We start from the raw sequence: 57,671 nt of genomic DNA on the forward strand, positions 1-57,671 counted from the left end.
CTTTAAGCGGTTTTATGGTACTATAATTATAGTATCAGGTACTAATAACAAGTATAAGTATTTCTGGGAGGATATATCATGGAACTATTACAAGGGAAAACATTTGTTGTTATGGGCGTTGCGAACCAAAGAAGTATTGCATGGGGAATAGCTCGCTCTTTGCATAATGCAGGTGCAAAATTAATATTCACATATGCAGGAGAACGTTTAGAAAGAAACGTTCGTGAATTAGCGGACACATTAGAAGGACAAGAATCACTTGTATTACCTTGTGATGTAACGAATGATGAGGAACTTACAGCTTGCTTTGAAACAATTAAACAAGAAGTAGGTACTATTCACGGTGTAGCACATTGTATTGCTTTTGCAAATCGCGATGACTTAAAAGGTGAATTTGTAGATACTTCTCGCGATGGATTTTTACTTGCACAAAATATTAGTGCATTCTCTTTAACAGCTGTAGCAAGAGAAGCGAAGAAAGTAATGACAGAAGGCGGAAATATTTTAACGTTAACATACCTTGGTGGCGAGCGCGTTGTGAAAAATTATAACGTTATGGGTGTTGCGAAAGCTTCATTAGAAGCGAGCGTGAAATATTTAGCGAACGATTTAGGTCAACACGGTATTCGTGTTAACGCTATTTCTGCAGGACCAATTCGTACGTTATCTGCAAAAGGCGTAGGCGATTTCAACTCAATCTTAAGAGAAATTGAGGAGCGCGCACCACTTCGTCGTACAACAACGCAAGAAGAAGTTGGCGATACAGCAGTATTCCTATTCAGTGATTTAGCACGCGGTGTAACAGGAGAAAACATTCATGTTGATTCAGGGTATCATATCCTAGGATAAATATAATATTAATTTTTAAAGGACAATCTCTAAATGCTGAGATTGTCCTTTTATTTGTTCTGAGAAAGAACGATTTTTAACGAAAGTTCTTGCCACATGATGAATATAACTATAATAGTACACGATTTATTCAGCTACGTATGGAAGTGGGAGGGACGAGTGTGAAGAATAAAAATAAAAGTTCAACAGTTGGAAAACCGTTGTTATATATCACGCAAGTAAGTTTAGAACTTGCTGCACCGAAAATAAAAAGGATTATCCTGACAAACTTTGAAAATGAAGATCAAAAAGAAAAAAGTAACATACAGGAAAATGTTGTAAGTAGTGCTGTGGAAGAGGTAATAGAACAAGAACAACAAGAAGAACAGCAAGTGGAAGGGAAAATAGAAGAAGAGGAAAAAGAAGAGCATGCAGAACAAGAAGAGCAAGAACAAGAACCAGTAAGAACCGTCCCACATAATAAATCATTTAAGGATATGAATAATGATGAAAAAATTCATTTTTTACTAAACCGCCCTCATTATATTCCGAAAGTAAGGTGCAGAATAAAAACAGCTACAGTTTCTTATGTTGGATCGATCATATCGTATCGTAATGGCATTGTATCTATTATGCCGCAAAATAGTATGAGAGATATTAGGTTGTCTATAGATGATATCCAATCGATTAGTATGGCCGGCTTTTAAATATGTAAAGGTGGTAGAAACTTTCTACCACCCCAATAGTTTTTTAGTTTACTTCACTTATTAGATAGTAACGTCGCGTAAGCATTGAATCGCACAGAAACAGCTTAAATCAACAGTAATGCAAGTAGATGTTGATACTAGTCTTGCATTTGGTACGGCTAAAAACGTACAAATTGGGTCATCAGTAGGTGGTACAGGAGAGCTATCACCTAATACTACACTTAATACACGTAGTACAGCACAGCTATCATCATCTACACTTTCCACACGGAAAATGGGAGATCTGCAGCTAGTAAGGCTTGAAGATGGTGCAAATGCTTCAAAAGGATCTCCAGTTTTTGTGTATAAAATAAAAGGGCGTGTATTCGCTACTGATGCAGTATTGTGTGCACCTAAGAATGGGATTTCACAACCAGATCCACATGTTGTTGTAGAACAATCTTGTAATTCATTGATGAATTTTACAACGTCAACTACACAATGAGAAGAGCCATGGTGTTTATTTTCGTTACAACTCATTAATGTCACTCCTTATCTTCTTGTTTGTATTTACATTAATAAGATATTGGAGTCGAGGAGATTTGGTCACAATCTCAAGACCTTTTTTTTTAAATAGGCGAAAGAGGATAAGGGAAGGTGGAATTATGCTGTTTACAAGCTGGCTTTTATTTTTTATTTTTGCGTTAGCTGCTTTTAGGCTCACTCGTTTAATTGTTTATGATAAAATTACAGCCTTTTTGCGAAGACCATTTATTGATGAATTAGAGATTACGGAGCCGGATGGAAGTGTATCAACGTTTACAAAAGTGAAAGGTAATGGATTAAGAAAGTGGATTGGCGAATTGTTAAGCTGTTATTGGTGTACAGGTGTATGGGTTAGTGCTTTTTTATTAGTCTTATATAATTGGATCCCTATCGTTGCGGAACCGTTACTTGCATTATTAGCTATTGCAGGAGCGGCAGCCATCATTGAAACAATTACAGGATATTTTATGGGAGAATAATATATTTTCATAATACGAGAAAAAGCGGAGTTTAAAAGAATGAGGGAACGGAAATAAAGAGTTGTTCATATAGTAAATAGACAGAATTGACAGTAGAGGAGATGTTTGCTGTGAGCAATAATCCAAGGCAAAATTCATATGACCTGCAGCAGTGGTATCATATACAGCAACAACACCAAGCACAACAACAGGCACAACAGGCATATCAAGAACAATTACAACAACAAGGATTTGTGAAGAAAAAGGGATGCAATTGTGGGAAAAAGAAGAACACAATAAAACAATATGAAGAATGAAACACTCATGCTACTGTGAGTGTTTTTTATTATATATAAAAAGCGGTATTTCTGTATTAGAAATACCGCTTTTTACTAGCTAATTTGTGCAACTGTTAATGCTGCAGCACGAATGTCTACAGTTCCAATTAACTGAACTGGCACAATTTGAATTAAGTCACCAGGATTTAAGTTAATAAGAATAACACCGCTGGATACGTCTACTTCACCAGTACCAATAACGTTAGAACGAACTGCTGTACCTGATCCAGGAATAATATTAGCTGGTGTATTTAATGATAAGAAGAAACGACCAGCTTCTGGTGCAACAGGTGAGTTATCAAGACTAATTGTTAATGTATAACTGATTTGATAAATACCAGCTCGTAGAATTCGAATGCCATCTCCGACACTTACTGTATCATTTATTACAGGAACAGTAATATTTGGGTTTGGACTTACGCTAGGTAATAATAGTGGTGTAAATAGTGAAGCAAACTGAGGTGCAGACGCGTTGAAAGCAAAACCAAAGGCAGGTAGTGTACTAGCTGGCTTCGCCTCGCAATCGATTTTAGTAAATTCGCAATCAGAAGAGAACATGTTTTTCACTCCTTTATCTGTTTCTACTTTCAGTTAATGAAAAGGACAGGTTCTATGTTCTAGACAAGTTCCCAATTTTAAGAAATTTACATAAGAATACTCGTTAAGCATGGATTGGGTGGCAGAATTATCTGCCACCCAATCCATGCTTAACTCATTATTTAGTTTTAAATAGAAACATCGCGTAAGCATTGAATAGCGCAGAAGCAACTTAAATCAACAGTAATGCAAGTGGAGGTTGATATTAGTCTTGCATTTGGTACAGCTAAAAACGTACAGATTGGGTCGTCACCAGGTGGTACAGCGGTACCATCACCTAAAACTACAGTTAATACACGCAATACAGCACAGTCATCATCATCTATACTTTCTACGCGGAAAATGGGAGAACGGCAGCTAGTAAGGCTTGAAGATGGTGCAAATGCTTCAAAAGGTTCTCCAGTTTTTGTGTATAAAATAAAAGGACGTGTATTCGCTACTGATGCATTGTTATGTGCACCTAAAAATGGAACTTCGCAACCAGATCCACATGTTGTCGTTGCACATTCTTGTAGTTCATGTATAAAACGAACAACATTCGATACACAGTTGAAATCACACTCATGTTGATGATCTTCATTACAATTGCAGCTCATTATGTTCACTCCTTCTCGTGAGTTCTGACATACACTATTACAATATGAGTGGAATATGGCTGATATTACGTTAATTCTCACGATAAAAACAAGGAATTTATATAGGAGGGATGTACATAACGTGATATAAAAAAAGACATCCTTATTTAGTGGATGTCTTTTCAGGTAAATCTTTTCGCACAGTATATAAAAAACGAGATATATCTAATTTCTTTCCTCTGAAAAATTGCGGAGAAGAAATATAAAGTTCTTCTTTCGCACGTGTAATGGCGACATACAGTAATCGGCGTTCTTCTTCTAACGCTTCAGAAGTTTCCGTAACACGATCATTTGCATCTTTTAAAGAAGAAGTATGAGGCAGGATTCCATCACTTGCTCCAAGTAAAAAGACACATGGAAATTCAAGGCCTTTTGCGTTATGGATTGACATAAGTGAAACGGCATCTTTTTGCGGCATTGTTTTTAATGCTTCCATTTCTTTTTGACCTTGAATCGCCTCGTCGATAAATTGTAAATAAGCTGGAATATCGGTGAAACGAGTTGCAGACTCCATTAATTCTTCCAACATTTCTTCTTGTATGTCTTTATGCATCGTAAAGGAAGAACGATCGTTACTTTGTAAGTACTCTAAATATTTTCCTTTACCATGAATGATTTCTTTTAATGCTTTTTTCGGTTCTAATTCTTTAATAAACTTAATAAAATCGATGCGCTCATTTACCTTTTTCACTTGAAAAGGTTTTAAGCTTGGATTTAATAGTAAGAAATGAAGAAGAGAAGGGAAGCGTCCCTCACCATATTTCCATTGTTCACGTTCAATAAATGAAATACAATCATCACGTCCGATATACATCGTCGGCAATATGTTTGAAAGTGATTCTAGTCGAAACGGCTCAATCACGAGTCTTAAATGATCTAATACAGGCTTGATTAAAGAATGTTCATAAAATGATTGGCTCGCCCCGTGTTTAATAAACGGGATTTTATGAATGGTAAGCTGATCAAGTAACGAACGACTTACAGAATGTGTACGATACAGTAAACAAAAATCTTTAAAGTTACGTTCACCACTCTCTACTTTTTCTTGAATAAGCTGCAAAATTTGATTTGCTTCGTCAAGAGTCGTAGCAGGTCTTGCATAAAAAGGTTGTACACCTTCCTCACGAACAGAGTATAGCTCTTTATCAAAACGTTCTTGATTTAATTTTATAACTTCATTTCCAAGCCCGACGATAAAGGGATTGGATCGATAATTCGTATTTAGTGCAATGATTGTTGTGTTATCAAATTCTTTTGGAAAAGATAAAATAATTTGGTGACTTGCCCCTCGCCAACCATAAATTGCTTGATCATCATCACCTGCGATGAACAAATTATTTCTTGGCGTGGCTAACAATTTTACAATTTCATATTGTGCATAGGATGTATCTTGAAACTCATCGACTTCAATGTAGTGAAACCGTTGTTGTAATTGAGTTAGTAAAGGAGCATTATTTTCTAACATATAATATGTTTCCAATAAGATGTCATCGAAATCAATATAATTGTATCGTTGTTTTACCTCTTCAAAACGTTCGTATACTTCTTTAAATTCTTGTTCGACTGGTGTTTTCGCTTTTACATCTTTCGGACGATTTAATTTGTTTTTCTCAAGTGAAATCATCGCGAGCATCGTTTCCGCATCATAATCGTCTTTTAAACGCAATTCTTTTAAGATTTTCTTTATCATAATTTGTTTATGTTTTTCATTTGCTAAAATTTGCTGATTATACCCTTGGCTACGAAGCAATTTTAAGAAAACAGAGTGGAATGTACCAGCAACTACGTAGCTACTTGCTGCATGATTCATGCCTGGTAACTTCGCAACACGACTTCGTATTTCTTCAGCTGCTTTTTGTGTAAATGTAAGTAATAAAATATTTCGTGGATGAACTTGTTTTACATTTACTAAATAACCAACGCGAGTTGTTAAAACAGATGTTTTCCCGCTTCCAGCACCAGCTAGTGTAAGAACAGGACCTTCTGTTGTGCGCACGGCTTCTAATTGTTTTTCGTTTAAAAAAACATTTTGTTGTTCAAGAGCGCGGAAATAAGCCGCATCTACATCTTCTTCCATAATTAAATGGGTAGATGTTTTCGGAATATGATATGTCGCACGCGGAATATCAGCGTGTGTTAACGATTTTTGTGAAAATTTTTCTTGTGTCATATGTTCACCTTCAAAACTATAGCATCAACATTTAACTTTAGCGGAAGAAAAAGAAAATAGCAATGTAAAAAAACAGGAGGGGTTACCTCCTGTTTTCAAATTACAATTTTTTTATCATTACGACGTGCGGGATATTTGCTTCCATAAATACATCAGAACTTGTTACATATCCAAGTTTTTTATAGAAATCTTCAGCATGTGTTTGAGCGTGAAGTTTCAATTTTGGTAGCGAATTTTCTTTTGCATACGCTTCAAGAGAATCCATAACAATTTTTCCAATCCCTTTTTTGCGATGGGAATTTAGCACGCAAATGCGTTCCATTTTTCCTATACCATCAAGGATGCGAAAACGTCCAGCACCAACTGGAACATCGTTGTCATATATAACAACGTGTGTTGAAGTTTCTTCAAACTCATCGTACTCTTCTTCAGCAGAGACACGTTGTTCATTTACAAACACTTGTTTACGTACAGAGAATGCATCTCTTAGTTGTTCGTCCGTTTGTACAATCTGTGCGTGCAAATTAGTTGTTCCCCTTTCCAAGACGGAATGTTTCGTGTACAGTCCATGTTCCATTTTCTAATTGATATAGAAGATGGAAACGATCAATTGGTTGTTCGTAATAGAAATCTTTCATACGTAATCGGCCCAACACATCAGCATGCTCTGCATCTGATAAGCCTTGTCCGATTGTTAGATGAGGTACGAAAGCATATTCGCGTTCTTGCGTGAATAACCCGCTATGCATTTCTTCATTTAAGAAAGTAAGTTCAGGTGTTTTTTCTACTTTAAAGTAAAGGACGTTATTAACAGGTGCGAAAGAACCAACTTTCCCAACATGAAGGGTGAAAGGGTTCGTTTTACTTGCGATTGTATGTAACTCGTTTACAATCGACTCTAATTGTTCATCTTGCGCCTCAAAGGGTGTTTTCAATGTAATATGTGGCGGAACTAATGCGTAGTGCGGGTCATAACGTTTACGCAATCCGTTCGCTTTATCTTGAATCATTTTAGATGGAAAAATTACAATGCCTAATTTCATGTTCCAATTCCTCCCTTTGTAAGTCTAGTTAGATTTTGAGATAAATAAATCTCTTTATCTATTATATCAAATTATTCTGAATACTGCTCTCTATTATTTCATTGATAGAATATGAGAGAAGGCTTTCGGTAAATCGGTCTGCCAATATTTCCAAGTATGATTGCCTTCAAATTCCTCGTAATGCGTGATGAAGTTTCTATCTGTAAGAAGCGTATTTAACTCACGGTTCGGCCCTACGAAATCAGATACTTGTCCATCAGTACGCTTTACAGCCGTTTCTTCTGTACCGATGACGTGATACAGTTCTAACGCCTGTGGATCTTTGAATTCTTTTGCTAAGTTCATCACTGTCTCATCCACAAATGGTGATTGCATAACGACTTTACCGAATGTATGCGGATACATAAGTGCAGTCATAAAGGAAACTGTTCCGCCAAGAGAATCACCAATTAAAACACGACCTTTTCCCATTTGATACGTTGGATAATTTTCATCAATATATGGTGCAAGTTCATGAGCAAGGAAACGAATATATGCAGCATTTTTCACTTCATTTGGGAAATATTTTTCTTTACGATCATGTACATTTTTATATGGAATACCGACAATAATTGTACGGTCAATTTCTTCGGTTTCACGAAGGCGCTCAATTACACGGTGCGCTTTACCGAGCTGAAAATAATCTCTACCATCTTGTGCAATTACAACTGTATGTTTGTGCAGTGGTGTGTAATTTACTGGTAAATAAACGAGAAGTGTAACATCATCTTGAAGTGATGCGCTATAAAATGAAATTTCTTCAATTCTCCCTATTGTTTGACTCATGTAGATCCCCCTAAATAAAAATTTACTGTAACGATTGTAAGAGCGACGCTTGTAGTGAAAAGGAAAGAAATATTCACTAATTGGTGCCTTAATTTCTATTTTACCATAATGGTACGAAGAATCTAAAAAATTAGTATTTAAGTTACGAAAGAAAACGGATATAATGAAGTGGGATTTTTGACAGGTGAGAGGGGAGACAGGATTTGAAACAAGAAAAATCAATCGCACTACCATTGGCTATTTCTATAATTGCCATTTCCTTTGCAGCAGTTTTTGTAAAGATGTCCTCAGCACCATCTTCAATATTAAGTATGTACCGCTTATGGATTATCGTACTTATTATGCTGCCTATCGTATGGAAAAAAAGAGAGGAATTTAATAGGATTCAAATGAAAGATTGGGGCTTTTTAATTGGATCTGGTTTCTTTTTAGCACTTCATTTTCTTTTATGGTTTGAATCTTTAAAGCATACAACAGTTGCTAGTTCAACAATTATTTTGGCGCTTCAACCAATCGTATCTTTAGTTGGAGGTTTTTTTCTATTTAAAGAAAGAACAACATATTCAGCCATTGCAACGATGGGAATCGCTATTTTGGGAGTAATGTGCATTGGTTGGGGAGATTTAGGTTTAAGTAAGCAAGCAATTTATGGTGACATATTATCCTTTCTAAGTGTAATAGCAGTTGTCGGTTATTTATTTATCGGGCAAACGACAGTGAAGAAAGTATCGCACTGGATTTATAGCTTTACAGTCTTTGCGTTCGCAGGTCTTTTTATGGGGATTTATAATGTCATATTACAAGTTCCCTTTACAGGTTATACGAGGTGGGATTGGACTGTTTTTCTTTTACTTGCAATTGTGCCAACAGTGTCACATGTAATTAATAACTGGCTATTAAATTATGTAAATGCAACGACAATTTCAATGAGTATTTTAGGAGAACCTGTTGGAGCATCTATACTTGCGTTCTTCTTACTTGGAGAAAAATTAAATGCAATGCAAATTATCGGTAGCATGCTCGTATTGTTTGGTGTATCTGTTTTCTTACTGCAGCAACAAAAGCGAACAGCAAAAAATGTCGTAAACGAGCCGGTGTATACACAGGAATTATAGTGTTAGGGGAGAAAAGAGAAGTTGTGATACTTCTCTTTTTGTTTTATAGAAATACGGGTGTAGAAGGGGGAGGAAAATGGAATTTCCATCAAAAAAAGATGTATGGTTACATCCAATTTTTTTTTATTGTTGTAGGCGCCTGTTTTGCTCCTATATTTGCAGGGAGAGAATATTTTCTTTTGCTTTTTACAATTCCATTAGCAATGTTGTTTAGTTGGAGTTGATTTTTGGCAAAATATATTGCCGGGAAAGAAACAATTACGATTAGATCGGGTCTCGTTACAAAACGTATATTTATACGAGATATAAAACAAATTTCAAATACGAAAAATCCAATAGCAGCTCATGCATTATCATTTGACCGACTTGAAATTGTTTACGATACACATAAAACAGAAATTATTTCTCCAAGAAATAAAGAACAATTTATTAACCTTGTAAAAAGTAAAAACTCAAATATTGAAATCAAGTAAAAGAGTGGCTATGAAGCCACTCTTTTACTTTGGATTTGTCATATAAGGTTGTACATGAATGACACATAGGTCACGAAATTTGCCTTCAGCAGTTGTGACAATTACGACTGCTTTACCTGCACTTTTTCCAGTAATCGTTACGGTGTCACCTTTTGGATATATGGTGATGATATCAGAATTCATGTTTGACCAAATAAGTTCTTTATTCGTTGCTTGTATTGGCAAAATGGAAGCTGATAACACAATGTTTTGTCCTGTTTTTATTTTTAATTTATGTTTTTCCATATGAACACCGATGACTGAAATAACAGAAGGAGCAATTGAAATTTTAGGCGGGTTAGGTTGCATGTTTAAACAAGACGCAGAAGTATTTGTGATAGGTGAAAATTTTCGTGTTTGTTGTTGCTGGAAAGCTGCTAACATGTTGGAGTCCCCTTTCTGTATAAGTGCTGATACTCATACTATAAAGGAGTAGTGTTATGTTAAATTTAACGAAACATAAAGAATTTGTTAAATTTGATAAGAAGATTGTCGAACTGTAAAAAATCTCTGCTGTTACGATAACAGCAGAGATTTTTTTATAAATTATGACGATGTTGTTTTTCGAAATCCTCAAATTGCTCTTCAACTTCTTTTGAAGGTTGTGTTAGTAAACTAACAATTACGATGGCTAGTAAACTAATAGCGAAACCTGGAATCATTTCATATAAGAAATCTTTTAAGAATTTGAATTGAGTCCATATAATAACAGTAGCGGCACCAGAAATCATACCGGCAAGTGCGCCCCACTTCGTCATACGTTTCCAATATAAGCTTAATAAAATAGCAGGTCCAAATGAAGAACCGAACCCAGCCCAAGCGTATCCAACAAGAGCTAAAATTGTATCATTTTGTTTAAACGCTAAAGCGCATCCAACTAATGCAATAACAAGTACAGCCATACGACCAACAAATACAAGCTCTTTATCAGAGGCAGAGCGTTTAAAGAATGTACGATATAAGTCTTCCGTTACTGCACTTGAAGTAACAAGTAACTGAGATGAGATTGTACTCATAATCGCTGCTAAAATAGCGGCTAATAAGAATCCAGTAATAAGTGGATGGAATAAAATTTTTCCTAGTTCAAGGAAAATTGTTTCTGGGTTAGATAATGTTAACTCTTGTTGTGAATAGTAAGCAATACCGATAAGACCAGTAAACATAGCTCCGACAACAGAGAAAATCATCCAGCTCATACCAATTCTTCGTGCGCTTTTCAATTCTTTTACGGACGAAATCGCCATAAAGCGTACGATAATATGAGGTTGTCCGACATAACCAAGGCCCCATGCAAATAGAGAAATCATTCCTAAAGTAGAGGCACCTTTAAAAATATCTAGACGTGTTGGATCTACAGATCGAATTGTATCAAATGCAGGTCCAAGTCCGTTCGAATTCATAATTGTTACGATAGGAACAAGAATAAGAGCAACTACCATAATGATTCCTTGCACGAAGTCTGTCCAACTTACTGCTAAGAAACCACCAAATAATGTGTAAGCTACAACAACGCCTGCTACAATGAATAATCCAACATGATAGTTCATGCCAAATGAATTTTCAAATAATACAGCGCCTGAAACTAATCCTGAAGCTACATAGAAAGTAAAGAAAATCATAATAACAAGTCCAGATACTAAACGTAGCATATGAGATTTGTCGTGGAAACGGTGTTCCAAAAATTCTGGGATAGTAATAGAGTTATTTGCAATTTCTGAGTAGGTACGTAAGCGAGGAGCGACATAAAGCCAGTTTGCGTATGCGCCTAGTGTTAGGCCGATCGCAATCCAACTACTACTTAATCCAACGCTAAACATTGCACCGGGTAATCCCATTAAAAGCCAACCACTCATATCGGATGCTCCAGCACTTAATGCTGTTACTGCGGGGCCTAGTGTACGCCCGCCAAGCATATAATCTGTTAAGTTGGACGTTCGTTTGTAGGCGAAATAGCCAATTACTAACATCCCGAGCATGTAGATAGAGATCGAAGTTAAAGTTAACATCTGCGTACTCATGTAGTTCCCCTTCCTTTTGTTGTCATGTCTTTTGATGCGTTATGCATATTTATAATCTATCATGATTATTCTGAAAAATCCATATAGAAATATGAATTTTCAGAAATGTAAGAGTTTTTTGATGTCAGTTTACTTTTTTAATATATAATATTCATACAAAAAACCTTATTTTTAATAGAGTATTTATTATATTTACATAAAAAGAGGTTGTTTTGTCAATATAATATTGAAAGGAAAGAAAAATAAAATTTTTAAAAAAGTATTGACTTGTGAAAAAAGTCAGGTCTATAATGAGTGCAACTTAAAAAAATGCAAGCGTTGATGAAGAAGAGTACACATGATGAACATGTCAGAGAGCTGATGGTTGGTGCGAATCAGTATGGAATTGATGTGGAATGGGCTTCGGAGCTTCCAAACCGAAACGAAAGAAGTAGGCTTTGGCGACATGATCTCATCGATACAAGAGACACGTATTGTTTTTGATACGGTAAAGTGCGTTACATTTGTAACGAATTAAGGTGGCACCACGGGAGTACCCGTCCTTTCTATAGGATGAGTACTCCCTTTTTGTGTATAAAAAATTAAATAAATGAAATCGTTTAAGTAAGAAGAGTACGTATGTTGGAGACGTTACAGAGAGCCGGGAATAGGTGGGAGCCCGGTACGGTGCCATATACGGAATGGGCTTACGAGAGGTATGCTGAACAATTATATTCAGTAGGCAACCCGGGTTCCGCCGTTACAAGGATAAGGTATAAATTTTGTACCTGAACAAAGCGGGATGCTTTTGCATCCAACACGAGGTGGTACCGCGGTATATTTATCGTCCTCTACATATTTTCGATATGTAGAGGACTTTTTTATTTTTCAGAGCGAGGTGAAGGACATGATGACGAAAGAAGAATTTATAAAACAAAAAAGAGAGAGAAAGACATTTTTAGTAATCGATGAAGAAGAAGGAGATAGCATTACGCCAATTTCTTTATATAGACGTATGAAAGGGAAGAAGAAATTCTTATTAGAAAGTTCACAGCTTCATCAAGATAAAGGGCGTTATTCTTACTTAGGATGTAATCCTTATGGAGAAGTGAAAAGCGTGGGTACGGAAGTGGAACGAACGATTTTCGGCCGGGCAGAAAAGTTACAAGGTAACGTACTACAAGTGTTAGAAGAAGTAATTGCACCATCACAAGTAGACAGTCCATTTCCATTTTGCGGAGGAGCAGTTGGTTATATTGGATATGATGTCATTCGGCAGTATGAAAACATTGGAGCGGATTTACACGACCCATTAAATATTCCGGAAGTACACCTCTTACTATATCGTGAGTTTATCGTTTACGATCATTTACGCCAAAAGTTGTCGTTTGTATATGTATGCAGGGAAGATGATTCAGCAGATTATGAGGAAGTATACGAAAGGCTACGAGTATACAAAGAGGAAGTGCTACAAGGAGAAGAAACTGAAGTAAATGCAATACAATCCACATTATCATTCACTTCTTCTATAACGGAAAAAGAGTTTTGTAGGATGGTAGAAATGGCGAAAGAACATATAAGAGCCGGAGACATATTCCAAGTCGTACTGTCACAGCGTTTACAAAGTGAATGTATTGGTGATCCATTCGCGTTATACCGAAAACTTCGAATTGCAAATCCATCACCATATATGTTCTATATCGATTTTCAAGATTATGTTGTACTCGGTTCTTCGCCGGAAAGTTTGCTATCAGTAAGGGAGGATAAAGTAATGACGAATCCAATTGCTGGTACAAGACCGAGAGGGAAAACGAAGAGGGAAGATGAGGAAATCGCAAAAGAACTGTTAGACAATGAGAAAGAGCGAGCAGAGCATATGATGCTTGTAGATCTTGGGCGAAACGATATTGGTAGAGTGAGCGAAATCGGCTCGGTTACGATAGATAAATATATGAAAGTAGAAAAATACTCTCACGTTATGCACATTGTATCTGAAGTTTACGGAACATTGCGAAAACAAATTAGCGGATTTGATGCATTAGCGTATTGCCTACCAGCAGGAACGGTTTCTGGGGCTCCGAAAATTAGAGCGATGGAAATTATAAATGAGCTAGAGAATGAAAAAAGAAATGTATACGCGGGTGCAGTTGGATACGTTAGTTTTTCAGGAAATCTTGATATGGCGCTCGCTATTCGAACGATGGTCGTAAAGGATGAAAAAGCATATGTTCAGGCAGGAGCGGGAATTGTTTATGATTCAGACCCAGTAGCTGAATATGAAGAAACGTTAAATAAAGCGAGAGCGCTTTTGGAGGTAATGAAATGATTGTACTTATCGATAATTACGATTCGTTCACATATAACTTGTACCAACTGTTAGGCGAACATGAAGAAGAAATTGTAGTTGTAAGAAATGATGAAATAACGATAGAACAGTTAGAAGAGATGAATCCAAGAGGAATTGTACTTTCACCAGGACCAGGAAAACCAGAGGGTGCTGGCATTTGTATCGACGTCATCCGTCATTTTTATAAGAACGTTCCCATATTAGGGATTTGTCTTGGCCACCAAGCGATCATAGCTGCATTTGGAGGAGACATTGTTAGAGCAGAACGTATTAGACACGGAAAAACATCGCGTGTGAAACATAACGGAACGTCAATCTTTTCATATGTGATGCAGCCGCTAACAGCAATGCGCTATCATTCTCTTGTTGCAGAGCAAACAAGCTTGCCAGAGTGTTTTGACATACTAGCGACAGCGATGGACGATGGAGAAATTATGGCAGTTCGTCACAATTATTATCCGCTCTTCGGATTACAGTTTCATCCGGAATCAATCGCAACAGAAGAAGGCGGAAAGTTAATACTTGCCTTTTTAACAGAAGTAAAAGGGGAGGAAAGAGTATGAATAACTATCTTCGTAAATTAGTGGAGGGTCAACATTTAACAGAAGAGGAAATGTATAAAGCAGGACTACTTTTATTAAGTGAAAACATATTAGAAAGTGAAATTGCAGCTTTCTTAGTCTTACTGAAAGCGAAAGGTGAAACGGCAGAAGAAATATACGGTCTCGTTCGAGCTCTTCGCGAAAAGGCATTGCCGTTTTCGAACCATATACAAGGAGCAATGGACAATTGCGGGACGGGTGGTGACGGTGCTCAAACGTTTAATATTAGCACAACATCAGCATTCGTACTGGCAGGAGCAGGTGTAAAGGTTGCAAAACATGGTAATCGTGCTGTTTCTAGTAAAACAGGAAGTGCAGACTTATTAGAAGAACTGGGTGTAAATATTAGTAGTACGCCAAACGAAATTGATTATTTACTAGAGCATGTGGGCATTGCATTTTTATTTGCACCAGCGATGCATCCAGCACTAAGGCGCATTATGAAAATAAGAAAAGAGTTAAACGTGCCGACGATCTTTAATTTAATTGGTCCTTTAACAAATCCGGTAAATTTAGAAACACAATTTGTCGGTATTTATAAACGAGATATGTTATTACCAGTTGCGCAAGTATTACAAAAGTTAGGCCGGAAACAAGCGCTTGTCGTAAATGGAAGTGGTTTTTTAGATGAAGCATCATTACAAGGGGAAAATCACGTAGTCCTTTTAAAAGATAATGAAATAGTGGAAATGAGTATTGATCCAGAAAAGTATGGTTTTTCAAGAGTGAAAAATGAAGAAATTAGAGGGGGGAATTCAAAAGAAAATGCAAAGATTACGCTTGAAGTATTGAGAGGAGAAAAGAGTGTTTATCGCGATACAGTTTTATTAAATGCAGGTCTAGCTCTTTTCGCAAATGGAAAAACGGAAACGATTGAAGAAGGAATTAAACTCGCGGCACATAGCATTGACTCTGGAAAAGCATTAGCCAAATTAAACTTATTAATTGTAGCAAGCAACGAAAAATTAGAAAGGGTGAACTAAAGTGGGGACGATTTTAGATAAAATTGTAGAACAGAAGAAAAAGGAAGTTGCGGAGTTATATGAAATATATACACCAGTAAAAACAAAAAGAAAGACACATTCACTTGTAGAAGCGTTACAGCAGTTTACTGTCATTGCAGAAGTAAAGCGAGCATCACCATCAAAAGGAGATATCAATTTACACGTTGACGTACGAAAACAAGTGGGAACATATGAGAAATGTGGTGCAGGAGCAGTATCTGTTTTAACAGATGGTCAATTTTTTAAAGGATCGTTTCACGATTTACAAACAGCAAGAGAAGAAAGTAACATTCCGCTTTTATGTAAAGATTTCATAATCGATAAGACTCAAATCGATAGAGCGTATGAAGCGGGAGCAGATATTATTTTACTAATCGTAGCAGCGTTAACGAAAGAGAAGTTAAAAGAGTTGTATAGCTACGTGTTAGAAAAAGGATTGGAAGCGATTGTTGAAGTTCATGATGAACAGGAATTAGAAACTGCGATTGTATTAAATCCGCACGTTATTGGCATTAATAATCGTAATTTAAAAACGTTCGAAGTAGATTTAAGCCAAACTGAAAAGCTTGGAAAAAGATTGAATGAGGAGAAACTACTTTGGATTAGTGAAAGTGGCATTCATTCAAAAGAGGATATTATTCGTGTTAAAAGAGCTGGAGCCAAAGGTGTATTAGTTGGAGAGGCGCTTATGACATCATCTTCTATTAGTAGTTTTTTTGAAGATTGTAAGGTGAATATATGAAAGTGAAAATTTGCGGCATCACTGATGTGGAAACAGCGAAAAGTGTGTGTGAATACGGAGCAGATGCACTCGGATTTGTTTTTGCAGAAAGTAAACGGAAAATCACTCCAAAGAGAGCGAAAGAAATCATTCAGGAGCTTCCAGCCAACGTGTTAAAAATCGGTGTTTTCGTAAATGAATCAGTAGAAGTGATCCAGAAAATTGCAGATGAGTGCGGGTTAACACATGTACAACTACATGGGGATGAAGACAATTATCAAATTAGAAGATTGAATATTCCGTCTATAAAATCGCTGGGAGTAACTTCAGAGAGTGATATGGAAAACGCTCAAAGGTATGAAACGGATTATATATTATTTGATAGCCCGAAAGAAAAGTTTCATGGAGGAAATGGAAAGACATTTTCATGGGAACTACTTGGGCATATGCCAAAAGAATTGCGAAAGAAAATGATATTAGCTGGTGGATTAAACGCTCTTAATATAGAAGAAGCAATTCGAACTGTTCGGCCATACATGGTCGATGTGAGCAGTGGAGTAGAGACAGAAGGAAAGAAAGATGTAGAGAAAATAAAACAATTTATTATAAAAGCGAAGGAGTGTTCCAAATGAACTACGCATATCCAGATGAAAAAGGACATTACGGTATATACGGAGGACGATATGTTCCAGAAACGTTAATGCAATCTGTACTAGAACTAGAAGAAGCATATAAAGAAGCGATGCAAGATGAAGCATTTCAAAAGGAATTAAATCATTATTTAAAAACGTACGTCGGAAGAGAAACACCGCTATATTATGCTGAAAATATGACGAAGTATTGCGGTGGTGCAAAGATTTATTTAAAACGTGAAGATTTGAATCATACAGGAGCTCATAAAATTAACAATACAATCGGTCAGGCACTACTTGCAGTGCGAATGGGCAAGAAAAAAGTTGTCGCTGAAACAGGAGCTGGACAACACGGAGTTGCAACAGCTACTGTATGTGCTCTTCTCGGATTAGAATGCGTCATTTTTATGGGAGAAGAAGATGTAAGACGTCAAAAATTAAATGTGTTCCGAATGGAATTACTCGGAGCGAAAGTAGAAAGTGTAGCGGCAGGTAGCGGTACATTAAAAGATGCGGTAAACGAGGCGCTTCGTTACTGGGTTTCACATGTGCATGATACGCACTACATTATGGGATCTGTTCTCGGACCACATCCATTCCCGCAAATTGTCCGTGATTTCCAAAGTGTAATTGGAAATGAAACGAAAAAACAATATGAGGCGTTAGAAGGAAAGTTACCAGAAGCAGTCGTTGCTTGTATTGGCGGTGGTAGTAATGCGATGGGGATGTTTTATCCGTTCGTACACGATGAAGAAGTTGCTCTTTACGGCGTAGAAGCAGCTGGAAAAGGCGTTCATACAGAAAAGCATGCAGCAACTTTAACGAAAGGAAGCGTTGGCGTTCTCCACGGATCAATGATGTATCTTCTGCAAAACGAAGAAGGACAAATTCAAGAAGCACACTCTATTTCAGCAGGACTTGATTATCCAGGTGTTGGTCCAGAACATAGCTTGCTAAAAGATATTGGCCGCGTTTCCTATCATTCGATAACAGACGAAGAAGCATTAGAAGCATTTCAATTATTAACGAAAAAAGAAGGCATTATCCCGGCGTTAGAAAGCTCGCATGCTGTCGCATACGCATTAAAATTAGCGCCGCAAATGAAGAAAGATGAAGGGCTTGTCATTTGTTTATCTGGCCGCGGTGATAAAGATGTAGAGAGTATAAAACGTTATATGGAAGAGGTGTAAAAAATGGGAGTAGAAAAAATTAAAGCAGCGTTTGAAAATGGCAAGAAAGCATTTATTCCGTACGTAATGGGCGGAGATGGTGGCCTTGAAAAATTAAAAGAAAGAATTCGTTTTCTTGATGAAGCAGGAGCAAGCATCGTTGAAATTGGTATTCCGTTTTCAGATCCAGTTGCAGATGGCCCAACGATTCAAAGAGCAGGGAAACGAGCGCTAGATAGCGGCGTAACATTAAAAGGCATTTTTCAAGCGTTAGCAGAGGTAAGGAAAGAAGTACAAATACCTTTTGTTCTTATGACATATTTAAATCCGGTACTTGCATTCGGAAAAGAGAGATTCATTGAGAACTGTATAGAAGCAGGTGTAGACGGCATCATCGTTCCAGACTTACCGTATGAAGAACAAAATATTATTGCGCCGTTACTTCGAGAGGTAAACATTGCGCTCATCCCACTGGTTACCGTAACGAGTCCTATTGAAAGAATTGAAAAAATTACGAGTGAATCAGAAGGGTTCGTTTATGCTGTTACAGTAGCGGGCGTAACGGGAGTACGTCAAAACTTTAAAGAGGAGATTCATAGTTACTTAGAAAAAGTAAAATCACACGTCAACTTACCAGTAGTCGCTGGATTCGGCATCTCAACAAAAGAACATGTAGAAGAAATGGTTACAATATGCGACGGAGTTGTCGTTGGAAGTAAGGTCATTGAGCTTTTAGAAAATGAAAAGCGAGAAGAAATATGTGAATTAATATATGCAACAAAACAAAAAGAAGAGGCATAGTCTCTTCTTTTTGTTTTGCGTAATAAGTGTTAAAATATACAGAAAATACATATAATTCAGAGGGGGAGAAGGCATGCTAAGACGTAAATTACTATATCTATTTTTAACTGTACCGCTATACGCTTGGCTCATTAGCATGACGAAAATAGAGTTAATGGCTCTATTTTTAGGGTATGTATTCATCTTTTCCAACTTAAATCGCATTCAAGAACAGTCTATTTTAGAAATATGTCTATTTTCGATTAGTATAGAATTATTTAGTATCGTTTCGATTGTATTATTAAACGAATTATTTCTACGGATTCATTCATTTACATTAATGAAATTTTGGAATATTATATTGCAAGCAATATGTACTTACATTGTGTTTGTTGTGTTGAAAGAAATAGTCGGAAAGCAGACAGTTTTTCAGGATAATAGAAAATGGGAGTGAATGAAAAGGAGCCGTTTGGTTCCTTTTTTGAATCTGTTTTAAAAACAATTGAAAATTATAGCATCTGTTATATAATAGTTAAAAATTGTATTTTAAACGAAATGAGATGATAACATGGCCATATTGTTGGCACTTATCCCAATTATGATGATTTTCATTTGTTTATTTTTATTTAAACAAACGTCATTAAGGTCCTCGTTAATTTCTTATGCTGTGTCTGTTGGAATCGTTTTACTCTCGCCAACGTTTCAATTAGGGATAAGTGAAACTGTACACGCAACGATTAAAGGATGGTTAATTTGTTTTATTGTCGGGTACGTTTTATTTTTCGGTATTTTTTTATTTCACCTCATGAACAAAATGGGGTACATCGATCAAGTAGCATGTTTTCTAGAAGAAGTTACTCAGGATCGCTTATTACAAATGCTGCTTATGTGTTTTGGCATTTGCCCGCTTATTGAATCAGTAAGTGGATTCGGTATCGGCTTCATGGTTGCAGCACCTATTTTTCTTTCACTAGGATATAAACCATTTCAAGCTGTACTACTCTCATTCATCGGCTTACTAGCTAGTTCATGGGGCGCAATGGCAACTGGTACGATTATCGGTTCGCAGCTAATAAATATGCCTCTTACAACACTTGGCACAAATACAGCGCTATTAAGTATTCCGATGTTTGCTTACTTCGTTATTCTTTCTTTACACGTTGTTGGCGGCTGGCAAGCGGTTATAGAAAAGTGGAAAGAAGGAGTAGGATTCTTTCTATTATTTTCTCTCGGAATCTATCTTTCTAATGCATACGTAAGTGTTGAACTAGCCGGGATATTAAGTTCTATCGTTACGATTACCTTTGGCTTTCTTATCATTAAATTAAAAGGAAAAAGTGGGCAAAATCTTATAACAGAGCATGCGGCTGCAACGGAGAGAGAAGTATCCATTATAAAAATTATTAGCCCTTATATATTTCTAACAGTTTGTATTTTACTTTCTCGCCTCGTTCCAGCATTACATGATTTGTTCAGATCATATGCGGTTCTTGATTTGAAATCATACTCTTACAAACTAGAGTTACTATATTCACCAGGATTTTGGCTCGGTATGACTTGCTTATTTACTATTATTTTCTTCCGCATCCCGTCTAATATTATTAAACAATCACTCTCACAAACGATCAAACAATGGATTCCTTTTGCGATTACGACGACAATGTTTATCGCCATTTCAGAACTAATGGGTGCATCAGGCATGCATTCATTACTCGCAAAGACAGCTGGTGATACATTTGGAACATTTTTCGTTTTCGTTGCGCCGTTTATTGGCGCTATTGGTGGATTTTTAACAGGTAGTAACGCAGGATCAAATGCAATGTTTATAAAACTACAAATGCAAACCGCACAAAACGTAGCACTCCCGTGGCAATATGTCACAACACTTCAAAACACCGCATCATCAGTAGCGACAATCGCTTGTCCATCACGGATTACACTAGGTGCTTACTTATGTAATATCCCTTACCGTGAAAATGAACTATTAAAGAAGACGACGTTAATGATTTTTGGTGCGGTTTTGCTTGTAGTGGTAGAGGTTATTGTTTGGTATATGTTGAGAAATTAAAAATCCTCCTAACATAGGAGGATTTTTTTTATGAATGGATAATGATTTAAATATGAATAGCTTCTACTCAATGAATAGGAGATGAAATGTATGCCCCTAAAAAACTACGGTGTATTAAAAGGTACAGTTATACAATCAAAGATGGGAAAAGGGAAAACTCCTCATTATCAAGTTCATTTACAAGATGAAGCAGAAGTAGATTATCGCATTGCAATTAACGTAAAGTCGCAAAGTTATCCGTCAGAAGTTTTATATTTTGCGAGCGACAATATTCGGTCAGAGGCGATTCATATTTTACCGACATTACCATTCGGTTTTACAGAAATAAAAAACAATGAACCGAAAGTAGCTTTAGATTATATAAGAGGAAATCTATTTGACTCAAATCAAATGATTCCTTTACCTCCCGAAAAAGCAGGAGCAGATAATGATTTAAATGAAAAAATAGAACGTTATATAAAACGAGCGATAGAAGAAAAAGCAATTATTTACGCATTTGGCGAAAGATGGGGACCAGAAGAAAATACACCAGATTCCTATTTTCATTTCAAACCAGGAAACGGTATACATGATATTCACATGAATCAAGGAAATGTAGAGAAATGGAAAGCTGATAATGGCATATGGCAAGACGGAGGAATACTCATTCACTTCGAGAAGGAAGAAGAATGGATTGGTATCTTTCTGGCATTCCAATCACAGTCATGGTGTACCGATGAAGAAGGGCATGCTCGTGTGCCTGTTGAGCATTGTGATTATAAGGGGAATAATTAACAAGAAGAGGGCGTTCAAAAAGAACGCCCTCTTCTTATTTTATAAAACGAAAAACTAACGAGTGTAGAAAGACAAGAGAACAGCAGTGCCACACTAGAAAACGCAATGAGATACATATTATATTTCATAACCTGTCCAATTAGCTGATTACTGTCGTATTGAAACAGTCCTGCTATTATGTTGAATAAAAATAAAACGATAAACATGACGATAACCCCGTCTATTGATCCTTTAATGTCTGGTTTACTTAAAGCGATATGTGCGGAAATGCAAATGGCGATAAATAAAAATAACCAAAAGGAAGGATTCAATAAATTACCGATTGTAAATAAGCTTTTCAATAATACAAACGTCGACAAGAGCATGTTTTGGATCATTTCTATATTAATAGAAGTAGAAGCAATCGTTTTTTCGAGAGTTGTATTAAATAAAAAATATGATTCTGGTACGAAATAGCGCATTAAAAGGATTAGTGCAGTAATACCAGAAATAATAGGCCCAATGCCGATGAAGAAATTCCCAATCCGTTGATACACACTTTTTTGATTGTATTGATGTTGTACGTAACCTAAAGCCCCTTGACTTGTATCTGTCGGGAAGAACTGCGTTGCTACAATCTTATGACGGAACAGCACGCACATAATGGCATGTCCAAGTTCGTGAATAGGAACACCAATCCAAGCCGTTAATAGGAATCCTTTTCTTCCGAAAGCTCTCGACCAATACATCCGTGTGAGAGATTCTAAATAGCCTAATAGAAATCCAATTACAATGATAACGCCAATTAAAGATAATAATTGGATTACGCTTGTAAGGAGTATTTGAAAAATTGAGTTTACCAATTCCATTGCCAGTCATCCAATCTGTTAAAAATATTATTTATTCTGTTTCATAATAGCATTTTTTTTCAAGATTACTAGCACATATATTTTCTTTCGGAAGAAGGATTTCAGAATCTTTTTCTTGTAGTCATGTTTTATGTCCAAAGTCATATATTGAACTTGTAACACCCTATAAGGTATATGCTTAAGGAGGGATAAGAGAATGAAATGTCCGTCATGTCATACAGAAAATGCAGCGGAGGCAAAGTTTTGCGGGAATTGTGGACATTCGTTAACGGAAGAAGTAGTGGCAAGTAGTGGCCAAGAAGAAGGGCCGGAACAAGTACGTGCGGCACAAGCAAAGGAAGCTCGGCCAAATGAAACGGTAGAGCAAGCGAAGCGGTTCGCGAGCGGCTATTTTCAATTTTTTAAACATGCATTACAAGCACCCACAGCGATTATGAAAAGCGGCGCTATTGAAGTGCGAAATGGAATTGTAAGTCTTGTTCTTATTTGTTTTTTAGGAGCATGTATTTTTTATAGAATGATGAGTGCAGCATCAGCAGTTACGAGAACATTTGCACCAGATATATCTACTCCCACGTTTTTTGGAGAATCTATAACGGTCTTTTTCTTTTTATTAATTTTAACTTTATTTGTCGGATTTATTATTTTTGTAAGTGGTAAGATGATGAAATCGTCTTTTTCGTTTCTTGAAGTATTTGGTATATGGGGAACGATAGCGACGCCGACTATTGTCATATTAGTCCTTTCTTTTCTTTTTAGTTTCTTATTAATCTTTTTCTTACCTATATTATTATCCGTAGCTGCAACTTATATAGGGATTAGTATAACTGTAGCCGTATTAAAGCTAGACAATGGCGGATTAGATCTCGTTTACACACTTATTATTGCAAATGTTTTAATGGGAATTGCAACGTTCATTGTACTTTGGTCTTACATTAGTACGATAATTCAAGCCTTAACAAAGGGAATAACTGGCTTCTAATGAAAAGGTGGTTGACTGAATGAATGTATGTCCAAAGTGCGGAGCTCAGTTTGAAGATGGTGTGCAATTTTGTCAAAACTGCGGGTCGAAGAGGGGACGTCCTGTAGTAAAGAAGAACATGAGCGGCGGTACAAAAGTTGGCATTACACTGTTAGCACTATTTGTTATAGTGATTATTGGCTTGTATTTGTACGGAGCATCGTATTATACGCAGGTGGCACAAGTAGACCGGATGATTACGATTTTACAAGAGAGGGATGGAGAGAAATTAGCTGAGATCGTTACGGCAGATGATCCATCGGTTATGATAACGAGAGAGAGTTTAACGCCTCTATTTTCATATATAAAAGAAAATCCATCTTACGTAAATGAATTAAAAGGATATTTGAGACAAGGTGAAAAACAACGGGACGGAATAGAAAGAGTTGATTTTTCATTAACGAAAGACGGAAAGTATTTCTTTATATTTGATCGATATAAATTGAAAGCGAAGACGTACTATACAACTTTGCTTACAAATGAAAAAGGCGTATCGTTAAAAATGAATGGAAAAGAAATTGATAAGACAGATGACAAAAAGTTTGAGAAGCAATATGGGCCATTTCTTCCGGGAAATCAAGTGTTTCAATCAGATTATAAAAATGACTATGTAAAATTATCTCGTGAGGAAAAGGTTGTACTTATGAAACAAAGCCAATATAACGTAACGATAGATTTAACGTTGCAAGGTCAATATATTACAGTTCAAACGAACGCGCCTGGTGCAACATTGTACGTAAATCAAAAACCGGTTACAGCGCTGGCAGGAGAAGAAATTACATGGGGGCCTGTAGCGACTGATGGAAGTGCGACGATTTATTTAGAACGAAATGGAGAAAGCGGACGAGAAACGACACAAGTAGAGACGATAACGACACTTTCGTCTTATAATCTTCCATTCCAAAAGAAAAGTACAGAAAAAACAGTTGTTTATAATGTTACTCCAACGCCCGCGACTGGGCATGTATATAATGGTTTCATCTTTCCTGATAGTGATATTCGAAAATTAACGAGTGCAGATTTAACATATTTATCGAAAGAGCAGTTGAAAATTGCTAGAAATGAAATATATGCAAGGCATGGACATATTTTTCAAACGAAAGATATGCAAGCGTATTTTGCAAAACAGTCTTGGTATAGAGAAAATCCTTATTTTAAAGGAACGTTAACAGATATTGAAACTTATAATATTGAACTAATCAAATCAAGAGAATAGGCACTTGAAAAAGGTACAGTGTATATTGCTGTACCTTTTCTATTGTTATTTAGCTGGACCAGGATCCCTTGAGAAAAAGATATGAAAGAGAAATGTGACTTTACTTGATCCTCCTGATGTACTAGCTTGTATATGTGATAAAGGACCAGACGTTAGAGCAGCCTCGGAATGGGGTGGTACGACTATTTTGAGCGCATGATCTGATTCTGGTGAAGCAGTAACAGTAATTGTATCATCAGAGAAGTTTATAATTTTAACAGAACCGACTGGAAAGATGGACTTGCCAGCATGTGATGCTGAAGCGAATTGGGTAGCTTTCCAAATATCTTGCGCAAACGTATCATCGTTAGATAACCAAGCACGAGCGCTATATATTGTTGCATTAATGGAAAATTCTTGGTCAAGTGAGACGGCGGGTTTCGGTTCTTTTGGTTCTTGCGGTTCATCTGGAAGCTGGGCGAGAAGGCCGGCGCACATATATTTCACCTACTTTCAATAGTAACTGTTATAGCATATTAAACATATTGTTTATAAGACACGACAGTTACCTATTCACGTATAAGTTTGTGCAACAAATTTGAAGATAAAATTCTCTTTCTTTACAATGGAAGTAGGTGTTATTTCTATAAAATATGGAAAACGTAAAGAGTATGTAAAAAAGAAGGAGTGGTAAAGTGAACTATGTCATTATTGGCGGAGATGCAGCTGGTATGAGTGCAGCGATGCAAATTGTTAGAAACGATGAAAATGCAAATGTTGTAACTTTAGAAAAAGGTGAAATTTATTCATACGCTCAGTGTGGATTACCGTATGTCATTAGTGGTGCTATCGCTTCAACTGAAAAGTTAATCGCGCGTAACGTAAAGACGTTTCGTGAGAAATATGGAATTGATGCAAAAGTGCGTCATGAAGTAACGAAAGTAGATACGGAAAAGAAAATGGTGTACGCAGAGCATACGAAGACGAAAGATGTCTTTGAATTTCCGTACGATCGATTATTAATTGCGACTGGAGTGCGTCCTGTTATGCCAGAATGGGAAGGACGGGAATTACAAGGCGTTCATCTTTTAAAAACAATTCCTGATGCTGAGCGCATATTAAAAACGCTAGAAACGAATAAAGTTGAAGATGTAACGATTATTGGCGGTGGCGCAATCGGACTTGAGATGGCAGAAACATTCGTCGAACTTGGTAAGAAAGTAAGAATGATTGAGCGAAATGATCATATCGGTACGATTTACGATGCAGATATGGCAGAGTACATACATAAAGAAGCAGATAAGCATCATATTGAAATTTTAACGAATGAAAATGTAAAAGCGTTTAAAGGGAATGAACGAGTAGAAGCAATTGAAACGGATAAAGGTACGTATAAAGCAGATCTTGTTTTAGTGTCGGTAGGAGTGAAGCCAAATACTGATTTTCTTGAAGGGACAAATATACGTAAGAATCATAAAGGGGCAATTGAAGTAAATGCATATATGCAAACGAATGTGCAAGACGTATATGCAGCTGGTGATTGCGCAACACATTACCACGTTATAAAGGAAATTCATGATCATATCCCGCTCGGAACGACTGCCAATAAACAAGGGCGACTTGCTGGACTGAATATGCTTGATAAACGAAGAGCCTTTAAAGGTACGTTAGGTACAGGTATTATTAAATTTATGGATTTGACGCTTGCAAGAACAGGATTAAATGAAAAAGAAGCGAAAGGGCTACACATCCCGTATAAAACAGTCAAAGTAGATTCGACTAATATGGCGGGCTATTATCCAAATGCAAAACCACTTTACTTGAAATTACTATACCGTTCTGACACGAAACAATTATTAGGCGGACAAGTAATTGGAGAAGAAGGTGTAGATAAACGGATTGATGTAATCGCAATGGCACTCTTCAATAAAATGAGCATTCACGATTTAGAAGATGTCGACTTAAGTTATGCCCCACCATATAACAGCGTTTGGGATCCAATTCAGCAAGCGGCAAGGAGAGCAGAATAGCACTTTTTAAAGTGCTATTTTTTTTACAATGAGGGAGTAAATAAAGTTTCACTTTATTTTGAATATACCGTTTCCCCTTGAAAACATATTACGTATCGCTTATATTTTCATATAGTATTTATTTTTTAAACGAAGCAATGAACGAACCAGGGGGCGCAGTATGGCAATTAACATGAAAACAATCGAAGAATGGATTGCTGAATCAAATGCAAGACATGAAGAAGACTTTGGACACGTTGTGGAAGAAATGAAAGAAGTATGTGTCGGACTTGATAACGCGACATTAATTTATACGAAAAATGTATTTTGTTTCGGTAAAAAAGTAGAAGTATTTTTCTTCTTCCAAGACCATGTCGTGATTGGACAAGAAAAAGACGAATATGTTGAGATTGAAAAATTAAAGTATGATGCCATTACAAATAGTAACTTAAAAACAAATGACAAAAATACTACGTTAGAATTAAAGTTTGCTAACGGACAATCTATCAATTTAGATAGTTTAAATGATAACTACGGTACGAAAAATTGGTTATTTGCTAGACAAATTAAGAGTATTTTTAAGTTAATCTAGTAAAAAAGCACGCCGTCCATCGGCGTGCTTTTAACTATGCAAAGCCCCTTTTAACCAATTCCGCGCCCGATATGCCCCAACTGGAACTTGAATAAGAGATGTTTCATTCCCAGCATCAATACCGTACAATTGATCACATGAATTTGTATCAAAACTTAGTAACGGATGCCCGCCCATCCCCATCGCGGTCGCTGCAAAAACGAGTTTATGAACAAGTATACCTGCTTCCATTTGATGAATACGGTACCCTCTATAGCCTAATGCATTTGTATAATAATCTTTCTTTCCGACTACATGTAGGCAAAGTGATACTTGAAAAAGGTTTACGTTATCCATCGTCATACTAGATTGAAGAGGATAACGAAGGTCCCCATATCGAAGTGGTTGTATGGAATGCGTTTTACTGTTATAAGTGTAAGCGCCGTTTTTTATATCTTTTACATTATAGAAACATCCATATAATGAGACGCGCGCATTTTCATTTATATACTTACCATCAAGGTCGTTGGAATAAGGGAGGGAGAGGGTCGCTTCTTGTAGTAAAGTAGCGAGCTCGGCTGCATCCCATTTCGTTAAAGTAAAGTCAGCATCAGGGGAATACCGTTTTCTGCAAAGTTGCAAGAAATCATAAGATAAACGCTCTACTTTCGGCAGTTGTACAGCATGCTCATGATATTGATAGTGCTCTTCATGAGCTAGTGTTTGGAAGTGTGCTGTCGATTCGATCATAGAAGCTTCATTTATTTTTGTTATCATCGGATATTCATCTACATGTTTTGAGCGAACGAAATGTTCATGTGCGAGCGGCGGAATTTGTTGCAACAACTCATGAGAAGTAACTGTTTTATTTTCATGGTAATCATTGTGAAACCAATTAGTTTCTGGCTCTGTACTTAAAGGAATAACGGCATACACACTTTCTTCACCTTCTGACAATCCGAGTAAATGGTTCAGTGCACGGTCTAGAAATTGAAAGTATACGCCGTTCGTATAACCGAACTGTTTGGCACATTCAAGTAATTGTCCAATGAGAACCCCGCTATCTAATCCTTGAAGGCGATATGAAAAGTTATTGTATTTAAAGAAGTTTTTCCAAAACATAGTGGATACGAATGCGGCACCGAAACAATCCTGTATATTACAGCGATTACCGAGTGCGTCTGCTAAATAAGAATCGAAATTTCCTTCGCGAAGTAAAATAAGCCGGTGATGCGCGGCGTCATAATGGTAAATGCCGTCTGGATAATCGTCAATCTTTAAATAGATATACAATTCATTCGGATATAAAGCACCGCCTGAAGGAATGGATCTACGTAATACATTTCTCTCGCTATTTAGCTGACATAATTGTGTTACACCAAATGAATACCAAAGGTAGTGACCAATCTCATTTAGAGTAGGTGTAGTAGAAGAGTTCGATAAAGATAACGGGATTTCTAAGGAGAGCGGGATGGTAGGTACATTTCGATATAATTTATAAGGAAGCGGTGCGTCTTTCCAGTCCACCTCATGATTCGGCATAATTTCATCGATAGAGAAATGGAGATGATGTAAAAAAGTATTTAGCTGCATGAAATCCCTCCTTTACTATGGAAACGGATGTGGATGTGGATTTAATCTTTCATTTGTTAAAGGTTCGTCTGTATATCCAAGTGTCATCGGTACGGTATATATCCGGTCCAGTCCTGTAACCCGAGTAAGATGGTGTCCGAACGTCATCGGTAACATACCTGGAATAATAACTTTTACACAGTGTAGTCCGTTCTTTTCTATAAGGGGAACGGTTTGATCTACAACGATTACTTCAAGGTCAGATTGATGCAAACGATTTAAAAGTTGGTGGAGATCGGATGTTAAATCCATATCAAATGATTGTGATACATTTATTTCTTGGAACGTTTGCACCGGTGCATCTTCTCGTAAAAGGAAGTGAAGACGTTCTTCCGTTTCTTTCAATCCGTACAGCATACTATGGTCTTCCATTTTATTAACGAAATAAGGATCTTGTAAGCATTTTTCGTAGTATTCTCTTTTGTGCTCGAGCTCATCGTCTGTTATAAGTAACATGCCTGCTATTTCTTGAATGGCACTTTTTAAAGCTCGAATAGGATCTAAATGAGCGCCTCCTGCACAAACAACGTTCATTCCATTTTCACGCGTATTTTTTGCAATTACCCATAAGCTAGGGATGCCGTGTTCCATCGTCGCGTTAAAAGCGTGTAATTCATATCCGGTAATCGTACGTAACCGCTGAATCATTAATTGTAATTCTGTATCATTTGCTGAACTCAGATCAAGGCGGGGAAGAGGTAATTCTGCATACCAAGTGAGTAAGAAGGCATCACGCTCTACAATTTCTAAAATGCCGTGAAAAATCGCTTCTTCTAAACTACCGCCAATTGCACATCCATTTGATGTTTCATATACGAAAGCGTCTCGATGACCGAGGCTATAATAAGCAATTGATTCAGGAACTAAAAGCGGTCTGTTTTGTGATAAAGAATATCCCCATACCCAGTTTTGCTCATAATCAGGATCAAACGGTTTAAATGGAAAATTATCACGATTGTAATGTTCATTTGTATGTACACCGAGCGAGAGGGGATTTAGTGCGTGTTCTTCTAAATCATGAAAACTACCATGCACATTTGTCTTTTTCCCGCGAGGCGACATCCCGCAATATCGTTCTAAACCTTCTAAAATAGCAGTTGCTTCACTCACTGCAAATGAATGAGTTCGGCCTGCAACACCTTCATTTCCGAACATTAATGGCATGTTTATAATGACGTCAGCGAATGGTAATAATGAATGCTGCATTTTGCCGTTCAACATACCGACCCGATAATCTAAATAGTCTCTCGTTAAAAATGTGTTTAATTCATGAATGGAACGGCAGCGATACGTTTCGGTGCTTACTTTTAAACTCGGTTGTAAAGAAATTTCCGCCGCATCCGCAGTATCATTAGGTAAATTACTACATACAGGACAGAGAGGATCTGGAAGAAAAGAATGCCGCGTACATTGTAATGTTTGTAAGTTTAGTAAAATAAGTTCATTTTCTAAAGAAGAATGGTTATGAGTTAATATTTTTTCTGTTTCTGCGCAAATAAGATGGCACATTTGTAACATTCCATTTTGGGTGGCACGTACATCACGCCTCGTTACATCATCTGCTTTAAAGGCATATTTCCGCTGTAGTTCCCACATTTCTTTTTGGTCAAAGCCAGCGATAAAACGGCGTCCATCAGAACAATGGGAACATCCGGGCGTAAGAGGATGAATGTAAGGACCGATAATACCTTCGCCAAATGAAGTAAAACCACGTAGCCATGGAATATGATTTGACCGAAAAATTAGCTCAGCGTCATGATGAATAGTAGAAGGAGATCCGTCATGTAATACGAGAGCGAGATGAATATTTTCAGGAAGTACTTCTGGAAGGGTATGCTGACGAATGATGGAATATTGTTTGCATAATTGATCATGTACATAGTCTGCAAGAAGGCCATCTCCTATAAGCAATATATTTTGAGTCATAGACCGTCCTCCTTTGCAATTAATACCCCATACACACCGTCTAAGTTTTCTTTCAAAAATGGTTCGATTGCTAAATCAAACACGAAGGGATAAAAATTATGTTCTTCTAAATGCTGTAAGGCAAGCTGTAAAGATTGCACACTTGGAATTTCTTCTTCCGCTTGTATTTCCACTCTAAAAGAATCCGTGTCATATAAAATAATAGATGATTCAGGCAAGATATTAGCTCTGTAAGGAGTCTCTTCACTTTGAATGTGGAGCAGTGATAGTTGTAGTGCGTTCCGTAAGGCTAACGTCATATTAATATTAGATGCACCGTACCATCTATCATTTATACCAACCCAAATGACTGGAAAACTGAGAATCTCTTCACTCATTGCAATTTTAGGTGTTTCATGAATTGTAGCAAGAGCATCGTAATAAAATCTACAATGTTTATCGTGAATATCAGTTAAATCAATCGTTGTAAGTTCTTCTAGCATATGTGACTGCCGCTCATACAGTTTATTGTTTAAATGTTGTTGTAGTGCCCGGTAAAATCCTTCTGTCATCGTTTCTCCAGCACCGATACCGATATCGTTATGTTCAGGAATAAGGCGGTGAATGATTTCTGCTACATATGTTTCAATTCCTGTTAAACCGGCTTCTCGGCGTGCTTCATTATGAGTCAATCCACTGCAAGTCATAAGAGGCAGAAGGGGAGCTGGGCCATCTGATAGTGGAGTGGCTACTTGAATATAGCACTGTGATAACGGTAATTGATATGAATCTTGTTCATCCCATACATGGAATATACCGGCTTCTTTAGAAGTTAATGAGTCGAAAAAGCGGAATATATCAGTTGAAGTATGTTGGCCATACCGATGCTCAAGTTTTTCAGAAAGATTTTCTATCGTATCAATTGTAAAACTTTCATCAGTTGCAAGAGGGTGTTTTATAAAAGGATGCCACGTTCCTTCAAGTGTTTCATAGTTTAATAAAAAGAATTGTGCTTCTTTTTCACGATAAGAATCATCCGCGACATGTTTAAACAATTCAAAAACGATTACATTTGCTAACATGGCAGATGTAATTTGTGAGAAGGAATCCGATGAATTTTCATTTTGCAAAGTCGTTTCATGTAGCCGATGCCATGCGGATTCCCAGCATTCATCACGATTTTCCATTACGACAGGTCCAGCTATACCGAGTGTTGATAAACAAATAGCTGGTATAAAATTCTTTTTCGTTTCTCTACAAATAGTGTGAACTGTTTTTAAACCGTCAATGTCTCCATTTTGAGAAACATATAAAATCCAATCAAAAGGTTCGAATACTTCATGTAAGGGACGGTCAATTGTAGTATCGATTTCTTGAAGGAGTACACTGTTATCAACTTCATATGCACGTTCTATTAGCTCATGTATTCTGTCATAGTTTGTTTCATCTCGATCTGTAACGAGGTAATGAAATGTAGGTAAACCAGATTCTAATAAAGAAGAAACTAAGGAAGTGAGCATATCCCCAGAACCAAGTACAAGGACATTTGCTCCGCGGTACGTTTCGAATTTTAAAGCACCTGAATGAGAATCGGCTTCTAAAAATTCAATTTGCGAAGCATATCTGTCGAGTAATGTACTGTTTAATTCATGAGGTGCATCTTGATTTGCATCACGCACGAAACCATTTTCATATAAAATCTCTCCAATTTCAAATACACGGTTTTGATAGGGGAGAGGGAGGCCATCGGTTATTTCTGCTAAAGAATAATTCCCGTTAAACATTGGCATTAATTTTTCAATCCAGTCATAAATTCCATCACCGTCCATGCGAAATGAACTGGCGTTATTTCGAAAATAGACACCCCCGTTTGAATCGGGGAGGAAGAAAGTATCCTTATTTACTTTAAGTTTTGCATGAATTGGAAGGTTATTCATTTTAATCCTCCTTACGTTTAGGCATACATTATTACCTTATGTCATGAAATTTGTCCCGTATGAACACAATAAAAAAAGGCTGTAGAATGAATCATTCTACAGCCTTTAATAGATTTTTAATCTATCAACCTTCTAATAATAATGACTTTGGATCTTCAAGCATATCTTTAACAGCAACAAGGAAGCTAACTGCTTCTTTACCATCAACAATACGGTGATCGTAAGATAAAGCAATGTACATCATTGGGCGGTTTTCCATACGCTCGTTATCAATTGCAACTGGGCGTACTTGGATTTTATGCATTCCTAAAATACCAACTTGAGGGCTATTTAGGATCGGTGTTGACATTAGAGAACCGAATACACCACCGTTTGTAATTGTAAATGTACCACCTTGTAGTTCTTTTAATGAAAGTTTGTTATCGCGTGCTTTTTTACCTAATTCACGAATTTCGCTTTCGATTTCAGCGAAGTTTAATTGGTTAGCATCGCGTACAACTGGAACAACTAATCCATCTGGAGCTGCTACTGCAATACCGATATCATAGAATTTTTTAATGATAAGCTCGTCACCTTGAATTTCAGCATTTAATAATGGGAATTGTTTTAATGCTGCAACAACTGCTTTTGTGAAGAATGACATGAAGCCAAGACGTACATCATGTTTTTTCTCGAAAGCATCTTTGCGTTCTTTACGTAATTCCATGATCGCACTCATATCAACTTCGTTAAATGTTGTTAACATTGCAGATGTTTGTTGAACTTCTACAAGACGTTTTGCAATTGTTTGACGGCGGCGGGACATTTTCACGCGCTCAACTGGTTTTTCGAATTCCGTTTTTGCAACTGGAGCAGGAGCTGGACTCTTTGGAGCAGCTGGTGCTTCTTTTGGTGCTGCAGCATGAGCTTGTACATCATGTGGTCTCACGCGTCCAAGTGGATCTGTACTACGTACGTCGTTTAAGTCGATTCCTAATTCACGAGCCATCTTTCTAGCAGCTGGTGATGCGATAGGACGGTTTGTATTTGGTAACCCTTGTAGTGTTGTAGTTTGCTCAGCACTTGGTGCCGCAGCTTTCGGTGCTTCAGCTGTTTCTTGTTTTGGTTGCTCAGCAGCCGGTGCAGGTGTACTTACTGCAACTGGTGCTCCATTAGCATCTAAAATTGCGATAGTTGCGCCAACTTCAACTGTATCCCCAGGTTCGCCTAGTAACTTCGATACAATACCTGAATCTTCTGCAATGATTTCTACATTGACTTTATCAGTTTCAAGCTCAACAACGCTGCCACCTTTCTCAACTTTGTCGCCTACGTTGATAAGCCATTGTGAAATAGTTCCTTCAGTAATAGATTCTGCAAGCTCAGGTACTTTAATTTCGATCATTTTAAATGTCCTCCCCTTATTTGCCTAACGGTGTGTTTTTTCTTCTTTTGTCTTCGGTAATCTCCATTTGTTAGCCTGGCCTTGGGCAGATATTCTGCCCAAGGAACAAGCTAGAAACCTTCATTGTTACTTTTTAGTTGCTGTAAACTTCAATTTCTTGTTTATCTTGACGGAAGTTATACTTCACATCTAAAGCATGTGCAACAATTAGCTCTTGCTCAGCTTTGTGAGCGAATGGATCGCCGCCAGATGGACTAGAGCGATCAGGACGTCCAATGTAGCCTGTTTTCACTTTATCTCCAGCAAGTTCGAACAGAATTGGAGCCATGTAATGCCATGCGCCCATATTACGAGGTTCTTCTTGAACCCAAATGATTTCTTCTAAGTTTTTAAAGCGTTTAATAATAGATTGAACTTTCTCAGCAGGGAATGGGTACAATTGCTCAATACGAACGACATGAACTTCGTCTAAGTTGTACTCATGTTTACCCGACTCGATTTCTGCTGCTAAGTCAATCGCCATTTTACCTGTGCTTAAAACAAGACGTTTTACTTTATTTGGTTTCATGCCAAGGTTTTCTTGTTCTAAAGCAGGTTGGAAACGTCCTTCGCTTAACTGACTAGCAGTTGAAAGCGTAAGTGGGTGACGTAATAAACTCTTCGGCGTCATCAATACTAATGGTCGAACAGCTTCTGTTCCTAAGATAGATGCTTGACGACGCAGGATATGGAAGTATTGAGCCGCGCTCGTTAAGTTTGCAACTGTCCAGTTATTCTCAGCAGCTAACTGTAAGAAACGCTCTGGACGTGCACTAGAGTGCTCTGGTCCTTGACCTTCATAACCGTGTGGTAATAGAAGAACTAAGCCAGATTTTTGACCCCATTTTGCTCTTCCAGCTGAAACATATTGATCAAATAATGCTTGCGCAGTATTTGAGAAGTCACCATATTGCGCTTCCCACATAACAAGAGTTTCTGGAGCGAATACGTTATAACCATATTCGTAACCAACAACAGCAGCCTCTGATAACGGACTGTTATGAACAGAGAACGATGCATTAATGTTTGGTAAGCGATGTAACGGTGAATATGTTTCATTTGTATCAGTATCGTGTAATACGATATGACGGTGTGCGAATGTACCACGCTGTGAATCTTGACCAGTTAAACGAATTGGCGTACCTTCTTGTAAAATAGAAGCGAATGCTAACGATTCAGCAAGTGCCCATTCAATTTTACCGTTCTCTTCAAGAGCATCTTTACGGCGCTCAAGAATTTTCTTCACTTTCGGATATACGTTAAATCCTTCTGGCCAAGATAGTAGACCTTCATTAATTGCACGAAGTGAGTCAATCTCAACACCAGTATCAATTGGTTGAATACCTTTTGCAACAACATCTGGTACTTTAACGTGAATTGTTGCGTCGCTCGTATCAGCTGGTGGTACTTGTGCATAGTCGGATTTTAATTGCTCTTGTGTAAACTGTGTAATTGTTTCAACCTCATCTGCATTTAGAACACCAGCAGCTTGTAATTGATCTGCATAAATTGCCCTTACAGTTGGATGGTTTTTAATTTTTTTGTACACTTGTGGTTGCGTAACTGCTGGATCATCCATTTCGTTATGACCGTAGCGGCGGTAACCAATTAAATCGATTAAGAAATCTTTTTTGAACAACATGCGATATTGAATCGCAAGGTTAGCAGCTGCAAGACAAGCTTCCGGATCATCAGCGTTCACGTGAACAATCGGAATATCGAAACCTTTTGCAAGGTCACTAGAATATTTCGTAGAACGAGAATCATAGCTATCAGTTGTAAAACCAACTGCATTGTTTGCTATAACATGAATCGTTCCGCCTGTTTGATACGCGTTCAATCTGCTTAAGTTGAGTGTCTCAGATACAATACCTTGACCAGGGAATGCAGCATCACCATGAACTAAAATTACGAATGATTTTGAAGTATCTTGATCTGGAAGACCAGATTTTTTACGATTCTCTTGAGCAGCACGTGCGAAACCTTCTACTACAGGATTCACGAACTCAAGATGACTCGGGTTATTTGCTAATGTCACGCGAGTGCTAACTTCTTCGTTACTAACGACTTGTTCTCTACCTAGGTGGTATTTCACATCGCCAGTCCAGCCAGAATTAGCCACTGCGCCTTCTATTTTTGCATGTTTGAACTCAGCAAACATGTGGCTATATGGTTTTTCTAATACGTGAGCAAGTACGCTTAGGCGACCGCGGTGAGCCATACCAATCATGACATCCTCAACGCCGTTTTTAGCACCTTCTAGAACAATTTCATCTAAAACAGGTACAAGCATATCAACGCCCTCGATAGAGAAACGTTTTTGCCCAACGAATGTTTTATGCAAGAATTGCTCGAAACCTTCAACAGCTGTTAAACGTTTTAAAAGAGCAGTTCGTTTTTTATTTGATAGTGGTTGACGCAATGAATTTGATTCCACCATTTGATGCAACCACGCGCGTTCTTCACTATCTTGTATATGAGAAAATTCATAAGCTAAAGATTTTGTATAAACGTCTTTTAATCTATGAATTACATCAAGTGCAGTGTGAATACCTTCTGGTGCATCTGGCCATACTGTTTTCGCTGGAATCGCTTTCAAGTCAGCATCGCTCAGTTCGTTCAATGCTTTCTCAAGAAGAGATTGTCCATTTGCAGCATCTTCCATCGGGTTGATGTGAGCCAACGTGTGCCCGAAAGAACGAATCTGCTCAACAAGTTGAACGACTTTAAGAATTTTTTCAATGTTACCTGTGTTTTGAGGAGAAAAATGTGTTGCTGTGTTGTCCCCTGTTACGACATCATCTTGAAACGAAGGAGCTCCAAAAATTTCAAAAAGCTCTTGTAATTCCGGATCAACAGAACCTGCTCCAGTTACGTAAAGATCATACTGTTCAATAACATAACCAAGGTTCGGACCGTGGAACTTGGCCCAAGGGTTTGTCGTTGTATTCTTCCTCGTCATTTGTTTAAACCTCCCAATGCATATAATCCTTTTCCATACAAAGGTGCATTTTGCTCTTTTTCAATAAGTAATAAATCAATAATCAATGTAAATGTTTTCTTTACTCTTATGTTATTACAATAATTTACATAATACCAAACACTATTACTTATCTGTTTTGTAAAAAAACATTCACAATAACTTATCACCCAAGTTAATCTTTCATGTTATAAAGTAATTTTACAGAAAAATGGGGTGGATATATTTGGTATGCCTATACTAATAGCTATAATTGTTGCATTTAAATATAGGTATAATAGTTAGAATGTTTCGATAAAATTAGTTTGAATTATGTATATTGAAATAATAAGCGCTTTCATAGATATTATACAACAATATAACGGAATATAGTATAAAAAATAAAAAATTATGAATTTATCGTAAACTTTATTTAGATAGTGTTAAATATTGAAAGGAAAGTGAAGGATTTCTACAAAAAAAGTTGCTAAACATAAAAAATGCTCCATAAACAGTTAGTTTCTATAAATATGACGAAAAACACCGTAAAATAAATAACGTATTTCGTGAAATAAAGAAATAAATGAAATGTTTTAAAAGGATAAAACAAATATGGAGATATTAAATTTTAAAAAAAGAAGTGAGGAGATATAGTAACAGTTATTTACAGTGTTCCGTGTTTCGCTTCAAAATAGACGTGCTGAAATTGAAAAAAGTTTCTTCTATATTATTGAATATACTTATGGCACTTACAATGAGTACCGTCTTTATCTCATTTGTTGTTTTGGCAAAAAGATATTAAGATGGAAGAGAGAAAGGAAGATTAACATATGCAAATGATGTATGCTTTTGGCATTGGGCTTGTATTATTTTTAGCTGTATTCTTATTTATTCGTAAAGACGTTCAAGGCGGGACGTTAACGAAACGAGGATTTTATAAAATGATTGGCTGTTTAGTTGTTATGTTTATAGCGATTATTGTAATGATCGTTTTAATAAGTCAGTCACTATAGAATGAAAAAACGGAACCTTACTTCGGTAAGGTTTTTCTTTATTATTCAACCTAAAAATTACCACTAAATCCATTTACTATAAATTACTTATATTATATAATCCAATGAAATGATAGATAAGGAGTGTAGTATATGAATAAAAAAACTATCTTCTATTTATTAACTTGTCTACTACTTGTAGCTAGTACTACTTATATAATATGTAACAAAAGAGAACAAGTGCCACCTATATTAGTATGGGACAAACAAGAATACTATGTTACGAATGAATCTGCCAAAATAGAAGAAGTTGGGCAAAAACTTGGCGAAGTAACAAAGGAAATTAAAACAAGTAGAAAACCTACTAAAAATAGAGAATCTAATACATTACAAGAGAAAACAGAAGTATTTACAATGATTGAGGAAGAAAAAAGTGATTACCCGCCTTTAATCATAAAGGAAGCTTATAGTGATGAATATAGGGTAGTGAGGCCGATGTTGAAGCAAGTATTGTGATGAAAAGGGGATTCATATGCAGACAGTAATTTCGTATCCGTGGGTGTTAAGAAAAATATTTGTCTTTTTCCTCCTATCGGTGCTGTTTACATTTTGATGAATAGAGGAGCGATACAAAAGAGAGATTTTATATTTATTATTTGCTGCTATGAATATATCACTTTGGTTATTGCTTATGATTTTTGATTGGAGTATGTGGATGGTAGTAGGGCATTATTTGTTTGGAGCAGTTGTTATTGTTTTTTCGAATATGAATAAGAGCTAAGCCAGCAACCTTAAAGTTGCTGGTTTTTATTTTGCTATTTATAATGAAGAAACAAATTTTTAATAGAGAGTAGTGGGCGTTATGAGATGGAAAGAGGGAACGTTTGAAAAAATAGACACGAATAACTCATCTGTTGAGCAACTTATAAACACGTTTAAGGAACAAAACTTAATTGGTGGAGCAATAATAAGCTGTTTTAAAGTGCATAACGAAAATTTTTTAAAGAAATACCACATTCGAAAGATGGACATGAGCACTTCTTTAGAAGAATTTTCAACTCTTTAGATATAATCAATAACTTAGAAGAGTTAAAAATACATACATCAGACAAATATAAGTTTCGTTTTAAAGAGCAGCTGGCAGTTATGCTTGATGGTAGCATTGCTGCGCAAATTTTGTGGGGCGGAGCATATGAAGGGTTTAAGGAACGACCAGTTATCGCAAAACAATTAGCAGTCAATGTATGTCAATATATGTTCCAAGATCGATACGAAGATATTAAAGTGTTCGAAAGCTATCGCCCTTGGACAGATTGGTTTTACGATGTTGCGTGGGATGTTACTTGGATGGTGTTAGATAGTAGGGAACAGAAAATGTGGTTCATTTGTGCTACGGATACAGATTGATAGAAGAGGGACCTTGTAGGAATGCTGCAAGGCCCTTTATCTTTTGGGAATTAATAGAAAACGAATCATATAAATGCTATACTAAAAAATGTTTGTAATGTCAGTTTCATAATATTGTATGATGCTGACTTACTAGAAAAGATAAGAGGAGAATGAGCGTGCAAAAGATAAAGAGATTATTGCTATTAATGATGGTAGTAGGATTAACAGCAGGTGTTTTAGCAGGGTGTGCAAATCCGAAAGATACTACAGAAGAATTTTTAACAGCGATACAAAAAGGTGATGTAGAAAAGGCTCGTACATTTGTTGAGAGTGACAAGGAATTTAATAAGCTAAATGAAAAAACAGATGATGCTGAGGCAAAAGCAATGCTAAGTGCAATTACAAAGAACTTTAAATTTGAAAAGCTAGAAGAAGTATCGAAAAAGGATGACAAAGCAGAAGTGAAAGTGAAAATTACATCTGCTGATCTATCCGTTGCTGTAACAAAAGCAGTGGGAGAAGTTATGCCAATGGCCTTCGCTAGCGCATTTAGTGAAGACAAAGAACAATCTGAAAAAGCAATCGAAAAAACAATGACCTCAACCATCATCAAAAACTTAGCAGATAAAGATGCAGCAATGGCAACTCGCGAAGTTACATTGAACTTAAAGAAAGACAAAGATGGCGACTATAAAATCGTTGCTGACGATAACTTGAAAGAAGTATTGTTTGCAAATGCGAAATCTTTGGAGAAGATGTTTGGTGGGAAGTAATTGAATTAGATAAAAAAGAGACACTATATCACGTAGAAGGTTGATATGGTGTCTCTTTTTTATATGACCCCGGAGAGGCTCGAACTCACGACCTCCACCCTGTCAAGGTGGCGCTCTCCCTGCTGAGCTACGGGATCCCAACTATAAATGTTACCATCAGCAATGTATTTTCATTTCATTCGTGTAATCGGAGGATTTGTACAATTTGTTGAGTATTGTAACATTTGATGTATTCCTATAATAGCAACAAACTTTAGTAGTGTAAAGATGTAATTTTCTGAATATTATCATTCTAATTTGTATATAAAAAATAAGCCCCGAAGAGCTTATTTCAATAATAATAATATCACCGCAATTATCAATGATATCATCAAAAATACAAGTATAAATAATGGAGCTTGTTCATAAGCTATCGTCCTGTAACTGTCATTCCTGCTGTGTAAATTGTATCAATAGAACCGTCAGCGCCTTTTATTTCGACTTTATAACGATATGTTCCATCCTCATAAATATCATCGCCATATCCTGTGAAAGTTGCAATTTCATCATTGCTTCCAGCTGGGACCCATTGATTTTGCCAACGGAAGTTGGTTTCAAATTCTCCCCATCTATCGCCATATTTCTTTTCAAGGCTGACATTGTAATGAATTTCTTCAGCTCGGTCATTTGTAATTCTTGCAATTACGCTGTTACCAAAAGTAACTTGTGTAGAGTGTACCTGAACTGTAACACCGTTCACCGTTTCACCAGGACCACAAATGTAATGACAACCATCCCATTCGTCAGCATGTGCTTTTGGTGTTTCAATGTTCATAACCGTTAAACCCCCTAAAGCTAAAGCTCCTGTTAATAATACTTTACTAAATGCCTTCACTTGAAATTCCCCCTAAGTATATTCTCAATTCGTTCGATAGATATCACATTAAGTAGTTTTATAACATTAATCTAATCGAACACTTTTTTCCTCGAGTGTATTCGCTATGAATCTTTCATCTTGTAGTAATCTAACCTCTACATAAAATTTCATAGTTTTGATTTCATATATGTATCATGATTTACATAGAACAAATCTGTTAATACGTTTTGGTTATTTGCTTATCCCACTACTCTTTATTACCTTTTATTGGTAAAACGTTGGTTTTATTATATACCATTATTATCTATTTACAAGAGAAAACAATACTGTATGCAAAAATGCATAATAAAAAACACTACTTGTATTCTGAATTACAGAATACAAGTAGTGTTGGGTTTCAATTAATATTTAATTGGAACCTAATGCTAATTTTTTATGTTTAACAGTATACATATATCACTGTTTTTTTAGTCATAATTGATAAAATTTGTTCAGGGGACGCTCTTCCTGTTGAGCTATGGGATCTTTAAAAGGGAAAGTATAAGCGATTATGAGAGTAATGTATGAAGGGATAATGATGAGAAGCGAATTTAGTAGAAAGTAGTCTTTGGATGTAGAGGTTATATTATTTCCGATACCAATCCAAAGGACCTTCATCACTCAAATCAACAAGAAAAGGGAACAAGAAGTGTAAAGGTAAGCTTATAAGTTCTGGCATAGCGTTCACTGTTTTCTTTGATAGATATTGCCTCCCAAAACAATACGGACAATCTTTTTCAAATGTCACGAGTATTGACCATACATCTTTTACTTTCCACTTCGTTTTACAATACGTACAACGCGCCATTGAGTTCCTCCTCAGTTTAAGGTGTTTTCTAATATATTCTACTTTATTGTACGAAAGTCATTTGAATTTGATGTGGTAAAATGCAAAACAAGCCTAACCTCGTTCTACATTCAGGGAGGGGTTAAGCTTGTTTTAATTCCGTTCAATGTCTCTTTGTATCAGGCTGTTTATACATTGCCTAGATAGCTTCGTGTTAAATTCGGGAGAATAATTTTTCCATCTTTACTGTATTTTTCGAATAGCTCTGATAGGAGAAAAATAAAGTTTTTATACTGTTCGTCATTTTCTTTCGGAGCATAAGATGCTGATAAATTCCTTCCCAAAAACCCTTCATAATCAAAAAGTAAATCATTTTGATATTCTTTAAAATCATACTTTCCATCTTTAAAAAAGTTGTTAAATACTTCTGGAGTTTCATCTATTCCACCGCTAAAGCCTTTAAAGTTTGGACAGGTTTTCTGGCAAATTTCTGCATTCTCTTTAATAAGTGGACTAGTTAAATCTCTACTATTCCAAACAAGTGCAACATTTGCTTTTTGTTTTAAAATTCGTTGGCATTCGATTTTGAAAGCCTCTTTATCAAACCAATGAAATGCTTGGGCAACAGTTACTAAATCTACACTATTTTCTTTTAAAGTGGTATTTTCAGCAGTTGCTTTTATGGATTGAAAACGAGAATATAGTTTTAATGATTGCTCAGCCATCTTTCTCATATCATCATTTGGCTCAACTCCAATAACATGTAAACCACTTTCAAGCAGCTGGTGGCTAAATATCCCCGTACCTGAACCAATATCAGCCACAATCCGATTCCCTTTCAGTTGGTTAGCTGAAAGCAAGTAATCAATATATTCATTAGGATAACTAGGGCGATATTTTGCATATATATCGGCCCTGTCAGTAAAATTTTCTGTTGTTTTCACAGTACTACCTTCTTTCTTACGATATGATGTACAGAAATAGAAATTAAATATGAATTCAGGCATCAGTCTTTAAGTCTACAACTTAAGAATCCAGCTAAATAGAGGGCCTCAGTTTCTTTATTCAAATATCCTTTATCCGTTTAGTATACTATTTTAGATAATATCTTCCAAAAGACTAGAATGGCTTACTCAATTATGTTTTAAAGTGTATATTTTTATGGATTTATTTAATAATTTATGAGCGATTGTATGTCGTATTACGTTTACGTAGGTAAGAGATTTTTATTTTTGCTATTTAAATTGGCCAATATATCCTTTTTACAATTTACTGAAAATCATGTATAACAGAGATACATGATTATTTTATCTCGCTATTTGCGGGCAGTAAGATCCCTTACCTCGAAATTCAGCAAAAGTAAAGAAGTTAGGTTCGGGTCGGAATGCCCGTAAAAGTCCGATTCGTGAGGGTTGATGAAAGTTTCACTTTATAAATATTCAGAAGTAGAGGGAGAAAAGTTGTAATGGTAAGAAAAACGTTCAAGATGCGCGTGTCTAAAAATAGAACGATTTCGATTAATGGATCGATTCTTGATGTGGATGTTACACATGATGAATTTTTACAAGAGTTTGTTGAGTGGGTTGATTCTAAAGGTTGGTCGTTTATGGGAATAACAGATGAGATTACGCCCGAGGAAGCTAGTCAAAAGTTAATAGATTCGTTGATTGATGAGAAGGATAAGAAAGAGTAATTCCTTCTTATTTTTATTGTATATTTATGTTCTTTATCGTAAAAGTATGATATAGTAAAAAATAGTGAAATTTCTTCCAATATAATACAAATTACATATGATTGGTAGATTTATTATTTTGTTAAGGAGTAAATGGAAAAGGGAGAGTCATATGGTAAATTTTAAGAAAATTTTGGTTTTTATTACAGTTATTTGTTCGTTTTTTTTGACGCCCATAACATTGCGTGCTGAGACGAATATTGGAGTAAATCCAGAACAAGTTGCACCACCACCTGCGGAAGGACCGAATGTTTTTAGTCAGTTTGCAACGACAATTGATGCGAAAACAGGAGATGTTTTGTATGATAAAAACGCATATCACCGAGCATATCCTGCTAGTACGACGAAGGTGTTAACAGCGATTTTACTCATGGAGCATACAAAGCCAGAGGATCAATTTACATTTTCACAATTAGCATTAGATCAAGAGAAGAGTAATTATCAAATTGAGTTTCAACCTGGAGAGACAATTAATAGAAATACTGCGCTTATGATTTTAATGGTGCTGAGTGCGAATGATGTGTCGTATGCGATTGCGGAGCGGATTGGCGGGAGTGTTGAGAATTTCGCTAATATGATGAATGAGAAAGCGAAGCAATTAGGAGCGAAAGATAGCCACTTTGTAACACCGAATGGATTGCATGATCCGAACCATTATACGACGCCGTATGATATGGCTATGATTACGAAGGGTGTGCAAAAGTATCCTGAAATTTTACAAGCGATGAATACGAAAAGAACGACAGTTACGACGTCTAGGCAGACGGTGTCTATTTTTAATAAATCTAATTTTTTTGAAAATCCATATAGCATTGGCGGTAAGACAGGGTTTACGAATGAAGCACGTAATACACTTGTTTTATTAAATGAGAAAGATGGAAATCGTATTATAAGCGTAGTAATGGCTTCTCAAAGACCTGAAATTTATGAAGATTTGAAGCAGATGGCGGAATATTCTTTCGGTCAATTTACGAAGCAAATGGTGCTTGATAAACATAATTGGCATCAAAAAACAACATATTTAAATAAAGATGTTAATTCTGAGTTGGAACAAAGTGCGGAGCTTATGCTTAAGAAAGATGAAGGGAAAAATGTGAAAACTATTTTCCGGGCGGCTTCATTAGATAAAGAATCTTTATATCATAAAGGAATACATCGTGGTGAGGTAGTTGGTGCAGTTGATATTACGAAAAATAATCAAACAATTGCGACGGTAAATGTTCTTTCAACAGAAGATGTCACTTTTACGATGCCTAAAAAAGATACAACTATGCCTGAAGTAAAAGACTCAAATGTGAAAGTAATAAGTGTTGGGATAGGTGCGATTATATTATTTGGAGCAATTTTATATGTAGTGTTGCGCCGAAATACAAAAGGAATGAAATCAGAAGGTAAATAAATTACTAATAAAAAGACTGTGTAAAATTTTGGCACAGTCTTTTTTCTATATTTTAAATAACTAATAATTGTAAATTTTCTTATTGCAATAACTTAAAGTTCGTTATATCATTTACTTGTGTTCTTGTTAAAGAACAAAGTGGATATTGCATACTTCAAATAATATAAAACAACGGAGAGGGAGAGAGACGATGAAATTAATATGGAAGATAATTAGCAACGCGATCTCATTTGTTTTATTTGCATTGATGGTTTTTTTAGCTTTTGTAGTTATTTCTTCAAAAGCAAGCGGTGGTGATCCGACAGTGATGGGATATCAATTTAAGAGCGTTCTTTCAGGATCAATGGAGCCGACGTTTTTAACAGGATCAATCATTGCAATAGAACCAAACAAAGATGGTTCTAAATATCAAAAAGGTGATGTTATTACCTTTAAAGAGAAAGATCAAAAAATTATCACTCACCGTATTATCGGTGTGAAAGATACAAATGGAAAAGTAATGTATGAAACAAAAGGGGATAACAACAACGGACCAGATTTAGAGCCAGTACTTGCAGAAAATGTAGTTGGAAAGTATGCAGATATTACAGTTCCGTATGTTGGTTATTTACTGAATTATGCGAATTCAAAAGCGGGAGCAGCATTGCTTCTTATTATTCCAGGAGTCTTTTTGCTTGGTTATTCCGCTATTTCTATTTTTGGTGCTATTCGTAGCATTGACGGAGAAAAGAAAGATAAAAAAGTAGAACAATCCGTCTAGTTCGTTTGGTTATACTTTCCGTTTAGGAAGTTAACAAATATATATTAAGGGGATATGGACATGACTTTAAAGAAAAAATTAGGAATGGGTATTACATCAGCAGTATTAGGAGCAGCTTTAGTTGGTGGAGGAACATTTGCATTTTTCAGTGATAAAGAAGTGTCAAACAATACATTTGCGGCTGGAACACTGGATTTAGCATTAAATCCATCAACAGTTGTTAACGTATCGAATTTAAAACCTGGGGATACAATTGAAAAAGAATTTAAACTAGAAAATAAAGGTTCTTTAGATATTAAAAAGGTTCTACTGAAAACAGATTATAATGTAGAAGATGTAAAGAAAGATAATAAAGATGATTTTGGTAAACATATTAAAGTAACATTCTTAAAAAATGTAGATAAGCATGAGACAATTGTGAAACAAACTACTTTAGATAAATTAAAAGGTGACACACTTACAGCTGTAGATAATGATTTATCGGCTTGGTTCTGGGATGAAAAAGGTATTTCAGCAGGTAAATCTGATAAATTCAAAGTGAAATTTGAGTTCGTTGATAATGGAAAAGATCAAAATCAATTCCAAGGCGATAAGTTACAATTAAATTGGACGTTTGATGCACAACAAACAGCAGGTGAAGAAAGATAATAATAAAAAGGGCTATCACATGGATAGCCCTTTTTCTATTTTTCTAGTATTTGTCTATCAATTTTAATAGTTCTTTACTATAATATAGATAATGTTCTGTATAAAGAACGTAATGTTCGATGGGAGAGATTAAGATGCTGAAAAGACCGCGTAATTTTAAAAAGATGCTTATATTGCCGTGTATGTGTTCTATTACGTTTTATTTAGGATCTCAAATTATGACGCATACAGAAGCGGCGTTCATTCATGAAACGAAAGTAGAAGCGACGCTTTCTACAGCAATTATATTTCCGAAAACAGTTAATACGTTAAAAGAGCAATCTGAGAAACATAAACAGTTTATTGAGCGTGAGTATGGAACGATGAAGGGGAAATTGAAAGCAACTTCTATTGAAGAAATAAAACAGGCGATTTCTGTATGGCAACAAGGGCGTGAGAAAATTGTTGCTGAGAAGGAAGCTCTGCAAAATGTATATACTGAAATAGAAGCTCCTTACAATCAAATACAAGAAGAATTAAAGGTAAATAAAGATGAGTCGATGCAGCAAGTGTCCATATATGTAAATGAAGGCTTTCGCAGTATCAAAGAGAAGCGTGACTATATTGAGAAAGAAATTAGCTTGAAAGCTATTGATGAGCAAATTCAGGCTCTTCAGCAACAATTAAACGTTGCAATTGAAGCGGAAGGACAAAAGAAAGTAGAAGAACAAAAGAAAGCAGAGGAACAGAAGAAAGTAGAAGAACAAAAGAAAGCCGAAGAACAAAAGAAAGCCGAAGAACAAAAGAAAGTAGAAGAACAGAAGAAAGCCGAAGAACAAAAGAAAGCCGAAGAACAGAAGGAAGTAGAAGAACAGAAGAAAGTAGAAGAACAGAAAAAAGTAGAAGAGCAAAAGAAAGTGGAAGAACAGAAAAAGCTAGAAGAGCAGAAGAAAGCGGAGTAACTGCTTTAGTGAAACAGCCAGAAAACAAGAATGTGGTGTAAGAGAGAGTGAACGAATAAGCAAGACTAGTAATATTTATACGAGTGTGAGGGAACGTTAGCCCTCACCTCTTTGTTTTTCTTTTTTCTTATAGTATTAAGTGATTTGAGTGTGAAAAAAGTTATAAATTATCGATATTTTTCTGAAAAGTCTAAAAAATATTGAGAAATAAAAATAACTGAAAATATTAATAAATATGTGTTGTGTTTATATAGGGTTGTTCGTTATAATGAACATAAGGTTTTTAAAAAAGAACGCATATTAGCTAAGCTAATATAGTTTTCTTTACATCTCTTATTGAAAAATAAGTGATAAAAATATAAAAAAAAGCTAGGGGGAATTGATTGTGAGTCTGAAAAAGAAATTAGGTATGGGAGTTGCATCAGCAGCATTGGGGTTAGCTTTAATTGGTGGAGGAACATTTGCATTCTTTAGCGATAAAGAAGTATCAAACAATACATTTGCAGCTGGGACGTTAGACCTTACATTAAACCCTAAGACGCTTGTAGATATTAAAGATTTAAAACCAGGGGATTCTGTTAAGAAAGAGTTCTTATTACAAAACAGCGGTTCGTTAACTATTAAAGACGTTAAATTAGCAACAAAGTATACTGTTAAAGATGCAAAAGGTGATAATGCTGGTGAAGACTTTGGTAAGCACGTTAAAGTAAAATTCCTTTGGAACTGGGATAAACAAAGTGAGCCTGTATATGAAACAACTTTAGCAGACTTACAAAAAGTTGATCCAGATCTTTTAGCTAAAGATATCTTTGCTCCTGAGTGGGGAGAAAAGGGTGGATTAGCAGCTGGTACAGAGGATTATCTATGGGTACAATTTGAATTCGTAGATGATGGAAAAGACCAAAATATCTTCCAAGGTGATACATTGAATTTAGAATGGACATTCAATGCCAACCAAGAAGCTGGGGAAGAAAAATAATAAAAAAGCGGGTATTCCCGCTTTTTTTTATAAAGAAAAAGAAGTGCTGGTTGTAAGCACTTCTTTCTATTATTATTTTTGATTTTGCTTCCACTTTGTAAATTCAAGAAATTCACGAAATTGTTCTTTGGAGACACCAGAGTTCATTGCATCTTTAACGAGTTGTGTCCATTCGGAGTCTAGGTTAGTTTCCTTTGTTGTTTCATCATGAAGTAAAGTATCAACTGGAATTTGTAGAACTGCTGCGATCTTTTCAAGAAACTGAATGGAAGGGTTTTTTTGTAAATTTCGTTCTATAGAACTAATGTAAGATTTAGCAACGCCAGCTTTTTCGGCAAGTTCAGTTAATGAAATCCCTTTTTGTAAACGAAGGCGTTTTATACGTTCTCCAATCATATTTGCGCACCTTTCTATCAATATGTAGTTGTCTTATGATGTCATTATTATAACATAAACTTCGTTAAAAAGAACAAACCTATTGAGCCTGACTGGATGGCTTCATACGTTGGAAAAATTGCTCGATGTCTTGCATGGCGATACCAGCATCTAGAGCTTCAAGTATTAAATCAATCCATTCTTGATCCAGTGCGTCTGTCTTATCTTTGTACAAATGTAATTCCTCCCTAATTATCGGTCATAATTGCTGCTACAGAATATATGATAATGCAATCGGATTTTGTGTTTTATATAGTGAATTATCAAATATTGTGTAGATGAAACAAAGATAAAATCCCCATTAAACTCCCTCTATGGAAATTATAAATTGTTCGATAAAAACTTTCAATATTTTCAGAAAACATTGTTGAATTGTGATATATTCGTATGCTAACTATGAAATTTTTACAAATATATTAAAAATATTACATAATATGACTAAATATTGAAAAAATATTGAATTTTTAATAAAATTCAATTTGTAATACATATTATTTATTAGGGGAGGAAATAAGGGATGAACAAGAAACCGTTCAAAGTTTTGTCATCAATCGCTTTAACAGCTGTATTAGGCCTTTCATTCGGAGCTGGTACTCAATCTGCATATGCTGAAACGCCTGCGAATAAAACAGCTACGAGCCCAGTTGATGATCACTTAATTCCGGAAGAACGTTTAGCAGATGCGCTAAAAAAACGTGGGGTAATTGATTCGTCAGCTTCAGAGAAAGAAACAAAGAAAGCTGTCGAAAAGTATGTAGAGAACAAAAAGGGTGAAAATCCTGGGAAAGAAGTACCAAATGGGGATCAACTTACGAAAGAAGCATCTGATTTTTTAAAGAAAGTGAAAGATGCGAAAGCAGACACGAAAGAAAAATTAGATAACCCTGCAACAGGAACACCTGCAGCGACAGGCCCAGTTAAAGGCGGTCTAAATGGTAAAGTACCAACTTCTCCAGCGAAACAAAAAGACTATAACGGTGATGTACGTAAAGATAAAGTACTCGTTTTACTTGTAGAGTACGCTGACTTTAAACATAATAATATCGACAAAGAGCCTGGATATATGTATTCTAACGATTTTAATAAAGAACATTATGAAAAAATGTTATTCGGCAACGAGCCGTTTACATTAGATGATGGAAGTAAAATTGAAACGTTTAAACAATATTACGAAGAGCAATCTGGTGGTAGTTACACAGTGGACGGAACAGTTACAAAATGGTTAACAGTTCCTGGTAAAGCTGCTGATTACGGTGCAGATGCTGCTAGCGGCGGTCATGATAATAAAGGACCAAAAGGCCCACGTGATTTAGTAAAAGATGCATTAAAAGCAGCTGTAGATAGCGGTCTTGATCTATCAGAGTTTGATCAATTTGATCAATATGATGTAAATGGTGATGGAAATAAAAATCAACCGGATGGTTTAATTGATCACTTAATGATTATTCATGCAGGTGTTGGACAAGAAGCAGGTGGTGGTAAATTAGGTGATGATGCAATTTGGTCACATCGCTGGACAGTTGGACCAAAACCATTCGCAATTGAAGGTACACAAGCGAAAGTTCCATATTGGGGTGGAAAGATGGCAGCGTTCGACTACACAATTGAACCAGAAGATGGAGCAGTTGGTGTATTCGCGCATGAATATGGTCATGATTTAGGTTTACCAGATGAGTATGATACACAATATAGCGGTGCTGGTGAGCCAATTCAAGCTTGGTCTATCATGAGTGGCGGAAGCTGGGCTGGTAAAATTGCAGGTACAACACCAACGAGCTTATCACCACAAAATAAAGAGTTTTTCCAAAAAACAATCGGTGGTAACTGGGCAAATATCGTAGAAGTAGATTACGAGAAATTAAATAAAGGTATCGGCCTAGCAACATATTTAGACCAAAGTGTTACGAAATCTAACCGTCCAGGTATGATTCGTGTTAACTTACCAGACAAAGATATAAAAACAATTGAGCCGGCATTCGGAAAACAGTATTACTACAGCACAAAAGGTGATGATCTTCATACGAAGATGGAAACACCACTGTTCGATTTAACAAATGCAACGACTGCAAAATTTGACTTCAAATCATTATATGAAATTGAAGCAGAGTATGATTTCCTTGAAGTACACGCTGTAACGGAAGATGGTCAACAAACGTTAATTGAAAGACTTGGTGAGAAAGCAAATAGTGGAAATGCAGATTCGACAAATGGAAAATGGATTGATAAATCATATGATTTAAGCCAGTTCAAAGGTAAGAAAGTAAAATTAACATTTGATTACATTACTGATGGTGGTTTAGCATTAAATGGTTTCTTACTTGATAATGCTTCATTAACAGTAGATGATAAAGTAGTATTCTCTGATGACGCAGAAGGTACGCCACAATTCAAATTAGATGGTTTTGCTGTTTCTAACGGAACAGAGAAGAAAAGCCATAACTACTATGTTGAGTGGAGAAACTATGCTGGTTCAGATAACGCGTTAAAATTTGCACGTGGTCCAGTATATAACGCTGGTATGGTTGTATGGTATGCAGATTCAGCTTACACAGATAACTGGGTAGGTGTACATCCAGGACACGGTTTCCTAGGTGTAGTTGATTCTCATCCAGAAGCAATTGTAGGAACTTTAAATGGTAAACCGACAGTGGAAAGTAGTACGCGATTCCAAATCGCAGATGCGGCGTTCTCATTCGATAAAACGCCAGCTTGGAAAGTTGTATCTCCAACGCGTGGAACGTATACGTATGATGGTTTAGCAGGTGTACCGAAGTTTGATGATTCTAAAACGTATATTAATCAACAGATTCCAGATGCAGGACGTATTTTACCGAAGCTTGGTCTGAAGTTTGAAGTAGTAGGACAAGCTGATGATAATTCTGCAGGTGCTGTTCGTTTATATCGTTAATACTGTAAAACTACCGAGAGATTTTCTTTCGGTAGTTTTTTGTGAGCAATGAATTTTATATAGCTGAAAAAGTCATATATAATGTAACCTTAAGAATAGAAATTTGTTATATATGAAGTCTATATAAATAATGAAAGAATTGGATAAAAATAGTGGGAGAAGGTGAGTGAATGAGTATTTCCTCTATTGTAAGTAGGCAAAAGGAATATTTTTTAAAAGGGCATACGAGAAGCATCGAAATGCGAAAGAATAATTTGAAGAAGCTTTATGAAGGCATTCAGCATTTTGAAGAAGAAATATTTCAGGCATTGAAATTAGATTTAAATAAGTCAGTTCACGAGTCGTTTACAACGGAAGTTGGATATGTATTAAAAGAAATTTCCTTTCAATTGAAACATATGTCATCGTGGAGTAAACCGAAACGAGTTCGAACAGCACTTACTCATTTTGGATCAAAAGGAAAAGTAGTGCCAGAACCGTATGGTGTGACACTTATTATTGCACCGTGGAACTATCCTTTTCAATTAGCAATTGCACCACTTGTAGGAGCACTGGCAGCTGGAAATACAATCGTTTTAAAGCCGTCAGAGTTAACACCAAGCGTTTCAAAAGTGCTTAAGAGAATGTTAGATGAATTATTCCCAGAAGAGCTTGTAGCGGTAGTAGAAGGTGGCGTTGAAGAGAGTACATCTTTGCTGAGGGAACCATTTGATTATATTTTCTTTACTGGTAGTGTTGGCGTTGGAAAAGTTGTAATGGAAGCAGCAGCGAAACAGTTGACGCCGCTCACTTTAGAACTTGGCGGGAAAAGTCCTTGTATTGTACATAAAGATGCAAAGATAGAGATGACAGCAAGAAGAATTGTTTGGGGTAAGTTTTTAAATGCAGGGCAGACGTGTGTAGCGCCTGATTATATGTATGTGCATTCTTCCGTGAAAGAAAAGCTAATTGAGGCACTGCGACATGAAATTATAGAGCAGTATAGTAAAGAACCTTTGCAAAATGAAAATTATGTGCGTATTGTAAGTGAGCGTCATTTTGAAAGATTATGTGGATTTTTACAAGATGGTCAAGTCGTAATTGGTGGAAACTATAAGAAAGATACATTACATATTGAACCGACAGTACTAGCGGATATTACATGGAAAGATACTGTTATGGAAGACGAAATTTTTGGTCCGATTTTACCAATCATAGAGTACGACAACATAGAAGATGTAATTGGCACAATCCAGCAACATCCGAAGCCGTTAGCGTTATATGTATTTTCTGAAGATAAAGAAGTACAAAAGAAAGTGACGAGTAATATTTCATATGGTGGAGGCTGTATTAATGATGTTGTCTATCATCTTGCCACGCCATATTTACCTTTTGGGGGTGTTGGAAGTAGTGGATTAGGGGGTTATCATGGGAAAGAAAGTTTTCGGACTTTTTCACATTATAAAAGCATTTTAGCCCAATCTACAGCATTCGACATGAAAATTCGTTACTCTTCTACAAAAAGTGCTTTAAAATTCATACGAAAGTTGTTAAAATGATGATGGTGTTTATCAGTAGGCGTAGCCGTATGATAATAGCCCCTTCGCAATGGAAGGGGTTTTTCTGTTCGACGTTATGTATCATGCGAAAATGAATCAAACATACTACATAAAGAATAGAAACGAACGCTTGTTAAATAACCATTTTTGTTTGGATCGAAACAAAAAATAGTCTATAGAACATAAATATTTATTCATGAATATAAAAATTTAAAATTTAAGGTAGATAGGACGGGAAAATGAAAAAGATTATTAAAGTTGAAGCAGTTGAAAAACATTTTGGAAATCAAGTGATTATCCCACCTCTTTCTTTAGATATTAAAGAGGGAGAGTTTTTAACAATTTTAGGGCCGAGTGGCTGCGGGAAAACGACTTTACTTCGTATGATCGCAGGATTTGAAACTCCAACTAAAGGGAATCTTTTATTAGATGATGAAAGAATTAACGATTTGCCGCCATATAAGCGTCATATGAACCTAGTGTTCCAACATTACGCACTATTCCCACATATGACAGTAGAGAAGAATATTTGTTTTGGTATGAAAATGCAGAAAGTATCAGCAGCAGAGCAGAAAGAGCGTGCTGAAGAGGCAATGCGTTTAACGCAGTTACTTGAGTTCCGTAATCGTAAACCTGCGAAGCTTTCTGGTGGACAACAGCAGCGTGTTGCAATTGCAAGAGCGATTGTAAATAATCCGCGTGTATTACTATTAGATGAGCCACTTGGAGCGCTTGACTTTAAGTTACGAAAAGACTTGCAACGTGAATTGAAAAACTTACAACGTAATTTAGGAATTACGTTCATATACGTAACGCACGATCAAGAAGAAGCAATGAGCATGAGCGATCGTATTGTCGTTATGAATAAAGGACATATCGAACAAATCGGAACGCCGAAAGAAATTTATAATAAGCCGAAAACATTGTTCGTTGCGACATTCATCGGTGAAAATAATATTGTGAAGAACGGGGAAGGCTATGTAGCAATTCGCCCTGAAAATGTAAAAGTACGTTCGGTTGAAGAACCAATTTTAAAAGAATACCATCTTGGACATATTGAAGATATTGAGTTTGTCGGAAATATGGAGAAGCTTTATGTACGTGATGAGAAAACATCAGAATTACTAATGGCATATCAAACTGCTGAAGAGGCAGCGCAGTGGAGCATTGGAGATAATGTATATGTAGGCTGGGAGCAAGAGGACGAGGTGACCTTAAATTGAAAAAAGGGAAATTACTCGCACTACCTACAGTCGCGTGGCTGCTAATTTTCTTCCTAATCCCGCTCGTATTCGTATTAGGATTCGCCTTCATGCAGCGCGGAGCTTACGGGACAGTAGAAATGCAATTTACGCTGGAGAATATATCCCGTGTATTTGATCCATTGTACTTAGGAACGTTATGGGAAACTGTTAAAATCGCAGTTATTACAACAGTAATATGTTTATTAATTGGTTATCCGTTTGCGTATACAATTACAATTGTTGACCGCAAATACCGCTCTATTCTTTTATTATTGGCAACGATCCCGTTTTGGATTAACTTTCTTGTTCGTTCATACGCATGGATTGTTATTTTACGTTCACAAGGTCTTGTGAATACGTTGTTATTAAAGCTTGGCATTATTAGTGAACCGTTAAATTTATTATATAATACTCCTTCTGTAATACTCGGAATGGTCTATTCTTTATTACCATTTATGATTTTACCAGTGTATGCAGCAATTGAGCAGCTGGATAAGCGTAAGCTAGAAGCGGCTTATGATTTAGGAGCAACACCAATAAAGGCATTTTGGAATATAACAGTGCCGATGACGATGTCAGGAATTGCGACTGGTTCTATTTTAGTATTCGTTTCTTCTATCGGAATGTTTGTTGTATCAGACGTGATGGGCGGATCGAAAGTAGCATTAATCGGAAACGTTATTCAAAATCAATTCTTAGGTGCACGTGACTGGCCGTTTGGATCTGCGTTATCGATTATCGTTGTTCTATTCTCTGTTCTGTTAATTTACTTATATTATCGTGCAACGAAAGTATATAAATATAATGAGAACGGAGGGGAATAGGCAAAGATGAAGAAGTTTTTAGTTTCTTATTCTTGGTTAATTTTGTTATTCTTGTATTTTCCAATGATGGTTTTAATGGTCTATTCTTTCAACGACTCTCGCATTAATGCGGAGTGGGAAGGTTTTACATTCCATTGGTATACAGATTTATTTCAAAAACAAGATGTTATTGATGCATTTGTAAATAGTATTACGATTGCAGTTATAACAACGATTGTGACAACGGTACTTGGTGTATTCTTTGCAATTGCTTTACATCGTTATAAATATCGTTTCGAAGGGGCTATTAATGGCCTTGTATATTTACCAATTTTAATTCCTGATATTTTAATGGGATTATCTTTACTAATTCTTTTCAGTCAGTTAGGAATGGAACTTGGACAAACAACGATTATTATTGCACATATTACATTTAGCATTTCGTTTGTTGTTGTTATTTTAGCTGCGCGTCTTTCAAGTATGGGACGTGACTTAGAAGAAGCTGCAAATGATCTAGGAGCAACGCCTTGGCAAACGTTTCGTTATGTAACGTTCCCAGCAATTGCACCGGGAGTTATTTCGGCAGCATTATTAACATTCACATTATCAATTGATGATTTTGTAATTAGTTTCTTCGTATCAGGACCAGGATCAACAACATTGCCACTATACATTTACAGTATGGTTAAGCGCGGAGTATCACCAGAAATTAATGCTCTTTCTACAATTTTAATTGTTGCTATCGTAGGATTAATGGTTCTATCTGAAATCTTCCGGAACAAAGGTGCAGATGGTGAAGAAAACTCTGGAGGACACCTTCCTTTATAATACGAACGATATAGAAAGTACAAGGGGGTAATAAACCGATGAAATTAATGAAAAGAATAGCTGGCGCAGCAATTAGCTTTAGCCTTGTTGCTGGTGTGCTTGCTGGTTGTGGTGAAAAGAAAGAAGAATTAAATATTTATAGTTGGGCTGACAATTTTGATGAGCAAGTGCTAAAAGATTTTGAAAAGAAGTATAATGTGAAAATTAACTATGACAAGTACGCAAGTAATGAAGAAATGCTTGCGAAATTACAAGCTGGTGGCGCAAAGTATGACTTAATTCAGCCGTCGGATTACATGGTTAAAACAATGGCGAAAATGGACTTATTAGCGCCGTTAGATAAAAAGAATATCCCGAATATCGAAAATATGGTTTCTAATTTTAAAACACCTGCGTTTGATCCAGAGAATAAATATTCTTTAGTGTACACTTGGGGTGTAACAGGGATTGCATACAATAAAAAGTATGTGAAAGAAGCACCTACAAGCTGGGCGGACTTATGGAATGAGAAATATAAAGGACATGTAACGTTACTGAACGATTCTCGTGAAGTATTAGGAGTGGGTCTTAAGAAGCACGGGTTCTCAAACAGTACGAAAGACGATGCACAATTAAAGACAGCAGCAGATGATTTAAAGAAGCTGCTTCCAAACTTATTAGCATTTGATACAGATAACATTAAACAAAAATTCATTACAGAAGATGCTTGGATCGGAACAGTTTGGTCTGGAGATGCAGCATTTATCGCAAAAGATAATAAAGATGTAGAATATGTTGTACCAAAAGAAGGCGGCACAATTTGGGCTGATACGTTAGCAATTCCAAAAGGTGCAAAACATAAAGAGCTTGCTGAGAAATTTATGAACTACTTACTAGATGAAAAAGTAAGTGTGAAAAACTACGAGTCAATTGGTTACAGTAATCCAAATGAAAAAGCTCATCCTCTTCATAGTAAAGAATACCGTGATAATCACATGATTTTCTTAACGAAAGAAGAGTTAGATCGTACAGAATGGCTTGTTGATGTAGACGATAAGTTAAAAGACTATGATCGTTACTGGACAGAGCTAAAAACAAAAGGTAAATAAGCAAGGAAATGCGGTTTCTAAAGTAGAAATCGCATTTTTTCATAGTAGGAGGAAATCGTTTGAAGAAGAAGTTACATCAGTATGAGGTAATGTGTATCGGTTTGTTATTTGCTGTATTTGGTATTGTTGCTTGGCGCGTACATGCAGGTGGCGTTACAGTGATGGATACATATGTCCGTGGATTA

56 protein-coding genes, 1 tRNA gene, 4 pseudogenes and 2 other annotated features (1 of these 63 cut by a window edge) are annotated in these 57,671 nt (G+C 36.3%); of the genes and pseudogenes, 39 read left to right on the top strand and 22 right to left on the bottom strand.

All coding sequences use genetic code 11. From position 1 onward, the window contains the following. Positions 1-78 precede the first annotated feature (78 nt). Both fabI and C3Y97_RS06170 read left to right on the top strand, forming a co-directional pair. The gene (gene fabI / locus C3Y97_RS06165; protein WP_000421886.1) at positions 79-849 is read left to right on the top strand and encodes an enoyl-ACP reductase FabI; all 771 of its coding nucleotides are present in this window, start codon (positions 79-81) and stop codon (positions 847-849) included. Positions 850-989: 140 nt separating this feature from the next. After that, entirely contained in the window at positions 990-1,535 is a 546-nt protein-coding gene (locus C3Y97_RS06170; protein WP_081097594.1) for a spore coat CotO family protein, read from the top strand. Positions 1,536-1,595: 60 nt separating this feature from the next. On the opposite strand, the gene exsY is transcribed toward C3Y97_RS06170, so the two are convergent. Then, positions 1,596-2,054, bottom strand: a complete 459-nt coding sequence (exsY, locus tag C3Y97_RS06175) for an exosporium assembly protein ExsY (RefSeq protein ID WP_001277738.1) — start codon at positions 2,052-2,054, stop codon at positions 1,596-1,598. 125 nt (positions 2,055-2,179) lie between these two features. Between exsY and C3Y97_RS06180 the strand changes: the two genes are divergently transcribed. Together C3Y97_RS06180 and C3Y97_RS06185 are read left to right on the top strand one after the other, a co-directional pair. Beyond that, on the top strand, positions 2,180-2,539 hold the full coding sequence (locus C3Y97_RS06180; RefSeq protein WP_000899664.1) for a DUF1360 domain-containing protein: 360 nt from the start codon (positions 2,180-2,182) through the stop codon (positions 2,537-2,539). A gap of 101 nt (positions 2,540-2,640) precedes the next feature. After that, the gene (locus C3Y97_RS06185) at positions 2,641-2,835 is read left to right on the top strand and encodes a cytochrome C oxidase subunit III (RefSeq protein ID WP_086692540.1); all 195 of its coding nucleotides are present in this window, start codon (positions 2,641-2,643) and stop codon (positions 2,833-2,835) included. Between the two features lie 75 nt (positions 2,836-2,910). Here the strand turns inward: C3Y97_RS06185 and exsF are convergent, their stop codons facing one another. From exsF to C3Y97_RS06215, 6 genes are all read right to left on the bottom strand, one after another. Continuing rightward, complete coding sequence (gene exsF, locus C3Y97_RS06190; protein WP_000492939.1) at positions 2,911-3,414, bottom strand: exosporium protein ExsF; 504 nt, start codon at positions 3,412-3,414, stop codon at positions 2,911-2,913. A gap of 167 nt (positions 3,415-3,581) precedes the next feature. After that, on the bottom strand, positions 3,582-4,049 hold the full coding sequence (gene cotY, locus C3Y97_RS06195; RefSeq protein WP_001277719.1) for a spore coat protein CotY: 468 nt from the start codon (positions 4,047-4,049) through the stop codon (positions 3,582-3,584). Positions 4,050-4,191: 142 nt separating this feature from the next. Further along, positions 4,192-6,258 carry an ATP-dependent helicase gene (locus C3Y97_RS06200; RefSeq protein WP_000191204.1) on the bottom strand — a complete coding sequence of 689 codons (2,067 nt, stop codon included), beginning with the start codon at positions 6,256-6,258 and terminating at the stop codon, positions 4,192-4,194. Positions 6,259-6,358: 100 nt separating this feature from the next. Further along, entirely contained in the window at positions 6,359-6,781 is a 423-nt protein-coding gene (locus C3Y97_RS06205; protein ID WP_000543296.1) for a GNAT family N-acetyltransferase, read from the bottom strand. A gap of 1 nt (position 6,782) precedes the next feature. Beyond that, on the bottom strand, positions 6,783-7,301 hold the full coding sequence (locus tag C3Y97_RS06210; RefSeq protein WP_000765863.1) for a YjcG family protein: 519 nt from the start codon (positions 7,299-7,301) through the stop codon (positions 6,783-6,785). Between the two features lie 93 nt (positions 7,302-7,394). After that, positions 7,395-8,126 carry an alpha/beta hydrolase gene (locus C3Y97_RS06215; protein ID WP_000084007.1) on the bottom strand — a complete coding sequence of 244 codons (732 nt, stop codon included), beginning with the start codon at positions 8,124-8,126 and terminating at the stop codon, positions 7,395-7,397. A 203-nt stretch (positions 8,127-8,329) separates the two neighbouring features. Here C3Y97_RS06215 and C3Y97_RS06220 point away from each other — a divergent pair, with 203 nt between their 5' ends. Together C3Y97_RS06220 and C3Y97_RS06225 are read left to right on the top strand one after the other, a co-directional pair. Further along, the gene (locus tag C3Y97_RS06220) at positions 8,330-9,241 is read left to right on the top strand and encodes a DMT family transporter (RefSeq protein ID WP_000806943.1); all 912 of its coding nucleotides are present in this window, start codon (positions 8,330-8,332) and stop codon (positions 9,239-9,241) included. A 76-nt stretch (positions 9,242-9,317) separates the two neighbouring features. After that, a pseudogene (locus C3Y97_RS06225) lies at positions 9,318-9,714 on the top strand (PH domain-containing protein). 24 nt (positions 9,715-9,738) lie between these two features. Here C3Y97_RS06225 and C3Y97_RS06230 read toward each other — a convergent pair. Together C3Y97_RS06230 and putP are read right to left on the bottom strand one after the other, a co-directional pair. Next, complete coding sequence (locus C3Y97_RS06230; protein ID WP_000878734.1) at positions 9,739-10,137, bottom strand: Ig-like domain-containing protein; 399 nt, start codon at positions 10,135-10,137, stop codon at positions 9,739-9,741. A gap of 155 nt (positions 10,138-10,292) precedes the next feature. Beyond that, positions 10,293-11,771: a sodium/proline symporter PutP gene (putP, locus tag C3Y97_RS06235; RefSeq protein WP_000107210.1), complete on the bottom strand. Its 1,479-nt coding sequence runs from the start codon at positions 11,769-11,771 to the stop codon at positions 10,293-10,295. Positions 11,772-12,080: 309 nt separating this feature from the next. Further along, positions 12,081-12,318 (top strand) — a binding site (T-box leader). Between the two features lie 42 nt (positions 12,319-12,360). After that, positions 12,361-12,605, top strand: a binding site (T-box leader). 52 nt (positions 12,606-12,657) lie between these two features. Between putP and trpE the strand changes: the two genes are divergently transcribed. From trpE to C3Y97_RS06290, 10 genes are all read left to right on the top strand, one after another. Continuing rightward, entirely contained in the window at positions 12,658-14,076 is a 1,419-nt protein-coding gene (trpE, locus tag C3Y97_RS06245) for an anthranilate synthase component I (protein ID WP_136363200.1), read from the top strand. Further along, positions 14,073-14,660, top strand: coding sequence for an aminodeoxychorismate/anthranilate synthase component II (locus C3Y97_RS06250; protein ID WP_060852302.1), 588 nt, complete (start codon positions 14,073-14,075; stop codon positions 14,658-14,660). Before trpE ends, C3Y97_RS06250 begins: the two co-directional genes overlap by 4 nt. Further along, positions 14,657-15,682 carry an anthranilate phosphoribosyltransferase gene (gene trpD, locus C3Y97_RS06255; RefSeq protein ID WP_060852301.1) on the top strand — a complete coding sequence of 342 codons (1,026 nt, stop codon included), beginning with the start codon at positions 14,657-14,659 and terminating at the stop codon, positions 15,680-15,682. Before C3Y97_RS06250 ends, trpD begins: the two co-directional genes overlap by 4 nt. 1 nt (position 15,683) lies before the next feature. Then, positions 15,684-16,445, top strand: coding sequence for an indole-3-glycerol phosphate synthase TrpC (trpC, locus tag C3Y97_RS06260; protein ID WP_127063869.1), 762 nt, complete (start codon positions 15,684-15,686; stop codon positions 16,443-16,445). Next, positions 16,442-17,056, top strand: coding sequence for a phosphoribosylanthranilate isomerase (locus tag C3Y97_RS06265; protein ID WP_060852300.1), 615 nt, complete (start codon positions 16,442-16,444; stop codon positions 17,054-17,056). Before trpC ends, C3Y97_RS06265 begins: the two co-directional genes overlap by 4 nt. After that, positions 17,053-18,246, top strand: coding sequence for a tryptophan synthase subunit beta (gene trpB / locus C3Y97_RS06270; RefSeq protein WP_016124290.1), 1,194 nt, complete (start codon positions 17,053-17,055; stop codon positions 18,244-18,246). The genes C3Y97_RS06265 and trpB overlap by 4 nt, the downstream gene beginning before the upstream one ends. Before the next feature lie 3 nt (positions 18,247-18,249). After that, on the top strand, positions 18,250-19,026 hold the full coding sequence (gene trpA, locus C3Y97_RS06275; protein WP_000537823.1) for a tryptophan synthase subunit alpha: 777 nt from the start codon (positions 18,250-18,252) through the stop codon (positions 19,024-19,026). A 73-nt stretch (positions 19,027-19,099) separates the two neighbouring features. Then, positions 19,100-19,459, top strand: a complete 360-nt coding sequence (locus tag C3Y97_RS06280) for a DUF4029 domain-containing protein (protein ID WP_000946131.1) — start codon at positions 19,100-19,102, stop codon at positions 19,457-19,459. Positions 19,460-19,573: 114 nt separating this feature from the next. Next, entirely contained in the window at positions 19,574-21,073 is a 1,500-nt protein-coding gene (locus C3Y97_RS06285) for an L-lactate permease (RefSeq protein WP_000996251.1), read from the top strand. A gap of 90 nt (positions 21,074-21,163) precedes the next feature. Next, positions 21,164-21,847: a DUF2278 family protein gene (locus tag C3Y97_RS06290; protein ID WP_100654929.1), complete on the top strand. Its 684-nt coding sequence runs from the start codon at positions 21,164-21,166 to the stop codon at positions 21,845-21,847. A 14-nt stretch (positions 21,848-21,861) separates the two neighbouring features. Here the strand turns inward: C3Y97_RS06290 and C3Y97_RS06295 are convergent, their stop codons facing one another. Next, positions 21,862-22,695: a hypothetical protein gene (locus C3Y97_RS06295; protein WP_048538162.1), complete on the bottom strand. Its 834-nt coding sequence runs from the start codon at positions 22,693-22,695 to the stop codon at positions 21,862-21,864. 196 nt (positions 22,696-22,891) lie between these two features. Here C3Y97_RS06295 and C3Y97_RS06300 point away from each other — a divergent pair, with 196 nt between their 5' ends. After that, positions 22,892-23,677, top strand: a complete 786-nt coding sequence (locus tag C3Y97_RS06300; protein WP_050279596.1) for a zinc ribbon domain-containing protein — start codon at positions 22,892-22,894, stop codon at positions 23,675-23,677. Positions 23,678-23,696: 19 nt separating this feature from the next. Next, the gene (locus tag C3Y97_RS06305; protein ID WP_063220253.1) at positions 23,697-24,932 is read left to right on the top strand and encodes a TcaA 3rd/4th domain-containing protein; all 1,236 of its coding nucleotides are present in this window, start codon (positions 23,697-23,699) and stop codon (positions 24,930-24,932) included. Positions 24,933-24,977: 45 nt separating this feature from the next. Here the strand turns inward: C3Y97_RS06305 and C3Y97_RS06310 are convergent, their stop codons facing one another. Then, positions 24,978-25,409 carry a hypothetical protein gene (locus C3Y97_RS06310; protein ID WP_000332407.1) on the bottom strand — a complete coding sequence of 144 codons (432 nt, stop codon included), beginning with the start codon at positions 25,407-25,409 and terminating at the stop codon, positions 24,978-24,980. Positions 25,410-25,606: 197 nt separating this feature from the next. Here C3Y97_RS06310 and C3Y97_RS06315 point away from each other — a divergent pair, with 197 nt between their 5' ends. Both C3Y97_RS06315 and C3Y97_RS06320 read left to right on the top strand, forming a co-directional pair. Next, a complete protein-coding gene (locus C3Y97_RS06315) occupies positions 25,607-26,941 on the top strand; it encodes a CoA-disulfide reductase (protein WP_001110229.1) in 1,335 nt (444 codons plus the stop codon). A gap of 160 nt (positions 26,942-27,101) precedes the next feature. Continuing rightward, positions 27,102-27,512, top strand: a complete 411-nt coding sequence (locus tag C3Y97_RS06320) for a DUF3908 family protein (protein WP_000996782.1) — start codon at positions 27,102-27,104, stop codon at positions 27,510-27,512. 30 nt (positions 27,513-27,542) lie between these two features. Here C3Y97_RS06320 and C3Y97_RS06325 read toward each other — a convergent pair whose 3' ends face one another. The 5 genes from C3Y97_RS06325 to odhA form a co-directional block, all read right to left on the bottom strand. Continuing rightward, on the bottom strand, positions 27,543-29,084 hold the full coding sequence (locus tag C3Y97_RS06325; protein WP_001176760.1) for a SagB family peptide dehydrogenase: 1,542 nt from the start codon (positions 29,082-29,084) through the stop codon (positions 27,543-27,545). 15 nt (positions 29,085-29,099) lie between these two features. Next, on the bottom strand, positions 29,100-31,049 hold the full coding sequence (locus C3Y97_RS06330; RefSeq protein ID WP_000192984.1) for a TOMM precursor leader peptide-binding protein: 1,950 nt from the start codon (positions 31,047-31,049) through the stop codon (positions 29,100-29,102). Further along, complete coding sequence (locus tag C3Y97_RS06335; RefSeq protein ID WP_001061553.1) at positions 31,046-32,965, bottom strand: putative thiazole-containing bacteriocin maturation protein; 1,920 nt, start codon at positions 32,963-32,965, stop codon at positions 31,046-31,048. The genes C3Y97_RS06330 and C3Y97_RS06335 overlap by 4 nt, the downstream gene beginning before the upstream one ends. A gap of 124 nt (positions 32,966-33,089) precedes the next feature. After that, positions 33,090-34,349 (bottom strand): 2-oxoglutarate dehydrogenase complex dihydrolipoyllysine-residue succinyltransferase, encoded by a 1,260-nt coding sequence (gene odhB / locus C3Y97_RS06340; protein WP_000569900.1) that lies wholly within the window; start codon positions 34,347-34,349, stop codon positions 33,090-33,092. 133 nt (positions 34,350-34,482) lie between these two features. Then, entirely contained in the window at positions 34,483-37,350 is a 2,868-nt protein-coding gene (gene odhA, locus C3Y97_RS06345) for a 2-oxoglutarate dehydrogenase E1 component (protein WP_000197120.1), read from the bottom strand. A 721-nt stretch (positions 37,351-38,071) separates the two neighbouring features. Here odhA and C3Y97_RS28445 point away from each other — a divergent pair. From C3Y97_RS28445 to C3Y97_RS06365, 6 genes and pseudogenes are all read left to right on the top strand, one after another. Continuing rightward, a pseudogene (locus tag C3Y97_RS28445) lies at positions 38,072-38,149 on the top strand (permease); the annotation flags it as partial. Between the two features lie 28 nt (positions 38,150-38,177). Continuing rightward, complete coding sequence (locus tag C3Y97_RS06350) at positions 38,178-38,360, top strand: DUF3976 domain-containing protein (protein WP_001178302.1); 183 nt, start codon at positions 38,178-38,180, stop codon at positions 38,358-38,360. A 132-nt stretch (positions 38,361-38,492) separates the two neighbouring features. Continuing rightward, positions 38,493-38,855, top strand: coding sequence for a hypothetical protein (locus C3Y97_RS06355; protein ID WP_136363202.1), 363 nt, complete (start codon positions 38,493-38,495; stop codon positions 38,853-38,855). A gap of 16 nt (positions 38,856-38,871) precedes the next feature. Beyond that, positions 38,872-39,120 (top strand): annotated as a pseudogene (locus tag C3Y97_RS28030) (hypothetical protein). An 81-nt stretch (positions 39,121-39,201) separates the two neighbouring features. Continuing rightward, positions 39,202-39,746: pseudogene (locus C3Y97_RS06360) on the top strand (hypothetical protein). A gap of 158 nt (positions 39,747-39,904) precedes the next feature. Continuing rightward, positions 39,905-40,501, top strand: coding sequence for a DUF4878 domain-containing protein (locus tag C3Y97_RS06365; protein WP_121868128.1), 597 nt, complete (start codon positions 39,905-39,907; stop codon positions 40,499-40,501). Positions 40,502-40,565: 64 nt separating this feature from the next. Here the strand turns inward: C3Y97_RS06365 and C3Y97_RS06370 are convergent. The 4 genes from C3Y97_RS06370 to C3Y97_RS06385 all read right to left on the bottom strand — a co-directional run bounded on the left by C3Y97_RS06370 (position 40,566) and on the right by C3Y97_RS06385 (position 43,127). Next, positions 40,566-40,638 (bottom strand) — tRNA-Val (locus C3Y97_RS06370). A 272-nt stretch (positions 40,639-40,910) separates the two neighbouring features. Beyond that, complete coding sequence (locus tag C3Y97_RS06375; RefSeq protein WP_000643273.1) at positions 40,911-41,375, bottom strand: hypothetical protein; 465 nt, start codon at positions 41,373-41,375, stop codon at positions 40,911-40,913. 607 nt (positions 41,376-41,982) lie between these two features. Next, a complete protein-coding gene (locus tag C3Y97_RS06380; RefSeq protein WP_000090221.1) occupies positions 41,983-42,204 on the bottom strand; it encodes a hypothetical protein in 222 nt (73 codons plus the stop codon). A 167-nt stretch (positions 42,205-42,371) separates the two neighbouring features. Continuing rightward, positions 42,372-43,127, bottom strand: a complete 756-nt coding sequence (locus tag C3Y97_RS06385) for a class I SAM-dependent methyltransferase (protein ID WP_000858661.1) — start codon at positions 43,125-43,127, stop codon at positions 42,372-42,374. Between the two features lie 521 nt (positions 43,128-43,648). Between C3Y97_RS06385 and C3Y97_RS06390 the strand changes: the two genes are divergently transcribed. The 6 genes from C3Y97_RS06390 (at position 43,649) to calY (ending at position 48,642) form a co-directional block, all read left to right on the top strand. After that, positions 43,649-43,876, top strand: a complete 228-nt coding sequence (locus C3Y97_RS06390) for a hypothetical protein (RefSeq protein ID WP_000251856.1) — start codon at positions 43,649-43,651, stop codon at positions 43,874-43,876. Between the two features lie 151 nt (positions 43,877-44,027). Next, positions 44,028-45,314, top strand: a complete 1,287-nt coding sequence (locus C3Y97_RS06395; protein WP_000247031.1) for a D-alanyl-D-alanine carboxypeptidase family protein — start codon at positions 44,028-44,030, stop codon at positions 45,312-45,314. A gap of 190 nt (positions 45,315-45,504) precedes the next feature. After that, positions 45,505-46,074 carry a signal peptidase I SipW gene (gene sipW / locus C3Y97_RS06400; RefSeq protein ID WP_000767792.1) on the top strand — a complete coding sequence of 190 codons (570 nt, stop codon included), beginning with the start codon at positions 45,505-45,507 and terminating at the stop codon, positions 46,072-46,074. A gap of 60 nt (positions 46,075-46,134) precedes the next feature. After that, positions 46,135-46,722: a CalY family protein gene (locus C3Y97_RS06405; RefSeq protein WP_000172852.1), complete on the top strand. Its 588-nt coding sequence runs from the start codon at positions 46,135-46,137 to the stop codon at positions 46,720-46,722. 119 nt (positions 46,723-46,841) lie between these two features. Further along, positions 46,842-47,663, top strand: coding sequence for a DUF4047 domain-containing protein (locus tag C3Y97_RS06410; protein ID WP_136363204.1), 822 nt, complete (start codon positions 46,842-46,844; stop codon positions 47,661-47,663). 385 nt (positions 47,664-48,048) lie between these two features. Beyond that, positions 48,049-48,642: a biofilm matrix protein CalY gene (calY, locus tag C3Y97_RS06415; RefSeq protein ID WP_000053713.1), complete on the top strand. Its 594-nt coding sequence runs from the start codon at positions 48,049-48,051 to the stop codon at positions 48,640-48,642. A 72-nt stretch (positions 48,643-48,714) separates the two neighbouring features. On the opposite strand, the gene C3Y97_RS06420 is transcribed toward calY, so the two are convergent. Together C3Y97_RS06420 and C3Y97_RS06425 are read right to left on the bottom strand one after the other, a co-directional pair. Continuing rightward, complete coding sequence (locus C3Y97_RS06420; protein ID WP_000578885.1) at positions 48,715-49,038, bottom strand: helix-turn-helix domain-containing protein; 324 nt, start codon at positions 49,036-49,038, stop codon at positions 48,715-48,717. A gap of 79 nt (positions 49,039-49,117) precedes the next feature. Further along, positions 49,118-49,252, bottom strand: a complete 135-nt coding sequence (locus tag C3Y97_RS06425) for an anti-repressor SinI family protein (RefSeq protein WP_000276219.1) — start codon at positions 49,250-49,252, stop codon at positions 49,118-49,120. 342 nt (positions 49,253-49,594) lie between these two features. On the opposite strand from C3Y97_RS06425, the gene inhA1 reads away from it, so the two are divergent. From inhA1 to C3Y97_RS06460, 7 genes are all read left to right on the top strand, one after another. Beyond that, on the top strand, positions 49,595-51,985 hold the full coding sequence (gene inhA1, locus C3Y97_RS06430) for a M6 family metalloprotease immune inhibitor InhA1 (RefSeq protein ID WP_001035936.1): 2,391 nt from the start codon (positions 49,595-49,597) through the stop codon (positions 51,983-51,985). A gap of 170 nt (positions 51,986-52,155) precedes the next feature. Next, the gene (locus tag C3Y97_RS06435) at positions 52,156-53,523 is read left to right on the top strand and encodes an aldehyde dehydrogenase (protein WP_000028375.1); all 1,368 of its coding nucleotides are present in this window, start codon (positions 52,156-52,158) and stop codon (positions 53,521-53,523) included. Between the two features lie 239 nt (positions 53,524-53,762). Then, positions 53,763-54,746 carry a spermidine/putrescine ABC transporter ATP-binding protein PotA gene (potA, locus tag C3Y97_RS06440; protein ID WP_000720333.1) on the top strand — a complete coding sequence of 328 codons (984 nt, stop codon included), beginning with the start codon at positions 53,763-53,765 and terminating at the stop codon, positions 54,744-54,746. Continuing rightward, positions 54,743-55,591: a spermidine/putrescine ABC transporter permease PotB gene (potB, locus tag C3Y97_RS06445; protein WP_000715500.1), complete on the top strand. Its 849-nt coding sequence runs from the start codon at positions 54,743-54,745 to the stop codon at positions 55,589-55,591. The genes potA and potB overlap by 4 nt, the downstream gene beginning before the upstream one ends. A gap of 6 nt (positions 55,592-55,597) precedes the next feature. Beyond that, complete coding sequence (potC, locus tag C3Y97_RS06450; RefSeq protein ID WP_000714192.1) at positions 55,598-56,398, top strand: spermidine/putrescine ABC transporter permease PotC; 801 nt, start codon at positions 55,598-55,600, stop codon at positions 56,396-56,398. Between the two features lie 38 nt (positions 56,399-56,436). Continuing rightward, the gene (gene potD, locus C3Y97_RS06455; protein WP_000772485.1) at positions 56,437-57,486 is read left to right on the top strand and encodes a spermidine/putrescine ABC transporter substrate-binding protein PotD; all 1,050 of its coding nucleotides are present in this window, start codon (positions 56,437-56,439) and stop codon (positions 57,484-57,486) included. Positions 57,487-57,545: 59 nt separating this feature from the next. Next, on the top strand, positions 57,546-57,671 hold the 5' end (the start) of the coding sequence (locus tag C3Y97_RS06460) for a phosphatase PAP2 family protein (RefSeq protein ID WP_000727797.1). It continues 522 nt past the right edge of the window; 126 of the gene's 648 nt are visible here — the first part of the coding sequence; it begins with the start codon at positions 57,546-57,548; its stop codon lies off the right edge, out of view.

The organism is Bacillus sp. DU-106 (assembly GCF_004799705.1).
GTDB lineage: Bacteria > Bacillota > Bacilli > Bacillales > Bacillaceae_G > Bacillus_A > Bacillus_A cereus.

Excerpts from the sequence above, each read along its gene's own strand:
- fabI (WP_000421886.1), top strand. The coding sequence starts at position 79 with ATGGAACTATTACAAGGGAAAACATTTGTTGTTATGGGCGTTGCGAAC.
- C3Y97_RS06170 (WP_081097594.1), top strand. The coding sequence starts at position 990 with ATGGAAGTGGGAGGGACGAGTGTGAAGAATAAAAATAAAAGTTCAACA.
- exsY (WP_001277738.1), bottom strand. The coding sequence starts at position 2,054 with ATGAGTTGTAACGAAAATAAACACCATGGCTCTTCTCATTGTGTAGTT.
- C3Y97_RS06180 (WP_000899664.1), top strand. The coding sequence starts at position 2,180 with ATGCTGTTTACAAGCTGGCTTTTATTTTTTATTTTTGCGTTAGCTGCT.
- C3Y97_RS06185 (WP_086692540.1), top strand. The coding sequence starts at position 2,641 with ATGTTTGCTGTGAGCAATAATCCAAGGCAAAATTCATATGACCTGCAG.
- exsF (WP_000492939.1), bottom strand. The coding sequence starts at position 3,414 with ATGTTCTCTTCTGATTGCGAATTTACTAAAATCGATTGCGAGGCGAAG.
- cotY (WP_001277719.1), bottom strand. The coding sequence starts at position 4,049 with ATGAGCTGCAATTGTAATGAAGATCATCAACATGAGTGTGATTTCAAC.
- C3Y97_RS06200 (WP_000191204.1), bottom strand. The coding sequence starts at position 6,258 with ATGACACAAGAAAAATTTTCACAAAAATCGTTAACACACGCTGATATT.
- C3Y97_RS06210 (WP_000765863.1), bottom strand. The coding sequence starts at position 7,301 with ATGAAATTAGGCATTGTAATTTTTCCATCTAAAATGATTCAAGATAAA.
- C3Y97_RS06215 (WP_000084007.1), bottom strand. The coding sequence starts at position 8,126 with ATGAGTCAAACAATAGGGAGAATTGAAGAAATTTCATTTTATAGCGCA.
- C3Y97_RS06230 (WP_000878734.1), bottom strand. The coding sequence starts at position 10,137 with ATGTTAGCAGCTTTCCAGCAACAACAAACACGAAAATTTTCACCTATC.
- putP (WP_000107210.1), bottom strand. The coding sequence starts at position 11,771 with ATGAGTACGCAGATGTTAACTTTAACTTCGATCTCTATCTACATGCTC.
- trpE (WP_136363200.1), top strand. The coding sequence starts at position 12,658 with ATGATGACGAAAGAAGAATTTATAAAACAAAAAAGAGAGAGAAAGACA.
- C3Y97_RS06250 (WP_060852302.1), top strand. The coding sequence starts at position 14,073 with ATGATTGTACTTATCGATAATTACGATTCGTTCACATATAACTTGTAC.
- trpD (WP_060852301.1), top strand. The coding sequence starts at position 14,657 with ATGAATAACTATCTTCGTAAATTAGTGGAGGGTCAACATTTAACAGAA.
- C3Y97_RS06265 (WP_060852300.1), top strand. The coding sequence starts at position 16,442 with ATGAAAGTGAAAATTTGCGGCATCACTGATGTGGAAACAGCGAAAAGT.
- trpB (WP_016124290.1), top strand. The coding sequence starts at position 17,053 with ATGAACTACGCATATCCAGATGAAAAAGGACATTACGGTATATACGGA.
- trpA (WP_000537823.1), top strand. The coding sequence starts at position 18,250 with ATGGGAGTAGAAAAAATTAAAGCAGCGTTTGAAAATGGCAAGAAAGCA.
- C3Y97_RS06280 (WP_000946131.1), top strand. The coding sequence starts at position 19,100 with ATGCTAAGACGTAAATTACTATATCTATTTTTAACTGTACCGCTATAC.
- C3Y97_RS06285 (WP_000996251.1), top strand. The coding sequence starts at position 19,574 with ATGGCCATATTGTTGGCACTTATCCCAATTATGATGATTTTCATTTGT.
- C3Y97_RS06290 (WP_100654929.1), top strand. The coding sequence starts at position 21,164 with ATGCCCCTAAAAAACTACGGTGTATTAAAAGGTACAGTTATACAATCA.
- C3Y97_RS06295 (WP_048538162.1), bottom strand. The coding sequence starts at position 22,695 with ATGGAATTGGTAAACTCAATTTTTCAAATACTCCTTACAAGCGTAATC.
- C3Y97_RS06300 (WP_050279596.1), top strand. The coding sequence starts at position 22,892 with ATGAAATGTCCGTCATGTCATACAGAAAATGCAGCGGAGGCAAAGTTT.
- C3Y97_RS06305 (WP_063220253.1), top strand. The coding sequence starts at position 23,697 with ATGAATGTATGTCCAAAGTGCGGAGCTCAGTTTGAAGATGGTGTGCAA.
- C3Y97_RS06310 (WP_000332407.1), bottom strand. The coding sequence starts at position 25,409 with ATGTGCGCCGGCCTTCTCGCCCAGCTTCCAGATGAACCGCAAGAACCA.
- C3Y97_RS06320 (WP_000996782.1), top strand. The coding sequence starts at position 27,102 with ATGGCAATTAACATGAAAACAATCGAAGAATGGATTGCTGAATCAAAT.
- C3Y97_RS06325 (WP_001176760.1), bottom strand. The coding sequence starts at position 29,084 with ATGCAGCTAAATACTTTTTTACATCATCTCCATTTCTCTATCGATGAA.
- C3Y97_RS06330 (WP_000192984.1), bottom strand. The coding sequence starts at position 31,049 with ATGACTCAAAATATATTGCTTATAGGAGATGGCCTTCTTGCAGACTAT.
- C3Y97_RS06335 (WP_001061553.1), bottom strand. The coding sequence starts at position 32,965 with ATGAATAACCTTCCAATTCATGCAAAACTTAAAGTAAATAAGGATACT.
- odhB (WP_000569900.1), bottom strand. The coding sequence starts at position 34,349 with ATGATCGAAATTAAAGTACCTGAGCTTGCAGAATCTATTACTGAAGGA.
- odhA (WP_000197120.1), bottom strand. The coding sequence starts at position 37,350 with ATGACGAGGAAGAATACAACGACAAACCCTTGGGCCAAGTTCCACGGT.
- C3Y97_RS06350 (WP_001178302.1), top strand. The coding sequence starts at position 38,178 with ATGCAAATGATGTATGCTTTTGGCATTGGGCTTGTATTATTTTTAGCT.
- C3Y97_RS06355 (WP_136363202.1), top strand. The coding sequence starts at position 38,493 with ATGAATAAAAAAACTATCTTCTATTTATTAACTTGTCTACTACTTGTA.
- C3Y97_RS06380 (WP_000090221.1), bottom strand. The coding sequence starts at position 42,204 with ATGGCGCGTTGTACGTATTGTAAAACGAAGTGGAAAGTAAAAGATGTA.
- C3Y97_RS06390 (WP_000251856.1), top strand. The coding sequence starts at position 43,649 with ATGGTAAGAAAAACGTTCAAGATGCGCGTGTCTAAAAATAGAACGATT.
- C3Y97_RS06395 (WP_000247031.1), top strand. The coding sequence starts at position 44,028 with ATGGTAAATTTTAAGAAAATTTTGGTTTTTATTACAGTTATTTGTTCG.
- sipW (WP_000767792.1), top strand. The coding sequence starts at position 45,505 with ATGAAATTAATATGGAAGATAATTAGCAACGCGATCTCATTTGTTTTA.
- C3Y97_RS06405 (WP_000172852.1), top strand. The coding sequence starts at position 46,135 with ATGACTTTAAAGAAAAAATTAGGAATGGGTATTACATCAGCAGTATTA.
- C3Y97_RS06410 (WP_136363204.1), top strand. The coding sequence starts at position 46,842 with ATGGGAGAGATTAAGATGCTGAAAAGACCGCGTAATTTTAAAAAGATG.
- C3Y97_RS06420 (WP_000578885.1), bottom strand. The coding sequence starts at position 49,038 with ATGATTGGAGAACGTATAAAACGCCTTCGTTTACAAAAAGGGATTTCA.
- inhA1 (WP_001035936.1), top strand. The coding sequence starts at position 49,595 with ATGAACAAGAAACCGTTCAAAGTTTTGTCATCAATCGCTTTAACAGCT.
- C3Y97_RS06435 (WP_000028375.1), top strand. The coding sequence starts at position 52,156 with ATGAGTATTTCCTCTATTGTAAGTAGGCAAAAGGAATATTTTTTAAAA.
- potA (WP_000720333.1), top strand. The coding sequence starts at position 53,763 with ATGAAAAAGATTATTAAAGTTGAAGCAGTTGAAAAACATTTTGGAAAT.
- potC (WP_000714192.1), top strand. The coding sequence starts at position 55,598 with ATGAAGAAGTTTTTAGTTTCTTATTCTTGGTTAATTTTGTTATTCTTG.
- potD (WP_000772485.1), top strand. The coding sequence starts at position 56,437 with ATGAAATTAATGAAAAGAATAGCTGGCGCAGCAATTAGCTTTAGCCTT.